This window comes from Janthinobacterium lividum (assembly GCF_034424625.1).
Lineage (GTDB): Bacteria > Pseudomonadota > Gammaproteobacteria > Burkholderiales > Burkholderiaceae_D > Janthinobacterium > Janthinobacterium lividum.
In genome coordinates this window covers 230,687-286,836 of sequence record NZ_CP139976.1, presented here as the reverse complement: position 1 = coordinate 286,836, position 56,150 = coordinate 230,687, and the positions used below count along the sequence as shown (strand labels likewise).

Annotated in this window: 53 protein-coding genes and 1 tRNA gene (2 of these 54 running past the window's edge); 15 read left to right on the top strand and 39 right to left on the bottom strand. The window is 63.5% G+C overall.

Translation table 11 applies throughout. The annotated features are described in order from the left end of the window. The 14 genes from U0004_RS01190 to U0004_RS01125 form a co-directional block, all read right to left on the bottom strand. Positions 1-326: the 5' portion of a FixH family protein gene (locus U0004_RS01190; protein ID WP_070257879.1), read on the bottom strand. The gene continues 199 nt to the left of window position 1, outside the view; only the first 326 of its 525 coding nucleotides appear in the window; it begins with the start codon at positions 324-326; its stop codon lies beyond the left edge, outside the window. A 146-nt stretch (positions 327-472) separates the two neighbouring features. Next, the gene (ccoG, locus tag U0004_RS01185) at positions 473-1,855 is read right to left on the bottom strand and encodes a cytochrome c oxidase accessory protein CcoG (RefSeq protein ID WP_034782714.1); all 1,383 of its coding nucleotides are present in this window, start codon (positions 1,853-1,855) and stop codon (positions 473-475) included. A 2-nt stretch (positions 1,856-1,857) separates the two neighbouring features. Beyond that, positions 1,858-2,778, bottom strand: a complete 921-nt coding sequence (gene ccoP, locus U0004_RS01180; RefSeq protein WP_070257880.1) for a cytochrome-c oxidase, cbb3-type subunit III — start codon at positions 2,776-2,778, stop codon at positions 1,858-1,860. Then, on the bottom strand, positions 2,771-2,974 hold the full coding sequence (locus tag U0004_RS01175) for a cbb3-type cytochrome oxidase subunit 3 (RefSeq protein ID WP_034782719.1): 204 nt from the start codon (positions 2,972-2,974) through the stop codon (positions 2,771-2,773). Before U0004_RS01175 ends, ccoP begins: the two co-directional genes overlap by 8 nt. Position 2,975: 1 nt before the next feature. After that, positions 2,976-3,590, bottom strand: coding sequence for a cytochrome-c oxidase, cbb3-type subunit II (gene ccoO, locus U0004_RS01170; RefSeq protein ID WP_034782720.1), 615 nt, complete (start codon positions 3,588-3,590; stop codon positions 2,976-2,978). A 15-nt stretch (positions 3,591-3,605) separates the two neighbouring features. Further along, on the bottom strand, positions 3,606-5,033 hold the full coding sequence (ccoN, locus tag U0004_RS01165; RefSeq protein WP_034782722.1) for a cytochrome-c oxidase, cbb3-type subunit I: 1,428 nt from the start codon (positions 5,031-5,033) through the stop codon (positions 3,606-3,608). A 182-nt stretch (positions 5,034-5,215) separates the two neighbouring features. Further along, entirely contained in the window at positions 5,216-5,392 is a 177-nt protein-coding gene (ccoS, locus tag U0004_RS01160) for a cbb3-type cytochrome oxidase assembly protein CcoS (RefSeq protein WP_034782725.1), read from the bottom strand. A gap of 2 nt (positions 5,393-5,394) precedes the next feature. Further along, the gene (locus tag U0004_RS01155; RefSeq protein WP_070257881.1) at positions 5,395-7,833 is read right to left on the bottom strand and encodes a heavy metal translocating P-type ATPase; all 2,439 of its coding nucleotides are present in this window, start codon (positions 7,831-7,833) and stop codon (positions 5,395-5,397) included. Between the two features lie 22 nt (positions 7,834-7,855). Then, positions 7,856-8,620, bottom strand: coding sequence for a sulfite exporter TauE/SafE family protein (locus tag U0004_RS01150; RefSeq protein ID WP_070257882.1), 765 nt, complete (start codon positions 8,618-8,620; stop codon positions 7,856-7,858). Positions 8,621-8,629: 9 nt separating this feature from the next. Then, positions 8,630-10,078 (bottom strand): oxygen-independent coproporphyrinogen III oxidase, encoded by a 1,449-nt coding sequence (hemN, locus tag U0004_RS01145; protein WP_070257883.1) that lies wholly within the window; start codon positions 10,076-10,078, stop codon positions 8,630-8,632. 24 nt (positions 10,079-10,102) lie between these two features. Further along, positions 10,103-11,770 carry a methyl-accepting chemotaxis protein gene (locus tag U0004_RS01140; RefSeq protein ID WP_034782732.1) on the bottom strand — a complete coding sequence of 556 codons (1,668 nt, stop codon included), beginning with the start codon at positions 11,768-11,770 and terminating at the stop codon, positions 10,103-10,105. Between the two features lie 195 nt (positions 11,771-11,965). Beyond that, a complete protein-coding gene (locus U0004_RS01135) occupies positions 11,966-14,026 on the bottom strand; it encodes an EAL domain-containing protein (protein ID WP_231958474.1) in 2,061 nt (686 codons plus the stop codon). A 93-nt stretch (positions 14,027-14,119) separates the two neighbouring features. After that, positions 14,120-14,542, bottom strand: a complete 423-nt coding sequence (gene yiaA / locus U0004_RS01130; RefSeq protein ID WP_070257884.1) for an inner membrane protein YiaA — start codon at positions 14,540-14,542, stop codon at positions 14,120-14,122. 85 nt (positions 14,543-14,627) lie between these two features. After that, a complete protein-coding gene (locus U0004_RS01125; protein ID WP_070257885.1) occupies positions 14,628-15,575 on the bottom strand; it encodes a DUF808 domain-containing protein in 948 nt (315 codons plus the stop codon). Between the two features lie 181 nt (positions 15,576-15,756). Between U0004_RS01125 and U0004_RS01120 the strand changes: the two genes are divergently transcribed. The 3 genes from U0004_RS01120 to U0004_RS01110 all read left to right on the top strand — a co-directional run bounded on the left by U0004_RS01120 (position 15,757) and on the right by U0004_RS01110 (position 18,870). Further along, positions 15,757-16,398 carry a LysE family transporter gene (locus U0004_RS01120; RefSeq protein ID WP_070257886.1) on the top strand — a complete coding sequence of 214 codons (642 nt, stop codon included), beginning with the start codon at positions 15,757-15,759 and terminating at the stop codon, positions 16,396-16,398. 111 nt (positions 16,399-16,509) lie between these two features. Further along, positions 16,510-18,252 carry a DUF6600 domain-containing protein gene (locus tag U0004_RS01115; RefSeq protein ID WP_070257887.1) on the top strand — a complete coding sequence of 581 codons (1,743 nt, stop codon included), beginning with the start codon at positions 16,510-16,512 and terminating at the stop codon, positions 18,250-18,252. 321 nt (positions 18,253-18,573) lie between these two features. Further along, on the top strand, positions 18,574-18,870 hold the full coding sequence (locus tag U0004_RS01110; RefSeq protein WP_070257888.1) for a DUF493 family protein: 297 nt from the start codon (positions 18,574-18,576) through the stop codon (positions 18,868-18,870). On the opposite strand, the gene U0004_RS01105 is transcribed toward U0004_RS01110, so the two are convergent. Beyond that, positions 18,863-20,062 (bottom strand): multidrug effflux MFS transporter, encoded by a 1,200-nt coding sequence (locus tag U0004_RS01105; RefSeq protein WP_070257889.1) that lies wholly within the window; start codon positions 20,060-20,062, stop codon positions 18,863-18,865. The genes U0004_RS01110 and U0004_RS01105 overlap by 8 nt on opposite strands. Before the next feature lie 125 nt (positions 20,063-20,187). Here U0004_RS01105 and pdxR point away from each other — a divergent pair, with 125 nt between their 5' ends. The 4 genes from pdxR to U0004_RS01085 all read left to right on the top strand — a co-directional run bounded on the left by pdxR (position 20,188) and on the right by U0004_RS01085 (position 24,304). Further along, the gene (gene pdxR / locus U0004_RS01100) at positions 20,188-21,660 is read left to right on the top strand and encodes a MocR-like pyridoxine biosynthesis transcription factor PdxR (RefSeq protein ID WP_070257890.1); all 1,473 of its coding nucleotides are present in this window, start codon (positions 20,188-20,190) and stop codon (positions 21,658-21,660) included. A 75-nt stretch (positions 21,661-21,735) separates the two neighbouring features. Beyond that, positions 21,736-22,440, top strand: coding sequence for a lipoyl(octanoyl) transferase LipB (lipB, locus tag U0004_RS01095; protein WP_070257891.1), 705 nt, complete (start codon positions 21,736-21,738; stop codon positions 22,438-22,440). A 39-nt stretch (positions 22,441-22,479) separates the two neighbouring features. Beyond that, positions 22,480-23,496, top strand: coding sequence for a lipoyl synthase (lipA, locus tag U0004_RS01090; RefSeq protein WP_034782748.1), 1,017 nt, complete (start codon positions 22,480-22,482; stop codon positions 23,494-23,496). Positions 23,497-23,641: 145 nt separating this feature from the next. Further along, positions 23,642-24,304 carry a uracil-DNA glycosylase gene (locus U0004_RS01085; RefSeq protein ID WP_070257892.1) on the top strand — a complete coding sequence of 221 codons (663 nt, stop codon included), beginning with the start codon at positions 23,642-23,644 and terminating at the stop codon, positions 24,302-24,304. Positions 24,305-24,370: 66 nt separating this feature from the next. On the opposite strand, the gene U0004_RS01080 is transcribed toward U0004_RS01085, so the two are convergent. Beyond that, on the bottom strand, positions 24,371-26,527 hold the full coding sequence (locus tag U0004_RS01080; protein WP_070257893.1) for a TonB-dependent receptor: 2,157 nt from the start codon (positions 26,525-26,527) through the stop codon (positions 24,371-24,373). 92 nt (positions 26,528-26,619) lie between these two features. Then, a complete protein-coding gene (locus U0004_RS01075) occupies positions 26,620-26,976 on the bottom strand; it encodes a hypothetical protein (RefSeq protein ID WP_070257894.1) in 357 nt (118 codons plus the stop codon). A gap of 150 nt (positions 26,977-27,126) precedes the next feature. On the opposite strand from U0004_RS01075, the gene U0004_RS01070 reads away from it, so the two are divergent. Further along, complete coding sequence (locus tag U0004_RS01070) at positions 27,127-28,284, top strand: PepSY-associated TM helix domain-containing protein (RefSeq protein ID WP_070257895.1); 1,158 nt, start codon at positions 27,127-27,129, stop codon at positions 28,282-28,284. 90 nt (positions 28,285-28,374) lie between these two features. Continuing rightward, positions 28,375-28,797, top strand: coding sequence for a PaaI family thioesterase (locus U0004_RS01065; protein WP_070257896.1), 423 nt, complete (start codon positions 28,375-28,377; stop codon positions 28,795-28,797). Positions 28,798-28,799: 2 nt separating this feature from the next. Here U0004_RS01065 and U0004_RS01060 read toward each other — a convergent pair whose 3' ends face one another. The 7 genes from U0004_RS01060 to U0004_RS01030 all read right to left on the bottom strand — a co-directional run bounded on the left by U0004_RS01060 (position 28,800) and on the right by U0004_RS01030 (position 33,705). Beyond that, the gene (locus U0004_RS01060) at positions 28,800-29,495 is read right to left on the bottom strand and encodes an anti-sigma factor (protein WP_070257897.1); all 696 of its coding nucleotides are present in this window, start codon (positions 29,493-29,495) and stop codon (positions 28,800-28,802) included. Next, positions 29,492-30,082 carry a sigma-70 family RNA polymerase sigma factor gene (locus U0004_RS01055; protein ID WP_070257898.1) on the bottom strand — a complete coding sequence of 197 codons (591 nt, stop codon included), beginning with the start codon at positions 30,080-30,082 and terminating at the stop codon, positions 29,492-29,494. Before U0004_RS01055 ends, U0004_RS01060 begins: the two co-directional genes overlap by 4 nt. Before the next feature lie 110 nt (positions 30,083-30,192). Further along, positions 30,193-30,714 (bottom strand): peroxiredoxin family protein, encoded by a 522-nt coding sequence (locus U0004_RS01050; protein ID WP_070257899.1) that lies wholly within the window; start codon positions 30,712-30,714, stop codon positions 30,193-30,195. Positions 30,715-30,797: 83 nt separating this feature from the next. Then, positions 30,798-31,484, bottom strand: a complete 687-nt coding sequence (locus U0004_RS01045; protein ID WP_070257900.1) for a BON domain-containing protein — start codon at positions 31,482-31,484, stop codon at positions 30,798-30,800. Further along, entirely contained in the window at positions 31,477-32,073 is a 597-nt protein-coding gene (locus U0004_RS01040; protein WP_034752465.1) for a phosphoheptose isomerase, read from the bottom strand. Before U0004_RS01040 ends, U0004_RS01045 begins: the two co-directional genes overlap by 8 nt. Before the next feature lie 57 nt (positions 32,074-32,130). Then, positions 32,131-32,490 carry a YraN family protein gene (locus tag U0004_RS01035; RefSeq protein WP_070257901.1) on the bottom strand — a complete coding sequence of 120 codons (360 nt, stop codon included), beginning with the start codon at positions 32,488-32,490 and terminating at the stop codon, positions 32,131-32,133. A 9-nt stretch (positions 32,491-32,499) separates the two neighbouring features. Next, entirely contained in the window at positions 32,500-33,705 is a 1,206-nt protein-coding gene (locus U0004_RS01030; protein WP_081345741.1) for a penicillin-binding protein activator, read from the bottom strand. A gap of 165 nt (positions 33,706-33,870) precedes the next feature. Between U0004_RS01030 and rsmI the strand changes: the two genes are divergently transcribed. After that, entirely contained in the window at positions 33,871-34,779 is a 909-nt protein-coding gene (rsmI, locus tag U0004_RS01025; RefSeq protein WP_034782777.1) for a 16S rRNA (cytidine(1402)-2'-O)-methyltransferase, read from the top strand. Between the two features lie 41 nt (positions 34,780-34,820). Here the strand turns inward: rsmI and U0004_RS01020 are convergent, their stop codons facing one another. Next, positions 34,821-35,423, bottom strand: coding sequence for a hypothetical protein (locus tag U0004_RS01020; protein WP_070257903.1), 603 nt, complete (start codon positions 35,421-35,423; stop codon positions 34,821-34,823). A 205-nt stretch (positions 35,424-35,628) separates the two neighbouring features. Between U0004_RS01020 and U0004_RS01015 the strand changes: the two genes are divergently transcribed. Continuing rightward, positions 35,629-35,705: transfer RNA gene (locus tag U0004_RS01015), tRNA-Pro, on the top strand. A gap of 178 nt (positions 35,706-35,883) precedes the next feature. Here the strand turns inward: U0004_RS01015 and U0004_RS01010 are convergent. The 12 genes from U0004_RS01010 to U0004_RS00955 form a co-directional block, all read right to left on the bottom strand. Beyond that, the gene (locus U0004_RS01010) at positions 35,884-36,807 is read right to left on the bottom strand and encodes a hydroxymethylglutaryl-CoA lyase (RefSeq protein ID WP_070257904.1); all 924 of its coding nucleotides are present in this window, start codon (positions 36,805-36,807) and stop codon (positions 35,884-35,886) included. A gap of 1 nt (position 36,808) precedes the next feature. Beyond that, the gene (locus tag U0004_RS01005; protein WP_070257905.1) at positions 36,809-37,741 is read right to left on the bottom strand and encodes a 2-hydroxyacid dehydrogenase; all 933 of its coding nucleotides are present in this window, start codon (positions 37,739-37,741) and stop codon (positions 36,809-36,811) included. Between the two features lie 9 nt (positions 37,742-37,750). Then, positions 37,751-39,778 carry an acetyl/propionyl/methylcrotonyl-CoA carboxylase subunit alpha gene (locus tag U0004_RS01000; protein ID WP_070257906.1) on the bottom strand — a complete coding sequence of 676 codons (2,028 nt, stop codon included), beginning with the start codon at positions 39,776-39,778 and terminating at the stop codon, positions 37,751-37,753. Positions 39,779-39,936: 158 nt separating this feature from the next. Beyond that, complete coding sequence (gene bioB / locus U0004_RS00995; protein WP_034782789.1) at positions 39,937-40,983, bottom strand: biotin synthase BioB; 1,047 nt, start codon at positions 40,981-40,983, stop codon at positions 39,937-39,939. Positions 40,984-41,041: 58 nt separating this feature from the next. Continuing rightward, positions 41,042-41,833 (bottom strand): dethiobiotin synthase, encoded by a 792-nt coding sequence (bioD, locus tag U0004_RS00990; RefSeq protein WP_034782791.1) that lies wholly within the window; start codon positions 41,831-41,833, stop codon positions 41,042-41,044. Next, entirely contained in the window at positions 41,823-43,019 is a 1,197-nt protein-coding gene (gene bioF / locus U0004_RS00985) for an 8-amino-7-oxononanoate synthase (RefSeq protein ID WP_070257907.1), read from the bottom strand. Before bioF ends, bioD begins: the two co-directional genes overlap by 11 nt. A 1-nt stretch (position 43,020) precedes the next feature. Continuing rightward, positions 43,021-44,349, bottom strand: coding sequence for an adenosylmethionine--8-amino-7-oxononanoate transaminase (gene bioA / locus U0004_RS00980; protein ID WP_070257908.1), 1,329 nt, complete (start codon positions 44,347-44,349; stop codon positions 43,021-43,023). Between the two features lie 19 nt (positions 44,350-44,368). After that, positions 44,369-45,157: an enoyl-CoA hydratase/isomerase family protein gene (locus U0004_RS00975; RefSeq protein WP_070257909.1), complete on the bottom strand. Its 789-nt coding sequence runs from the start codon at positions 45,155-45,157 to the stop codon at positions 44,369-44,371. Positions 45,158-45,178: 21 nt separating this feature from the next. Continuing rightward, complete coding sequence (locus U0004_RS00970) at positions 45,179-46,801, bottom strand: carboxyl transferase domain-containing protein (RefSeq protein WP_070257910.1); 1,623 nt, start codon at positions 46,799-46,801, stop codon at positions 45,179-45,181. 40 nt (positions 46,802-46,841) lie between these two features. Then, positions 46,842-47,297 carry a YchJ family protein gene (locus U0004_RS00965; protein WP_070257911.1) on the bottom strand — a complete coding sequence of 152 codons (456 nt, stop codon included), beginning with the start codon at positions 47,295-47,297 and terminating at the stop codon, positions 46,842-46,844. 92 nt (positions 47,298-47,389) lie between these two features. Then, on the bottom strand, positions 47,390-48,676 hold the full coding sequence (locus U0004_RS00960; RefSeq protein ID WP_071653707.1) for a D-amino acid dehydrogenase: 1,287 nt from the start codon (positions 48,674-48,676) through the stop codon (positions 47,390-47,392). Between the two features lie 81 nt (positions 48,677-48,757). After that, on the bottom strand, positions 48,758-50,083 hold the full coding sequence (locus U0004_RS00955; RefSeq protein ID WP_081345743.1) for a serine hydrolase domain-containing protein: 1,326 nt from the start codon (positions 50,081-50,083) through the stop codon (positions 48,758-48,760). A gap of 238 nt (positions 50,084-50,321) precedes the next feature. On the opposite strand from U0004_RS00955, the gene U0004_RS00950 reads away from it, so the two are divergent. Next, complete coding sequence (locus U0004_RS00950; protein ID WP_034782800.1) at positions 50,322-51,062, top strand: GntR family transcriptional regulator; 741 nt, start codon at positions 50,322-50,324, stop codon at positions 51,060-51,062. Between the two features lie 2 nt (positions 51,063-51,064). Here U0004_RS00950 and U0004_RS00945 read toward each other — a convergent pair whose 3' ends face one another. Next, positions 51,065-52,192 carry a nuclear transport factor 2 family protein gene (locus tag U0004_RS00945; RefSeq protein ID WP_070257913.1) on the bottom strand — a complete coding sequence of 376 codons (1,128 nt, stop codon included), beginning with the start codon at positions 52,190-52,192 and terminating at the stop codon, positions 51,065-51,067. Positions 52,193-52,334: 142 nt separating this feature from the next. Further along, a complete protein-coding gene (locus tag U0004_RS00940; protein ID WP_070257914.1) occupies positions 52,335-53,393 on the bottom strand; it encodes a helix-turn-helix transcriptional regulator in 1,059 nt (352 codons plus the stop codon). Positions 53,394-53,584: 191 nt separating this feature from the next. Between U0004_RS00940 and U0004_RS00935 the strand changes: the two genes are divergently transcribed. The 3 genes from U0004_RS00935 to U0004_RS00925 form a co-directional block, all read left to right on the top strand. After that, positions 53,585-54,466 carry an N-acetylmuramic acid 6-phosphate etherase gene (locus tag U0004_RS00935; protein ID WP_070257915.1) on the top strand — a complete coding sequence of 294 codons (882 nt, stop codon included), beginning with the start codon at positions 53,585-53,587 and terminating at the stop codon, positions 54,464-54,466. A 45-nt stretch (positions 54,467-54,511) separates the two neighbouring features. Then, on the top strand, positions 54,512-55,822 hold the full coding sequence (locus U0004_RS00930; RefSeq protein WP_070257916.1) for an MFS transporter: 1,311 nt from the start codon (positions 54,512-54,514) through the stop codon (positions 55,820-55,822). Positions 55,823-55,913: 91 nt separating this feature from the next. After that, positions 55,914-56,150: the 5' end (the start) of a glycoside hydrolase family 10 protein gene (locus U0004_RS00925; RefSeq protein WP_034782804.1), read on the top strand. The gene runs 1,425 nt beyond the window's last position; the window shows 237 of its 1,662 coding nt (coding positions 1-237); its start codon is at positions 55,914-55,916; its stop codon lies beyond the right edge, outside the window.

Sequence of the window (56,150 nt, the reverse complement as noted above, 5' to 3'; positions counted from 1 at the left end):
TGCGCCAGGTGCAGCTGCAGCGGCGCCTGATAGGCCTTGCCGAAGCTGTGCACGGAACCACTGAGGCGCGCTGCAGCCACGTCATATGACAGGCGCGTATCCATGGCCAGGTCGCTGGCGATCGTGTCGCGCTTCAAATCCTGGTTGATCGCCTTGCCCTGCTTGTAATAATCGCCCACCACCAGCGCATCGGGCTGCGTAAACGCGATATAGCCCATGAAGCTGCCGACGACCACGGACAGGCCGGGGCCGATCATCAGCAGCCATGGCCAGCGATGCTTGTACCACGGTGCAACGGGGGGTTGCAGTTTCAGACTGTCGGACATTTTGTTCTCCTTGGGGTCGGACCCTGTGGGTCTGACCCCAGCTTTTGCTTCCGGGTTGAAAATCAAGTGACCCTAACGCATGATTGATGATACCCCTACGGCGAAATACCGGGGTCGGACCCAGAGGGTCCGACCCCAAATCAACATCACCGTGGCACGATGAATACCGCGCTTTCACGCACATGCAGCGATGGATCGTCCAGCGATTGCAATTCGATCGCAATCTTGTTCGAGCCCTTCTCGCCGACGCCGTGCGGCACGCGCAGGCGGATCGGCCAGCCCAGCGTTTCCGTCGGCTGCAAGGTCACTTCTTCGCGCGTCAGCAAGGTCAGGCCCGGCAAGCCGGAAGCGCTGATTTTAAAATGCTGGCTTTGCTCGGACGTATTCATGATCTGCAGGCGGTAGACGTTTTCGATCATGCCGTCTTCCACTTCGCGTCCCATCGAACCGCGGTCGCGGATCACGTCCATTTTCAGGGGCGTGCGCAGGGCCAGCGAGGTACACACGGCGATGATGATCAGGGCCAGGATGGAAGTGTAGATCAAGACGCGCGGGCGCATGGCGCGCTGGCGTATCTGCTTCGAATTGAAGTTGTTTTCCATCGCATGGTCGGTGCTGTAGCGTATCAGGCCACGCGGCCGCTCGACCTTGTCCATCACGCTGTTGCAGGCATCGACGCAGGCGGCGCAGCCGATGCATTCATACTGCAGGCCGTTGCGGATATCGATGCCGGTCGGACACACCTGCACGCACAGGGTACAGTCGATGCAATCGCCCAGCTTGTCGTTGTTGCCGGCCTTCTTGCTCATGGCGCCACGCGGTTCGCCGCGCTTGGCATCGTAGGTGATGATCAGGGTGTCCTGGTCGAACATGGCGCTCTGGAAGCGCGCGTAGGGGCACATGTATTTGCACACCTGCTCGCGCAGCCAGCCCGCGTTGCCGTAGGTTGCCAGGCTGTAGAACAAGACCCAGAACCATTCCCAGGGACCGAAATTGAGGGTGGTCACCGACTGCGCCAGTTCCTTGATCGGCGTGAAGTAGCCGACAAAGGTAAAGCCCGTCCACAGGGCGATGGCGCCCCATACCAGGTGCTTGGCGGTCTTCTTGAAGGCCTTGCGCACGGAGGGGCCCTGCTTGTCGAGGGCCATGCGCGCGCTGCGCGTGCCCTCGATGCGGCGTTCGACCCACAGGAAAATTTCCGTGTATACCGTTTGCGGGCAGGAGAACCCGCACCACACCCGCCCGGCAATGGCCGTGACGAGGAACAACAAATACGCACAGATGATCAGCAGGGCCGCCAGATAGATGAAATCCTGGGGCCACAGCACGACGCCGAAAATGTAGAACTTGCGCGTGGTCAAATCGAACAGCAGGGCTTGCCTGCCATTCCAGGTCAACCACGGCAAGCCGTAGAACGCCAGCTGGGTAAGCCATACGCATACCCATCGCCAGGTAGCGTAGCGTCCTTTGGCCTCGCGAGGGTAGATTTGCTCGCGGGCCGCATACATCTTGATGACTTGAGGTTCCATTTTTACTTTGCGGGCGCCTGCGGATTCGACAGGCTCCAGACATACGCCGACAGCACGTGTACCTTGGATTCGCCGAGGAAATCGCTGAAGGCCGGCATGGTGTTGCTGCGTCCCTTGCGTACGGTTTCCATGATGGTATCGGCGCTGCCGCCGTACAGCCAGGTCTTGTCCGTCAGGTTCGGCGCACCGAGCATCTGGTTACCCTTGGCATCGGCGCCATGACAGGCCATGCAGGCGCCAAACTTGGCCTTGCCCAGCACGGACTTGACGGGATCCGAGGTCGAGCCGGACAGGCTCAGCACATAATGGGCCACGTTCTCGACATCCTTTTCGGAGCCCAGGGCGGCGCCCATCGGTGGCATCTGCCCATTGCGGCCGTGCAGGATGGTGGTCTTGATGACGTCGGGTTCGCCGCCATACAGCCAGTCCTTGTCGGTCAGGTTGGGGAAGCCCTTGTTGCCGCGTGCATCCGAACCGTGGCATTGCGCGCAGTAGGTCAGGAACAGGCGCTGGCCGATGGCTTGCGCCTGCGGATCGGCGGCCACCGTCTTCAAGTCCTGGCTCAGGTACTTGTTGAACAGGGGACCGTAGTCGGCTTCCGCCTTCTTCAGTTCTTCCTCGTACTGGCCCGTCGATTTCCAGCCCAGGCTGCCGGCATAGTTGCCCAGGCCCGGATACAGGAACAGGTACGCCAGGGAGAAGACGATGGTGATGTAGAACAACCACATCCACCAGCGCGGCATCGGCGTGTTGAGTTCCTTCAAATCCTCGTCCCAGACGTGGCCCGTGGTGCCGTCAGCAGGGGCGCCCTCGACCACTTTGATTTTCGACTGCGAGTACAGCAGCACGCCGCAGCCGATGATGCCCAGCAGGGACAGCACGATGATGTAAATATTCCAGAAGCCATTGGTAAAGTCAGCCATGGTTATGCTCCTTTGCCAGGGTCATTTCGGCTTCGGCCGGATAGTCGAGCGCGTCGTCGGCGAACGGCAGGCGTGCCGCCGCGTCGAAGTCGCTGTTGCTGCGGCTGAACGTCCACCACAGGATGCCCACGAACGTCGTAAAGGAAACCACCGTCATGACGCTGCTGGCGCTGTCAAACAGGTTTTCGATTGCCATGCTAATTCCTTGTTTTGATTAATGTACCGAGGCCTTGCAGATAGGCGACCAGGGCGTCTTCTTCCGTCTTGTCCTGCAGCTGCGCAGGGCCGGCGGCGATCTCTTCATCGCTGTACGGCTGGCCCAGGCGTTTCAGGGCGCGCATCTTCGGCATGATCTCGTCAGGCACCAGCTTGGTCTTCGCCAGCCAGGGGTAGGACGGCATGTTCGACTCGGGCACCACGTCGCGCGGGTTGTTCAAGTGCGTGCGGTGCCATTCGTCGCTGTAGCGCGCGCCCACGCGGGCCAGGTCGGGGCCCGTGCGCTTGGAACCCCACTGGAACGGACGGTCGTAGACGAATTCGCCGGCGACCGAATAGTGGCCATAGCGTTCCGTTTCCGCGCGCAGCGGACGCACCATCTGCGAGTGGCAGTTGTAGCAGCCTTCGCGCACGTAAATGTCGCGGCCCGCCAGGCGCAGCGGCGAGTACGGCTTCAGGCCGGCGACCGGCTCCGTCGTGCTCTTCTGGAAGAACAGGGGAACGATCTCGACGGCGCCGCCGATGCTGATCACCACCGTGACCAGGGCGATCAGCAGCCAGGGGTTTCTTTCAATCCATGCATGTGAAAATTTCATTTGCTTTCGCTCCTATCAGGCGTGCGCCGCGTTCAGTTCCGGAATGCGGGCGACGGGGAGTTTGCTGCCGCGCAGCGTCATCCAGGTGTTGTAGCCCATGATGCACATACCCGACAGGTACAGCAGGCCACCGGCCACGCGCACCACGTAGTACGGATACGTCGCTTTCACGCTCTCGACAAAGGTGTAGGTCAGGGTGCCGTCCGGATTGACCGCGCGCCACATCAGGCCCTGCATCACGCCGGCGATCCACATTGCGGCGATGTACAGCACGATGCCGATGGTGGCCACCCAGAAGTGCACGTCGACCAGGCGCGTGCTGTGCATCTGCGTGCGGCCAGCCAGGCGCGGCAGCAGGTAGTAGATCGAACCCATGGTGATGAAGCCCACCCAGCCCAGGGCGCCCGCATGCACGTGGGCAACGGTCCAGTCGGTGTAGTGCGACAGCGAGTTGATGGTCTTGATCGACATCATCGGACCTTCGAAGGTGGCGATGCCGTAGAACGACAGCGAGACGATCATGAATTTCAGGATCGGGTCGGTGCGCAGCTTGTGCCAGGCGCCCGACAGGGTCATGATGCCGTTGATCATGCCGCCCCAGCTTGGTGCCAGGAGGACCAGCGAGAAGACCATGCCGATCGATTGCGTCCAGTCAGGCAATGCCGTGTAGTGCAGGTGATGCGGGCCGGCCCACATGTAGGTGAAGATCAGCGCCCAGAAGTGGACGATCGACAGACGGTACGAGTACACGGGGCGCTCGGCCTGTTTCGGGATGAAGTAGTACACCATGCCCAGGTAGCCGGCGGTCAGGATGAAACCCACCGCGTTATGGCCATACCACCACTGGATCATCGCGTCCTGCACGCCCGCATACGCGGAATACGACTTGGTGAACGAGGCTGGCATGACGGCGCCATTGACCACGTGCAAGATCGTCACGGCCAGGATATAGGCGCCGAAGAACCAGTTGGCCACGTAGATGTGCTTGACCTTGCGCTTGATCAGGGTGCCGAAGAACACGATGGCGTAGGCGATCCAGACGACGGCGATGAGGATGGCGATAGGCCATTCCAGTTCGGCGTATTCCTTGCCGCGTGTCATGCCCAAGGGCAGGGTGACGACGGCGCACAGGATTACCGCTTGCCAGCCCCAGAACGTGAAGGCGGCCAGTTTGTCGGAAAACAGGCGCACCTGGCAGGTGCGCTGGACAACGTAGTACGAAGTAGCGAACAGGCCGCAGATGCCGAAGGCGAAAATCACCGCATTCGTGTGCAGCGGACGCAAGCGTCCGTATGTCAGCCATGGTATGTCGAGGTTCAGGGCAGGCCAGGCCAGCTGAGCGGCGATGATAACGCCAACCAGCATGCCGATGATGCCCCATACCACAGTAGCGACCGCGAATTGCTTCACGATCTTGTAGTTATAGTTCAGCGATTGATCCACAAAGACTCTCCCTGGAATTACTATTTATGATGGTGGCCAGAGAGTAAGTGTTTGACCGCGAAAAAACTTTGATGTGGATCAAAATTCCCCGGATGAAATAAGCGTAGCGAACTGGCATCGAAATAAAGTGATATTTCGGTCAAATAAGCCATGCAAGATCCCGGCAATCCGGGCGGGTGAAATCAGGGATGCGGTTCGCCGGGCGCCGGCTTGGCCGTCGTATCGTCGTCCTGCAGCACGCGCAGGCCCGGTCCGACGAGGTCGTCGAACTGGCCGCCGTCCGAGGCCGTGAAATACACCCACAGGGCGATGAAGACGACCACGACGCTCAAGGGGATCAGGAGGTAGAGTGCTTCCATGTTCAGGCTTTCCGCAGGCGCAGGGCGTTGGCGATGACGACGGCCGAGCTGGCAGCCATGCCGACGCCGGATAGCCAGGGGTTCAGGAAACCCAGCGCGGCGGCCGGGATGGCTGTCAGATTGTACAGGGTAGCCCAGCCCAGGTTTTCGCGGATGATGCGCATGCTGCGCGCGGCCGTTTTCGCCGTGTCGAGCACGGACACCAACTGGCTCGACAGCAGCACGGTATCCGCATGCGCCTGCGCCAGCGCGGCGCCGGAACCCATGGCGAAGGACACGTCGGCACCGCTCAGCACGGCGGCGTCGTTGATGCCGTCGCCCACCATCGCCACCACGGCGCCCGTCGCCTGCAACTGCTGCACGAAATCGAGCTTTTCATCGGGCAGGCATTCGCCGCACGCCGTGTTGATGCCCAGTTCCGTCGCCACGCTTTGCGTCAGCGCTTCCTGGTCGCCACTGAGCAGCACGACCTGCTTGCCGCGCCGGTGGAAGTACGCGACCACGTCGCGCGCCTCGGGGCGCAGCGCATCGCTGAGTAAGAAGCGCGTCAGCCAGCGCCCCTGCGCACCCAGGTACAGCGGCGTCATGCCCTGCATGCCGACGGCCGTGTCGCCCAGCGGCGGCCCGGCGATGGCGGCGACAAAGGCCGCGTTGCCCAGACGGTAGCGCACGCCATTGATCACGCCTTCGAGTCCCTGGCCCTGCACTTCCTGCAAGTGCTCTACATGTGCGCGCGGCTGCTGTATTGGCAACCCTTCTGCCGCTGCCAGGATGGCCTGCGCCAGCGGATGGGCGCTGCCCGCTTCCAGCGCGGCGGCCACCTGCAGGCAAGCGTCCTCGCTCATGCTGCCGAGTCCCTCGATTTGCCGCAGCACGGGCCGGCCCAGGGTCAAGGTTCCCGTCTTGTCGAAGACGATGTGGGTGGCGCGGTGCAGGGTTTCCAGCACATGCGGCTGGACGATCAGCACGCCGCGCCGCAGCAGGCTGTCGGTGGCCGCCGCCAGCGCCGTCGGCGTGGCGAGAGACAGCGCGCAGGGGCACGAGACGACCAGCACGGCGATGGCCACGGGCCACGCCTGCGACGGGTCGTGCCAGCTCCAGAAGGCGAACACGGCGATGGCAAACAGCAGCAAGCCCAGCACGAACCAGGCGGCGACCTTGTCGGCCCACTGCGCGATCTGCGGCTTGCCGCTGCCGGCCCGTTCGATCAGTTTCAACAGGTCGGACAGGGTGCTTTCGCGCGCCGGTTTCAGCACGCGCAAGATGAGCGCCGCGCTGGCGTTGATCGCCCCGCCCGGCACCCGCTCGCCGGTTTTCCTGCGCTGCGCCGCGCTCTCGCCCGTCAGCAGCGATAAATCGAGCGCGCTCGTGCCTTCGACGATGATGCTGTCGGCGGCAATCGCCTCGCCCGGTTTCACCAGGATGACGTCACCGACGGCCAGGCTGCCGGCCGGCACCAGCGTGGTGGCGCGGTTGTCCGGGAAGCCCGCCATCAGCGATGCGGAGGCGGGCAAGGCGTGCTGCAGGCGCTCGAGGGCCGAGGCGGCCTTGCGGCGCGCCTGCAGCTCGAAATAGCGGCTGCACAGCAAGAGGAAGATGAACATCGTGGCCGAGTCGTAATACACCTCGCCGCGGCCCGTAAAGGTCGCCACCACGCTGCCGAAGAAGGCCGCCAGGATGCCCAGCGCCACGGGCACGTCCATGCCCAGGGTGCGCGCGCGCAGGCTGGCCCAGGCGCCCTGGAAAAACGGCATGGCTGAATAGCAGATGGCCGGCAGGGTCAGGAGCAGGCTGGCCCAGCGCATCAGGCTGGCCATATTGTCGTCCAGCGTGCCATCCTCGGCCAGGTAGGCGGGCGCCACGTACATCATCACCTGCATCATCGACAGGCCGGCCACGAACAGCTGGCGGCCCAGGGTCTTGCTGGCCTTTTGCAGGCGCTCGCCATGGCGCACGGCATCATACGGATAGGCCGTATAGCCGACTTGGCGCACGGCTTGCAGGATGTCGCCCGGCTCGCATTCGGCGCGGCTCCAGCGCACGTACAGGCGCTCCGTGGCGACGTTCAGGCTGGCTGCCTGCACGCCGGGCAGGCGCGTCAGCTGGCGCTCGATCAGCCAGACGCAGGCGGCGCAGCGGATGCCTTCGACGGACAGCGTCGCTTCGCAGCTGCTGGCGTCGCGCGCGAATTGCGCATCGTCATTGCTGTACAGGCGCAGCTCGGGCGGCATCAGGGTGGCATCAAAGGCGTTGACGGCGTATTCATCGCGGTCGCGGTAGTACGCGCTCTGGCCGATGTCGACGATGGTTTGCGCCACCGCTTCGCAGCCGGGGCAGCACATGGCGCGCGGCACGTCGTCGATGGTGACGTTCCAGCTGGAACCGCTCGGGACGGGCAAGCCGCAATGGAAGCAGGCGGAGGGTTGTAAAACAGCATTCATAGGTTTGGTTTCATGCGTCTGTTCATGGATGGCCCGTGACGCACAGGGCGTCGAGCCAGCCCAGCGATACGCCATTCGCGGCGCGCAGCAGGCCCAGCAAGCCAAAGCCCAGCACCAGCAAGCCGCTGGCGATGCGCACGGGACGGCGCTGCATCTGCGTGCGCAAGCGCGTGCCCAGCAAGCCCATGCCCAGCAGGGTGGGCAGGGTGCCCAGGCCGAAGGCGGCCATGGCGGCCGCGCCGTTCAGGGCAGAACCTTGCATCATGGCCGTCAGCAGCGCGCTGTAGACCATGCCGCACGGCACCCAGCCCCACAGGCCGCCCACGGCCAGCGCCTTGAATGGCGTATCCATCGGCATCAGCGGTTTCAGCAGGGGGCGCACGCGGCGCCAGACGACATTGCCTGCCGCTTCCAGATGGGCCAGGCCGCGCCAGGCATCCATCAGGTACAGCCCCAAAGCCACCAGCATCAGGTTGGCCAGCCAGTAGCCGGCCACCTGCAATGACGCCACGTGCAGCATGCCGGCGCCCGCCAGGCTGCCGGCCATGGCGCCGGCCAGCATATAGCTGCCTATGCGCCCGCCGTTGTACGCCAGCACGCGCAGCACGTTCGCTTGCACGCTGGTCTGCAATGCGGGGCGCGCCACGGCGATGGAAATGACGGGGCGCACGGGCGCCGCGCCCCCGCCCAGCGACAAGGCGCCGACGATGCCGCCGCACATGCCGATGCAGTGCACGCTGCCGGCCAGGCCGACCAGGAACATGGGCACGAGGCTGAGGGCATTCATCGCGCTGCGCTACACCGTTTTCGAGTAGCGCAGCGGCTGCACGGCGTCGGGCGCCGTGTTGGCGCGCGCCAGGGTCAGGTAGCGGTCGAAGACCATGCAGATATTGCGGATCAGCAAGCGCCCTTTCGGCGTCACCGTCAGCCAGTCTTCCTCGATGACGAGCAAGCCATCGCGCGCCAGTTCGCGCAGCTTGTCCAGTTCGGCGGCGAAATAGCTGCGGAATTTGACGGGGTGCGCTTGCTCGATGCTGGCGATCGACAATTCGAAATTGCACATCAGCATCTGGATGATGATACGGCGCAACAAATCATCCGTATCGAGCTTGATGCCGCGCGCGATCGGCAGCACGCCTTCGTCGAGCTTTTCATAGTACGCGTCGAGCGTCTTTTCATTCTGGCTGTAGACGGCGCCGACGGAACTGATGGCCGACACGCCGCAGGCGATCAGGTCCGCTTCCGCGCGCGTGGAATAGCCCTGGAAGTTGCGGTGCAAACGGCCCTGGCGCTGCGCCACGGCCAGATCGTCCGTCGGCTTGGCGAAATGGTCCATGCCGATGTAGACATAGCCGGCGGCCGTCAGGCGCGCGATGCACAGGCCCAGCATGGCCAGCTTGGTGGCGCTGTCGGGCATGTCGGCGTCGAGGATGCGGCGCTGCGGCTTGAACAGGTGCGGCATGTGCGCGTAGTGATACAGGGCGATGCGGTCGGGGCTGGCGGAAATGACCTTGCGCAAGGTTTCCGTCATGGTGTCCAGGCTTTGCTTGGGCAAGCCGTAGATCAGGTCGATGCTGATCGAGCGGAAGCCCGCGTCGCGCGCGGCCTGCATGATGGCCACCGTCTCCGCTTCCGGCTGGATGCGGTTGACGGCCTTTTGCACGTCGGCGTCGAAATCCTGCACGCCCAGGCTGATGCGGTTGAAACCTTGCGCGCGCAGCGAAAATACGCGCTCGCGCGACACGGTGCGCGGGTCGATCTCGATCGAATATTCGCCGTCTTCATCGGAAGCAAACTCGAAATGCTGGCGCAGATGCGCCATCAGTTCGTCCATCTGCTTTTCGCTCAGGTAAGTGGGCGTGCCGCCGCCGAAATGCAGCTGCTCGATCTGGTTCATGCCGGCAAACAGTTTGCCCTGCATGGCGATTTCCTGTTTCAGATAGCTGAGGTAGGTAGCGGCCTTGCTGCGGTCTTTCGTGATGATCTTGTTGCAGGCGCAGTAGTAGCACAGGGTGTCGCAGAACGGCACATGCACGTACAGCGACAGCGGACGGCGGCCGCCGCGCATGCGCAAGGCGGCCAGCGCTTCGAGGAAGTTGCCGTAGCCAAATTCCGCATTGAAACGGTCGGCGGTCGGATAGGACGTGTAGCGCGGGCCGGACTGGCTCATCTTGCCGATGATGACCGGGTCGAATTCGACGACGGCGTCCAGGTCGGCGGAAGCACTGCTGAGTAGTGTAGGCATGGTGTGTATGAAGTCTTGAAAGGTTTAGGCGGCCAGGCGTTTCATGGCGGGTTTGCCGGCGTTCGCGGCGCCCGCAGCACCCGATTTGCCGCCAGGCATGGCGACGCGGCGCGGTGGCGGCATCTTGCCGAAATTGAACAGGCTCACGGCTTGCGACAGGCTGGCTGCTTCTTCCGCCAGGCGCGTGGCGGCCGCGGCGGCTTCTTCCACCAGTGCCGCATTCTGCTGCGTCACCTGGTCCATGTGGGCGATGGCCTGGTTGACCTGGTCGACGCCGATGCTCTGTTCGCGCGAAGCGATGGAAATTTCCTGCATGATGGCCGTCACCTGCTTGACGGAGCTGACCACTTGTTCCATGGTGGCGCCGGCGCGGTTCACCTGCAGCATGCCGGCGCCCACCTTGCCGACGGAAATTTCAATGAGTTGCTTGATATCCTTGGCTGCCACGGACGAGCGCTGCGCCAGGTTGCGCACTTCGCCCGCCACAACGGCGAAGCCCCTGCCCTGTTCGCCTGCGCGCGCCGCTTCCACGGCCGCGTTCAAGGCCAGGATGTTGGTCTGGAAGGCGATGCCTTCGATCAGGCCGATGATGTCGACGATTTTCTTCGACGAGGTGTTGATCTCGTCCATGGTGGTGATCACTTCGGAAACGATCTCGCCGCCCTGCACGGCCACTTTCGAGGCGGCCACGGCCAGTTCATTTGCCTGCACCGAGTTGTCCGCATTCTGTTTCACGGTCGACGAGAATTCCTCGATGCTCGAGGCCGTCTCTTCCAGGCTGGCGGCCTGCGATTCCGTGCGGCCCGAGAGGTCCATATTGCCGACGGCGATTTGCTTGGTGGCCACGGCCATGGTTTCCACGTTGATGCGCACGTCGCGGATGGTGGCGATCAGGTTGCTGTTCATCTGTTGCAGCGCGCGCAGCAGTTGCCCCACTTCATCCGTGCTTTCCGTTTCAAAACTGCCCGACAGGTCGCCGGCGGCAATGGCCCGCGCGCCGTTCAGGGCCTTGCCCAGCGGCTTGAGCACGGACATGCGCAAGGTGTACCAGAGGAAGACGTTGATCAGGAAGCCGAACAGGGTGGCGCCGAAGATGGCGTAATTGGTGATCTTGCCGCCGCTGGCGAACAAGCTGATGACGCACACCAGCAGCTGCAGACAGTTGACGATGGAGGTGGCGGCCCAGATGCGCAGGTTGAGCGACATGTGCGTCAGGTTGTGCAGCAGGTGCGCCAGGCCCGGGCGCACGATCTGTCCGTTCTTGATGACGATGTTGCCGCCTTCCTTGTTGCGGATGGCCGCATAGGCTTCTTCGGCCGCCTTGACCTGGTCCTTGTCCGCTTTCACGCGCACGGACATGTAGCCGATGGTCTTGCCCGCTTCGCGGATGGGCGTGACGTTGGCGCGCACCCAGTAAAAGTCGCCGTTCTTGCAGCGGTTCTTGACCAGGCCCGTCCACGGCGTGCCGGCCTGGATCGAGGCCCACAGGTCGGCAAACGCTTCGGCCGGCATGTCCGGGTGGCGCACGATGTTCTGGGGCGAACCGAGCAGCTCTGCCTCGCTGAAGCCGCTGACCTGGCTGAAGTAGGGGTTCACATATACGATATTGCCGTTCATATCCGTTTTCGACACGATGGCCTGATCGTCCAGGACGAGGACTTCACGGTTAGTCACTGGCAAATTTTGTCGCATGGTCGCGGCTTCCTGATCAGTTAAACAAGCAATTGGTGAGTAAGACTTGCACGATTGCAAGAATGGAGATCAGTGTAAGGAGTCGCCTGCGCAAATTTATTGATGTAGATCAAAATCCTCCAGATTGGTCGTGCTTGCACGCATTTAGCGATAGCAATGCGGCATTGTTTTAAAGGCACTGGTTGTCGGCAGCGGCTAATCGATACCCGCTGTCAGGGGGCGCAGGCTGCCCACGGCGTAGCCTTGCGCGTAGTCGATGCCCAGTTCGCGGATGACGGCCAGGGTGGCGTCGTCTTCCACGTATTCGGCCACCGTTTTCAAGCCCATCACGTGGCCCACCTCATTGATGGCCTTGACCATGGCGCGGTTGATGGCATTGGTGGCGATGTCGCGCACGAAGACGCCGTCGATCTTCAAATAGTCGACGGGCAGGGCCTTCAGGTAGCCGAACGAGGAAAAACCGCTGCCGAAGTCATCGAGCGAAAAGCGGCAGCCCAGGGCCTTGAGCTGGCGCATGAACACCTGCGCCTTGGGCAGGTTGGCGATGACGGCCGTTTCCGTGATTTCAAAGCAGATTTGTTCGGGGGCAATCGCGAATTCTACGAACTGCTCGGTGATGTAGTCATGCAAGCCGGCATCGGCCAGCGACATGCCCGACAGGTTGACGGAATACAGGGCCGGTGCGCGGCGCCGGCTTTCCGCCAGCGCGGCCAAAGGCGGCAGGCTGTCGCGCACGCTCTGGATATGGTGGCAGACGGCACGGATGACCCAGCGGTCGATGGACAGCATCATGTCGTAGCGTTCGGCGGCCGGAATGAAGGCGCCTGGCAAGATCAGGTCGCCCTGGCTGTTGTGGATGCGGATCAGCACTTCGTCGTGGTGTTCCGGGCTGTCGTGCAGGTGCACGATGGGCATGGCGTACAGGCGGAAATAATCGTGCGCGAACGCTTCGTTCAGGCGCGAGATCCACAGCATTTCGCCATGCCGCTGCGCCAGCATGACGTCCGACTCCTGGTAGACATGGATGCGGTTGCGGCCCTGCTCCTTGGCCAGGTAGCAAGCCTGGTCGGCGGCGCTCAGCAGCTCGCTCATGGACTTGCTGTCCTGATTGATTTCCACGATGCCGATGCTCACGCCCAGCTCGAAGCTGCGGTTATCCCAGGCGAAACGGAAATCGCGGATGGACTGGCGCAGCTGTTCGCCGATCTGGCGCGCATGCTCGAGCGGACAGTGCGGCAGCAGCACGCCCAGTTCATCGCCGCCGAGGCGCGCCAGGATGTCGCTGTCGCGCATGCGCGCCTGCAGCATCTTGGCCAGCAGCTGCAGCAGCACGTCGCCGGCGCCGTGGCCGCTGGTGTCGTTGATGACCTTGAACTGGTCCAGGTCCAGGTACAGCAGCGCATGCATGTGGCCATCCTGCTTGGCCGTGTGCAGGGCGCCGGCCACCAGGTGTTCGAATTCGCGCCGGTTGATCAGCCCCGTCAGGGCGTCGTGCGTGGCTTGCCACGATAGTTGCTGACTCAGCTTGCGCTCGTGGCTGACGTCGCGGAACACGACGACGGCGCCGAGGATCTCGCCGTCGCGCGACCAGATGGGCGCGGCCGATTCTTCGACGGCGATGCGCCGGCCGTCGCGCGTGATCAGTTGCGAGCGGGGGGAAATGCCGATGGCCTGGCGCTGTTGCAGGCAGCGCATGGCCACGTGCTCGAGCGCTTCGCCCGTGCGTTCGTCGGCCAGCGGCATGGTCAGTCCGATGTCCAGGCCCCGCGCCATGTCGTTGCTCCAGCCCGTCAATTGCTCGGCCACGCGGTTCAGGTAGCGCGTCTTGCCCTGCGGATCGGTGGTGATGACGCCGTCGCCGATGGAGCTGAGCGTTACTTCGGCCAGTTCCTTGCGCTCGGCGATCATGAGTTCGCGTGCCATGTGCTCGGTGATATCCCAGATGATGCCCAGAGTGCGTTCGGGTTGCCCGCCGGCATCGGCGAAGACGTGCGCCTTGGCCGCCAGCCAGTGTTCGCTGCCATCGGGCCAGACGACGCGGTATTGCAGGGCGTAGCCGCCGCCCCGGCGCACGCCGTCCTGCAGCACTTTGATCACCTTGCCGCGGTCGCCGGTGTGCACGCAGTCGAGAAAGCTGCGAAATGGCTGCGTCAGCGCGCGCTCTTCCAGGCCCAGCAAGGTGGCGCCCTTGGCCGACCAGCTGACCGTGCCGTCGATGACCTGGCCATCGACGATGCGCGAATCCCAGATCGCCATGTGCGCCGCCTCTAGTGCCATCTGTAAACGTTTCTGCTGGTCGCCCATCATCCTCTCCCGACATGGATACAGGAATAGACGCACTGCTGCTATTTAAGTTCCCGGCGCCTCGGCGGGCGAGGCGCGCGCCACGTCGCGCACATTCTTTTGCACGGCCACGGCGGCAAACAGGCTCAGCAGGAATGCCATGGCATAGAAACCCTTCTCGCTATTTTGCAGATTAGCGTTCCACAGGCCCACAGTCAATAACAGCAAGGCCAGCAGCACGGAAATCCAGCACAGGCCAAAGTAAATCCCCGTCACGGCGATGCCTTCGGCGCGGTCGCGCACGGATTTTTGCAGCGAGATGGCGGCGAACAGGCCGTACATGAGGATCGTAAAATAATAGCCCTTCTCGTTGAGGGCCATGCCGGCGTTCCACAGGCCGGACAGGTAGGTGACGATGCCGATCAGCAATGCCGCCCAGGAAGCGCCGATAAAGGCGCTGCTGGGACGTTGGATGGGGGAAGTCTGCATAGGGTCTCCATGGGCAGGCAAGCGCCGCCGGCATGGCCGGGGCGGCAGGCACGGATGTGCCTGCCGTCCCATCAGACCAGAAAGTTTATTTGCTCGGCTTGACCATGCGCAATAAAGCCGACACGGCCGTGACGCCGGCCAGCACCAGGCCACCGGCGATGAGGCCGGCCACCGCGTTGATCAGGCTGGGCGTGACGGCGGCCAGCACGGGGCCGATGCCGGCCACGCCGCCGACGGCTGCTTCCGCATGGTGCAGCATGGCGCTGGCCCACGGCCAGCCGTGCGTCAGGATGCCGCCACCGACCATGAACATGGCCAGGGTGCCCACGATGGAGAGAAATTTCATCAGTTTCGGCGCCGCCGACACGAGCATGCGGCCAAAGCCGCGCACGCCATCCATCAGCGCGCCCGCGCCCTTGCGCGCCGCCAGGTAAAAGCCCGCGTCATCGAGCTTGACGATGCCCGCCACCAGGCCGTACACGCCCACCGTCATGAGGAGGGCGATGCCGACGACGACAGCCACCTGCTCGGCGAAGGTGGCCGCGGCCACCGTGCCCAGGGCGATGACGATGATTTCCGCCGACAAAATGAAATCGGTGCGGATGGCGCCCTTGATCTTGTCCTTTTCCAGCGCGACGAGGTCGACCTGCGGGTCGCGCAGCGCCTGTGCCAGCTCGGCCTTGTGGCTGTCGTCCGGGTGCAGATACTTGTGCGCGATCTTTTCGAAGCCTTCGAAGCACAGATAGGCGCCGCCCACCATCAGCAGCGGCGTGATGGCCCATGGCGCGAATGCGCTGATGGCCAGCGCGGCGGGCACGAGGATGGCCTTGTTCTTCAGCGAGCCGACGGCGACGGCCCACACGACGGGCAGTTCGCGCTCGGCGCGCACGCCGGCCACCTGCTGCGCGTTCAGGGCCAGGTCGTCACCGAGCACGCCGGCCGTCTTCTTGGCGGCCACCTTGGTCATCAGGGAAACGTCGTCGAGGATGCTGGCGATGTCGTCGAGCAGGGCCAGCAGGCTGGAGCCGGCCATCTCAGCGCGCTCCCACGGAGGTGGCAGGGCATGGCGGAGCGAGGAAAGTGTTGTTTTTCATGATGTTATTCTTGGTTGTACGGCAAGGAGGTGTGTGAGTGCGATCTTACCTCAGGGCGGGCCGGCAAGGCCGCACTGAGCGGGTTAAAATTGTTCATCGTCACCATTTTTTGGAAACCGCATGCACTTCGCCACCTGGATCACCTTTGTCATCGCCGCCTCCATCATCGCCGTCTCGCCCGGCTCGGGCGCCGTGCTGTCGATGTCGCACGGCCTGTCGTACGGGGTGAAAAAGGCCAGCGCCACCATTCTCGGCCTGCAGCTGGGGCTGCTGGTGGTACTGGGCATCGCCGGCGCCGGCGTCGGTTCCCTGCTGCTGGCCTCCGAAGTGGCCTTCAATATCGTCAAGACGGTGGGCGCCTTGTACCTGATCTACCTGGGCCTGTCGCAGTGGCGCGCCAAGGTGGCGGTGACGGGCGACCTGCATGCCGACGCCGTGGTGCCCTCCATGGGCCGGCGCGTGCTGACGGGTTTTTTGACCAATGTGACGAATCCGAAAGGCATCATTTTCATGGTGGCGGTATTGCCGCAATTCATCAGCCCAGCTGCGCCCCTGCTGCCGCAACTGCTGATCCTGGCCGTCACCATGTGCACGATCGATCAGGTCGTCATGCACAGCTACGCCTTCCTGGCTTCGTCGATGCAGCGCTTTTTCCGCGATGCCAGGGCCGTGAAAAAGCAGAACCGCTTCTTTGGCGGCTTGCTGATGGCTGTCGGCACGGCCTTGTTCTTCGTCAAGCGCGGTGGCCAGGCGGCATCCTGAGCCAGATCAAGTTGCAAACATTTGTAAGCCCGCTTGCGAGGCGCGCCCGATAGGACTGTAATCGGGGTGTTGTCTACCTTTCATCTCTGTCCGTCCTGCCTGGAGCGCGCCATGCGTCCGATCCTGTCTTCCCCCTTCTTGAACACCGTGTGCGCCGTGCTGCTGTCGTCGGCGTGCTCCCTGGCCTTGGCGCAGGACCCGCCCGCCCGCGTGGGGCGCATTTCCACCGTCGAAGGGCAGGTGCTGGTGCGCGCCGGCGATGGCGAGGCGCAAAACGCCCTGCTGAACTGGCCCGTCACCACGGATAACCGTTTGACAACCCAGCGCGGCGCGCTGGCGGAGTTGCGCGTGGGCGCGGCCGCCGTGCGCCTCGATGGCGATTCCGAGCTGGAAGTGAGCGAGCTCGATGAAGACAGTTTCAAATTGCATCTCAGCTATGGCACGGTCAGCGTGCGCGTGCGCAATCCCGACGCGCTGCGCGGCTTCGAGCTGACCACGGCCCAGGCCCGCGTGATCCTGAGCCAGCCGGGCTGGGTGCGCATCGAGGCGGGGCGCCAGCCCGGCACCAGCGTCGTCAGCGTGCTCGACGGTGCGGCCGACGTGGATGGGGCGACGGGCAGCGTGACCTTGCGCGCCGGCAAGCGCGCCGAGCTGACGGACGAGGAATTGCGCACGGGCGCCTTGCAGAGGATCGCCTTCGACAACTGGCCCGAAGCCTTGCCCGCCGCCGCGCCGGCCTTGCGCTATGTCACGGACGATACCACCGGCTATGAAGAGCTGGACCGCTACGGTGCCTGGCAGGATGACGCGGAATACGGCCCCTTGTGGCTGCCGAGCACGGTGCCGGCCGGCTGGGCGCCGTACAGCGACGGGCGCTGGACGTGGATCGCGCCGTGGGGCTGGACCTGGGTGGACAATGCGCCGTGGGGCTATGCGCCCTCGCACTACGGCCGCTGGGTGCTGCTGGGCCACCGCTGGGGCTGGGCGCCGGGGCGCGAGCGCGGCCGCGTGCCCTGGGCGCCGGCCCTGGTGGGCTGGGTCGGCGGCAGGCCTGATCGCGGTTCGCAGCATGGCCAGCGCCCTGGCGTCGGCTGGTTTCCCCTGTCGCCGCACGAACGCTACGTGCCCGGCTACCGCGCCAGCGCCGAGTATGAACGCCGCATCAACCGCGTCGCCGAAGGGCGCCGCCCTGTGGCGGGCGAACGCGAACGCCGTGCAGGCATGACGATGCTGCCGGGCGAGCGTTTTGGCGGCGCGCGCACGGTCGACGTGCCGCGCCGCAACCGCACCACCATGCCGCCGCCCGTCATGCAAAGCTTGCCGTTGAGCACGGCGCCTGCGCCGGCGGGCAACTGGCAGCGTCCTTCCGATGCGCCGCGCGGCGACAGGGAGTTCCGGCGCGACTGGGTCAACCGCCCTGGCCGCTTGCAGACGGACGATGGCCAGACGCATATGGCGCCCCGTCCCATGCAGCCGAACCGCCCACCCGTGCCGGTACAGCCGCAACAGCCGCCGGTGCCGCCCCAGCCCGTGATGCCGGCGATGCCGGCTTTGCCACCCGTGCAAGACCAGGTGGCGCACCCCGGCTGGCGTGGCGAGCAGCGGCCCCGTGCCGAACGGCCACTGCCGCGCCCCGTCATGGAGCGCCAATTTGATGCGCCGCGCCCGGACCGCGCGGAACGTGGCCCCCGCCGCGAAGTGCTGCAAACGGCGCCGCCGCCAGCCATGCCTGCGCCTGCCGCGCGTGCGCCACAGGAGGCGCGCAGTGCCGAGCGCCCGATGCCGCCGCGTGAGCGCAACCATGAGCGCGGCAACCCCGGCCGCAATGGCCGGATGCAGGAAGTGGAGCGCTGACGGCCGTGCCGTCTGTCGCGCCGTATCGACGTTCAAGCCGCAAAATGCGCAGTTCGTCACATACCGGAGGTAAAGCCGCCGTGGTTTGTCTACAGTACGACCACTGCTTATCCTCCAAGTGACAGCACCGATTTTCCGGCTATTTTGTCCAAACGAAATAGTTTTTCGCCAGCTTACCCAGCTGGCTTTTTTTTTGCCGTGCCGTGCGTGTCATCGCAACGGGCGCAGCCGCCCTCAAAGTTGGCTACAATACGTTTTTATGCAGCCGCCGCGCGCTATGCGCTGCGCCGTCTGTTCTGACCGGCACTGATTGGATTTCCCATGCAAACCACCCCACCCACCGAAGTGACGATTCCTCCCAGCGAATCGCTGATCGAATACCCGAGCGACTTTCCCATCAAGATCATGGGCCCGACGCATGTCGACTTCGCGCCGACCATGCTGGAACTGGTCATCAGCCACGATCCGACCTTCCACGCCGGCCGCATGGAAGAGCGCCCATCGGGCAAGGGCAATTACACGGGCCTGACCGTCACCGTGCGCGCCATCAGCCGCGAGCAGCTCGACGCCCTGTACATGGCGCTGTCGGGCCACCCGATGGTCAAGATCGTCATGTAAGACATGCTGTTGCCCTGGCGGGCTGGCGTTTCGTCAGCCGCCACACGAGGGCAAAGGCCGCGCTGGCCGCCGCCGTTACCCACAGCAGCGGCTTTTCGCTGCCATCCGTGATGGCGGCGATGACGGCGCCGCAGGCGGCCGTGATGGCCATCTGCACGAAGAAGAACAGGCCCGAGGCGCTGCCCGCCTGATCGCCATACGGCTGCAGCACGGCCAGCTGGCAGGCCGGGATGGCCATGCCCACCGACACCATCACCAGCAGCATGGGCACCACCAGCGACGCCACGTGCTGCGGCGCCAGACTACCCGCCAGCAACAGGCTGGCCGCGCCCGCCACATTGATCAGCACCGCCACACCCAGCATGTAATCGGCGCCCAGGCGCGGTCCCAGCGCGCGGAACAGGCTCGACCCCGCGATATAGCCGCTCACCGTCAGGCCGAACACCAGCGCATACGCGCCGGGCGACAGGTGCATGCCCCTTTGCAACAGCACGGACGATTCCGCGATGAACGGAAAATACGTGCAGTACACGCAGCCGATGGCCAGCGCATAGCGCAGGAAATACGCGTCGCCCAGCAGGCGGCGGTACAGCGCCAGGGTATTGCCCTGTGGCACGACGCTGGCCGGCCTGGTTTCCGGAACATACGCGGCGATCAGCCACAGCGACAGCGCGCCCAGCAGGCACAGCACGCCAAACACGGCGCGCCAGCCGAATGCCGCATCGAGCACGCTGCCGGCCAGCGGCGCCAGGATCGGCGACAAGCCCATCACCATCGAGATTTGCCCCAGCATGCGCGCCTGCGTGGCGGGATCGAAGCGGTCGCGCACCATCACCCGGCCGATGATGGTGCCGCTGCAGCCGCCGAACGCCTGCAGCACGCGCGCGGCGATCAGCACGTGCACGTCGGACGTCACGGTGCAGACGATGCTGGCGAGCACAAAAATGCCCGTGCCGGCCAGCAGCACGGGGCGGCGCCCGTAACGGTCGGCCAGCGGCCCGCAAGCGAGCATCGAAGCGGCCGAGCCGGCCATGAACAGGCTCAGGGTCAGTTGCAACTGTGCATCGCTGGCGTGCAGGGCATCGGCCATGGCCGGCAGCGAAGGCAGATAGATGTCGATGCTGATGCGCGACAGGCAGACCAGCAGCAGCACGATGCCGCCCCAGGCCCATAAAGCGATTTGTTTCTGCATTGTTTTACACGATCCATGCAAGCGTGCGCCCCGCTGGCGCACCGGAACGGTGAGAGTAGAATGTTTGTGGTGTAATGCGAAGTGCCAGTCATCAGAAAACTCATTGGACCACTTGGACGATTATCATGCCGCGAGGAAAATCACCACACGCCCTGGACTTGCCTCGTCCCACCAGCTGGCTCGACAAGGCGGGCGTCAACAAGCAGGATGGCGCGTATGAAGCGCTGCGCTCGGCCATCCTGACGAAGATGCTGCCGGCGGGCAGCCGTTTGCCGTCCAGCCGCACCCTGGCGGAACGGTGGGAGTTGTCGCGCGGCACCATCGAAACCGTGTTCGACCGCCTGCATGCGGAAGCGTACGTGACGCGCGTGCCCGGTTCCGGCACGCGCGTGTGCGCCGTCGTGCCGGAACGCTTCTTGATGGCAGGATTTGCGGATGCCACCCCAGCCGGGACATTTTCCGCGCCGATACCGGTGTCCGATACGGGGGTGCGCGACGGCTTGCCCTTCGTGGCGCGGCGCGCCGACGCCAGCCTGTTTCCCATGGCCGCCTGGTCCAAGTGCGCCACGCGGGCCCTGGCCGCCGCCACGCCGGAACAGCTGTGCAGCGCCGATCCGGCCGGCCTGCCCCAGCTGCGCCAGCAGATCGCCGATTTCCTTGCCAAGTACCGCGGCATCCGCTGCGACCCGCAGGACATCGTTGTCACCACCGGCATCCGCCACGCGATCGACTTGCTGGCGCGCAGCATCGTGCGCGATGGCGACAAGGTGTGCCTGGAAGAACCGGGCTACCCGGCCGCGCGCGCCCTGTTCGCCCTGGCCGGTGCCGTGCCGGTGGACATTGCCGTCGACGCCGAAGGCATCGATTGCGCCGCCCTGGCCGCGCATGCGGACGCCAGCCTCGCGTATGTGACGCCGGCGCACCAGTCACCGCTGGGCGTGACCATGTCCGTCACGCGCCGCCTGGCCTTGCTGGAATGGGCGAACGACAGCGGCGCCTGGGTGGTGGAAGACGATTACGACAGCGAATTCAATTACCAGAGCGCCCCGCTGGCAGCCCTGAAGGCGCTGGACCAGTACCAGCGCGTGATTTACTGTGGCAGTTTCAACAAGACCCTGTTTGCCGGCCTGCGCGTGGGCTTCATGGTGCTGCCGCCCGCCTTGCGCCCGCAGTTGCTGCGCACCCTGCAGTTGACGGGCAGGTCCGTGGGCGTGACGGAGCAACTGGCGCTGTCCGCCTGGATGGAAGACGGCGCTTTCGTGCGCCATTTGCGCCAGGCGCGGCTGGCCTACAAGGAGCGGCGCGACCTGCTGCTGGCCTGCCTCGAGCAGACCGCCCCCGGCCGCTACGCCATTTCCGGCCAGCAGGCGGGCTTTCATTGCGTGCTGTGGCTGCCGCCAGGCAGCGACGAGCGGGCATTTTGCGCGCGCGCGGCGCAAGAGGGGCTGGCGCTGCAGCCGCTCGGCGATTTTTGCCATAGCGCCAAGCTGGCGCCGGCCGTGCTGCTCGGCTACACGGCCCTGAATGCGGCCCAGATACGCCATGCTGCACAAAAAATGGGCAGATTGCTGCTGTTGCCAGAGTCCGTCCCGGAATGAAACGGCTGCCTGGCTTATAATCACGGCTTCGCCGCAGCGTCCGCAGGGCGCCGGCAGCTGATTACAGAATCCGTCATGACCACCACCCGCACCGAAACGGCGCTGATCCGCGAGCTGGGCCGCGTCGATTACGAGCCCACCTTTGCCGCCATGCGCGCCTTCACCGACGCGCGCACGACGGAGACGCGCGACGAATTGTGGATCGTCGAGCATCCGCCCGTGTTCACCCTGGGCCTGGCTGCCGACCGCGGCCATTTGCTGGCGGGAGCTGACGCGATCCCCGTGGTGCAGACGGACCGTGGCGGCGAAGTCACGTTCCACGGTCCCGGCCAGGTGGTGATTTACCTGCTGATGGACTTGCGCCGCAACAAGCCGGGCGGCAAGCTGTATGCGCGCCAGTTCGTGCATAAAATCGAGCAAGCCATCATCAACGTGCTGGCGGCGTATAATCTCGCTGGCGAGCGCATCGATGGCGCGCCTGGCATCTATCTTGCCGGCGGACCAGACAAGGGTGCGAAGATCGCCGCGCTGGGCTTGAAAGTGCGCGGCAACGGCTGCACCTACCATGGCGTATCGCTCAACGTGGCGATGGACCTGGCGCCGTTTTCCTGGATTAACCCGTGCGGCTATTCCGGCCTGAAGACGGTGGACATGCGCAGCATGGGCGTCGTGGTGCCGCTGGCCGAGGTGCAGCGGGCCCTGGCCCATGAATTGACCGTATTACTCGATGTAAGCGAAGCAAACAGCGCCGCAGGCGCGCCTCAGGCAGCGGATGCCTGAGCAAACAAACCAAACTTTGCCCCTCAAGGGCTTGCAGCCATGACTTCTGAGACCATTTCCAGCACCGCCCCCGCCGCTACTGCCGCTCCCGCGTACAACCCGAGCGAAAAGCAAAAAGGCGCCAGCAAGACTTCGCGCATCCCGATCAAGATCATTCCGATCGAGCAAGTCGAGCGCTTGAAAAAGCCGGACTGGATCCGCGTCAAGGCCGCCTCGGCATCGACGCGCTTCTATGAAATCAAGGACATCCTGCGCGAAAACAAACTCGTCACCGTGTGCGAGGAAGCCAGCTGCCCGAACATCGGCGAATGTTTCGGCAAGGGCACGGCCACCTTCATGATCATGGGCGACAAGTGCACGCGCCGCTGCCCGTTCTGCGACGTCGGCCATGGCCGCCCGGACCCGCTGGACAAGGAAGAGCCGGCCAACCTGTCGAAAACCATCGCCAAGCTGCGTCTGAACTACGTCGTCATCACCTCCGTCGACCGCGATGACTTGCGCGACGGCGGCGCCGGCCATTTCGTCGAGTGCATCCAGCAAACGCGCGCCCTGTCGCCGAACACCCGTATCGAGGTGCTGGTGCCCGACTTCCGCGGCCGCCTGGAAAAAGCCCTGAACCTGTTCAAGGATGGCTTGCCTGACGTCATGAACCACAACCTGGAAACGGCGCCGCGCCTGTACAAGGAAGCCCGTCCCGGCTCCGACTACATGCACTCGCTGAAGCTGCTGAAAGATTTCAAGGCCATGTACCCGGACGTGAAAACCAAGTCCGGCATCATGGTGGGCCTGGGTGAGACGGACGAGGAAATCCTGCAAGTCATGCGCGACATGCGCGAGCACGACATCGACATGCTGACCATCGGCCAATACCTGGCGCCATCGAACAGCCACTTGCCCGTGCGCCGCTACGTGCACCCGGACGTCTTTAAAATGTTCGAGGAAGAAGCGTACAAGATGGGCTTCACCCACGCTGCCGTGGGCGCCATGGTGCGCAGCTCGTACCACGCGGATGAACAGGCGCACAGCGCCGGCGTGGAATCGGCGCTGAATTTCTAAGCCCTTTGCGCCACATCAAAGCCGCCCGCTGCAGAGCTGGGCGGCTTTTTTTTGCCTGTATGTATCGTGTCCACCTCATGCGGCTGAGCGTCCTATACTGGCATGCTGAAAAAGCATGATTGACGGATAAGTGATGAGGTGAGGCATGGACGTACGCATCGACGCATCGTGGAAGGCGCGGCTGGAGGGCGAGTTTGCCCAGCCTTACTGGGAACGCCTGGCCGCCTTCGTGAAGGAAGAGTATGCGGCAGGGCCGTGTTGTCCGCCGGGGAAAACCATCTTCCGGGCGTTCGACCTGACGCCGTTCGAGCAAGTCAAGGTGGTGATCCTGGGACAAGACCCGTATCACACGCCCGGTGCGGCCATGGGCCTGTGTTTTTCCATTCCCGAAGGCAAGCCGTCGCAGCCGAGCCTGCAGAATATCTTCAAGGAATTACATAGCGACGCAGGCGTGGTGCGCACGCGTACGGATTTGTCCGATTGGGCCGAGCAAGGGGTATTTTTGCTCAACAGTGTGCTGACGGTGCGCGCGGGCACGGCCGGTTCGCACGCGGCCAAGGGGTGGGAGAAATTGACGGACAGCGCGATCCGCCACCTGTCCGCCGAGCGCGAGCACCTGGTTTTCATCCTGTGGGGCGGCTACGCGCAAGCCAAGCGCAGCCTGATCGACCCCGGCAAGCACCTGGTGCTGGCGGCGCCCCATCCGTCTCCCTTGTCGGCAAGTAAAGGTTTCTTTGGCAGCAAGCCATTCAGCCTGGCGAATGCTTACCTGCAAGCGCATGGCCAGGCGGCCATCGCCTGGGGATAACGGCTACTCTGACGGCAACCGACAGCGGCAGGCGTTGCTCCCTGCCGCTGTCTTCGCGCGTAACTCTTAGAAGCTTGTGGACAAGCCGGCATAGAAACTGCGGCGGGCGCCGTATTGCGGTGCGCCTACGCCCACGCCGGAACCGTCGCGCAGCAGATACGATTTATCGAACAGGTTGATCAAGGCCAGACGTCCCTCGACCTTGCCGACGGGCGTATTTTTCCACGTGTGCGTAAGCGCTGTGTTGACGGTGAAATAACCGGGCAGATGACCGGAATTCGGTGCGCCGCCGTCCGGCGTCATGCGCAGGCCGCTGCCGTAAAGGAAGTCAGCGCTCACTTGCGAATCGCCAAAGTGATAATGGCCGCCGCCCGATAGCGTGTATTTCTGGTCATGATCGAGGTAGACATAGTTCTTGCTGATGTAGTTCAACTCATCGGCGCCAAACAGGGCCTGGCCCGAATTGATGTTGCGGCCCTGCGCCTTTTGCGTGCTGGCGTTGAGGAACAGGCCCCAGTTTTTCTCGCTGTAAATGGCCGACAATTCCAGGCCCTTGGCGTAGCCGTCCGCATAGTTGAATGGCGTCAAGATCAGCGCCTGGCCGAACTGGCCTTCGTCCAGCAGATTGTTGATCTTTTTATAGTACACATCGGCCGTCACGGTCAGTTTTGAGTTGACCTGGTGGCTGATGCCGACGTCGTAGTAGTGCGTGCGCTCGGCCTTGACGTTGTCCGACTGGCCGATTTCCGGCGCATTCGTCGTGTTCGCATACAGGTCGATGCTGCCTTGCGCCGCCAGTTCCTGCGGCGGCGGCGTGAAGTAGCGCGAATAGCCGGCGTGCAGGGCCGTGCCCGGCGCCAGTTGATACGCCAGGTTGACGCGCGGGCTCCATTGCTGCTCGCTGGTGTAGGCCGAGACCTTGTCGAAGCGGGCGCCATAGTTCAGGGTCAGGGGTTTACTGATATGCCATTCATCCTGCAGGTAGAAACTGGCCAGCGTGCCCGTCTTGCCGCTGTTGTCCAGTACCGTGATGGGTGTGGTCGACGTTTGCGCGCCGTCCATCGCGGGGAAGACGGCCACCGTGTTGTCGCTGGTCGTCTTCTGGCGCGTGTAGGCCAGGCCCGCGCGCACGGTGTGGTCCTGGTGCAATTTGTAGCTGATGTCGAACTGGGCACCCGAGGCGCTGTTCGCGCGGCGCGAATCCGATGCCACGCCGTTGTAGATCAGGTCGCCGATGGCATCCGGCGTGAAGTGCAGTTCCGAATACTGGTGGAAGGCGGAAACCTGGTAATTGAGGTCGCCCAGGCTCTTTTGCAGCGACAGCACGAGGAAGCGGTTCACTTCGCGCTGGTTTTCATTCAGCTGCGACGACGGGATACTGGACGTGCCCGCCTGCGCATCGCTGTGGCCAGCCAGCGAGAAGGCGGGCGCCTGATCCGGATTGTTCGGTATCTGGAAGCGGCCGTTGTAGGTGCCGAACATGGCGCCCAGGCGCGTATTGTCGTCGAGGAAATACGACAGGCTGCCGAACGATTTGTTCTGGCGCGTCTTGTCGTGCAGGGCGCTGCGCGTATCCTGCGGGTTTTCCACGCCCAGGGAATTGCCCAGATAGCTGCCGGACAGGTAGTAATTAAACTTGCCCACGCTGCCGAAAAATTCGGCACTCGGCTCCACATGGTCGTGGCTGCCGACCATGATGCCGATGCGCCCGCCAGGTGTCATGCCGCCCTCCTTCGTTTCAATATCGACAATGCCCGCCGTACGCAGGCCGAACTGGGCCGGCAAGGCGCCCGTCATGAAATCCGTCTTGTCGATCAGGCGCGTATCGATCGACTGGCCGAAGCCGCTGATGCTTTCCGGCAACTGCACGCCATTGATGCGGTATTGCACGTTGGCATGGTCGTCGCGCACGTGCAGGGCGCCGGAACCCTTCGAATCCTGCGATACGCCCGGCAGGCGCAGCAGTACTTCATTGAATGGCGTGTTGTCGCCCTGGCCCAGCATGTCGACCATGTGGCTGTCGATGCTGTAGATGGTGGTGCCGACTTTTGGCGACAGCTCGATGCGGGCGCTTTTTAAATGGGCGGAGGTGACTTCCACCTTTTGCATGTCTTGCGGTGCAGTATCGGCACTGGCTTCGGCAGGCTCGGCGGCGTGGGCGGAAAAGCTGAACAGGCTGGCAAGGGCGAGCGACAGCGCGCTCAAGCGTGGTGTGTGTTGCATGGTGAACCTCGAAAATAGTCTACGCCAGGCAGCCCGGCGCGCATGAGGACGCGGCGGTGCAGCCTGAAAAAAGGATAAAAACAGCGTGGGAACTACAACGAGGCGGCAGGCGGGCCGCGCACGGGCGGCAGGATGAGGGCGGCGATGGGTGCCAGGGTGGCGGGAGCCAGGGCCAGCAGGCGGTATGGCAGTAATTGGGCGGGCGGCTCGACGATGGCCGGCGGCACGGCGATGTCGGCCACCTTGTCGATGACGGTGGCGCACAGCGCGCACTCTTCCGCGTCGAGGGTCGTCTTGTGCAGGTGCGAGGCGGCCGTCGACAGCAGGAACACGAGGGCCAGCGCGCTGAACAGCGCCACGCACAGCCGCCACGGCGTGCGCGCGAGGGCGGCGGCACCGTGATGGGCAGGCTCGCCGTAAGGCGTGCGGGTGGGCTGGCGGGAAGACATGGGCGCATAGTAGCAAGAAAATCGCCCCGCTGTCAGCGCTTGTTGCAATTCATTTGCGCTGCGCGGGCAGGACAGAATGCCAGCTGATAATGATTTTCACTCCGGGCCTTTCATGCTATCGTTTCGCAGCCCAAATTTCCCAAAGTTTCCATGTCGCAACGTTCGATCAAGTGGTTGTTTGCCAAGCTGCACCTGTATGCGGGACTGTGGTTTGGCGCCCTGTTCGTCCTGCTGGGCTTGACGGGGTCGGCTATCGCCTGGATGCCGGAACTCGATGCCTGGCTCAATCCCACACTGTTGCAGGCGAGCACGCCCGCGCCTGGCCAGGTATTCCAGGTCACGCCGCGCACGCTGCAAGCCGTGGTGGACGGACTCACGGCCGACCCTGCTTACGGCAAGCCGAGCCAGCTCAATCCACCGGCCGATGCGCGCGACGTGTACGTGGCCTCATACCGCCAGGCGGGCACGCCATCCCCTTTCAGCCAGGCCATCGTGCGTCAGGTGATGGTCGATCCCTACACCTTGCAAGTCAAAGGCGAGCGCGACTGGGGGCGTTTCGGCCTCACGCGCCCGTTGCTGATGTCGGGCATGTTTCATCTGCACCGCTATGTATTGTCCGGCGAGGTGGGCAAGACCATTACGGGCATCTCGGGCGTGATGCTGCTGCTGATGGCCTTGAGCGGCGTCTATCTGTGGTGGCCGCGCCTGCAGTGGCTGGCGATCAGGCGTGCCTTGACGGTGTCGCATGGCGGCTCCTGGCCCCGCTTCAACTATACGTTCCACAAGGCAGCCGGTTTCTTTGCCGCGCCCGTGCTGGCCATGCTCGCCTTTTCCGGCATCTATTTCAATTTGCCGCAATTGATCGTGCCGCTGGTGGCGCTCGTATCGACGGTGCCGGACACGGCCAAACTGAAGAATGTGCAGCAGGACGGCGCCGTGCTCGATGCGGGCCAGGCCATGGCCGCCGCGCAGAAGCTGTATCCGCAGGCGCGCGTGTCGCGCATCGTGCTGCCGGCGAAAAAGGACCAGCCGTATGACGTGCGCGTGCGCCAGCCCGGTGAAATCGCCCACGGCGACGGCGCCACGCGCATCACCCTGGATGCGCGCAGCGGCTTGCCCCTGCGCATACGCGATCCCTTGCGGGCGCCGGCCGGCGACGTCTTCCTGGGCTGGCAATTTCCCCTGCACTCAGGCCAGGCTTTTGGCGTGGCCGGGCGCGCCTTTATCACGGTGTTCGGCCTGATGCCGCTGCTGTTCCTGCTGACGGGGACGTTGGTGTGGTGGAAACGGCGGCGTCGCCGGAAATAAGCGGCTGCCAAACCGATGCGGGGAAAGTTGCTATCATCATAGTATTCTCCGGCAGATCCGCTGTCCGGATTCACCCGCACAAGGACCAGCATGAGCAATCCCGAGATCACCGTAGCAATGTTGAATGAACGCGGCACCGGCCGCCTGCCTGGCCACCTGGGCATCGTCATCACGGCAGTGGGCGACGGCCAGCTGACGGCGGAATTGCCCGTGCTGCCGCATCTGCTGGCGCCGAATGGCTATCTGCACGCGGGCAGCGTGGTGACCCTGGCCGACACGGCTTCCGGCTATGGCTGCATCGTCAACCTGCCCGAGGGCGCCAGCAATTTCACGACCATCGAACTGAAATCGAACCACCTGGGCACGGCCCGCGAAGGCACGCTCACCTGCACGGCCAAGGTTGAGCACAAGGGCCGCAACACGCAGGTGTGGGATGCCGTGGTGAAAAGCAAGGAAACGGGCAAGACGATTGCCCTGTTCCGCTGTACGCAGATGATTCTGTATCCTAAATAAGACTAAATTTTCACCCAGTTACCCTTGTACAAGATTGGTCCCGTCGGTCCGTTCGGATCCGGCGAACCGCCTTTCGGCTCCAGGGTAACGGCCAGCAGGGCCACGTCGTTGCCGATGGCGCGCTGGGACAACGCCAGTTTCACGCTGCCCTTGTCGGCCAATAAACCCAAGGAGCGCGGGTTGCCGCTCTTCGGCACGGCCCACAGTTCCAGATCCTTATCGCTCGGCACGGGCGCGTTGCCCACCATGCGCACCTCGAGCGCGCCGTGGCGGCTGTCGGCCGTCAGCAGCAGGGCCGTTTGCGCTTTCTCGTCCGTCAGGCTGGCGACATAGCTGATTTGCGGCGCGTCCATCACGCGCGTGGCCACGACGATCACCAGCAGCGCGGCGATGGCGCTCGAGGCCATGCCCAGCGAACGCCAGAACGACAGCGAATCGCGCCACAACGACCAGCCGCCTTGCGGCGCCAGGTGCAGGCGCTGCTCGATCTGCTGCCACACGCGTTTGGGCGGCGCCACGGGCGTGGCAAATTCCGCCATCGGTTCCAGGCGCTGGCGCCATTCGGCCGTGATATTGCGCAAGTCGGCGTCGTTGTGCAGCCAGCCTTCGAAACGCCGCCGCGCGCCCCCTTTCAGGGTGCCCAGCACGTATTCGGACGCCAGTTTCTGGCGCAGCACGTCATTGCCGCGGATATTCATGATGCCTCCCGTTTCGCCAGGCACGTGCGCAGCCGTTCCAGGCTGCGGCGTATCCAGGTCTTCACGGTGCCGATCGGCAGCGACATCTGCTGCGCCACTTCGCTGTGCGACAGGTCATGATAGAAGGCCAAGGCGACCACCTGCCGGTGCAGCCCTTCCAGGGCGGACATGCAAAACGCCAGCGCCTTGGCGTCACCGCTCAGTTGCAGCGACTCGATCGGCGTGGCCTGGGGATCCCGGAGTGCATTCATGACTTCGCTATCAAATTGTTCGGCATCGATTTCCACGGTATCGTCGCTGCGCCGCAGCACATCGAACGCCTTGTTGCGCACGATGGTGGCCATCCAGGTCATCGGCGCCGCCAGATGGCTCTGGTAAGTGGCGGCATTGTTCCAGATGGCGACGAACCCCTCTTGCAAGGCTTCTTCAGCGAGCTCTTGCTTATGCAATATACGCAGCGCAAAGCCAAACAGTTTCGATGAGGTGGAGTGATAGAGGTGGCGGAACGCGGTGGCGTCCTTGTTACCGGCGGCAAGCAGCCAGGCTTTCAGTTGCTGCGGGTCGAGCGATTGAGCGGCTGGGGACACGGCTGGCCTTCACAAGGTGAGTGGAAATCACACTTGGGAAGGTTATAACAGTTTGGCAACACTTGGCAACAGAGTTTTGTGCGGTGTAGAGCGGGTATTTTTGCGTTGGATCAACCGGCGATGGCGGTTTCCAGCAGCTTGTGCAGTTCGGCAAACTCGGGCTTGCCCACGTAGCGCTTGAGGATCTTGCCCTGCTTGTCGAGCACGAAGGTGGTGGGCGTCAGGGCCACGTCGCCGTAGGCCTTGGCCGCCTCGCCCGTCACGTCGAGTGCCACCTTGAACGGCAGCTGGCGTGTTTCGGCGAAGTTCAGCACGTAGTTGGCCGGATCGTATTTCATGGCCACGGCCACGAATTCCAGTCCCTGCCCCTTGTACTTGTTGTAGGTATCGACCATGTCCGGCATTTCCGCCACGCATGTGGTGCACGAGGTAGCCCAGAAATTGACCATCACCACCTTGCCGCGCAGGCTGGACGAGGTGATTTTCTCGCCATGGATGCCGTGGAAGGTCACGTCCGGCGCGCTTTGCTTGTCATTCAGCGACAGGTAGGCTGCCGCCGCCACGCCCGCCACGAAGACGGCGATCAGGGCTGGTTTGATCCAGGACTTGCTTGCGGATGGCGAAGTTGACATGGTTTTCAATAGAGTAGCGCTACGATGCGTCCATTATAGACGCATCATCAGTCTGGCGCCGTAGGCCGGATGGGGGATGCCGCTTATTGCTGGACCGTGTCGCTGGCGCTGCTCGTCGTGCGTGCTGGCGCCGGATCGGGTTGCAATTGCTTCAGTTCCGCTTCCGAAATGTAATCGAACAGCTTGACCACTTTCTGCACGCCGCCCACGCCGCGCGCCACGTCGGCCGCGACCGTGCCTTCGCGCTGGGTGACTCTGCCCATCAGGAAGACGGTGGCGTTCTCGGTGACGACCTTGAACGAGGCAGCCGAAATGGTTTTCATGTCGACCAGGCTGGCCTTGACCTTGGTGGTGATCAGCGCGTCGTTCGAGCGCGAGGTGTAGCTGGCCGGACCGGCGATGATCAGTTCATTGGCCACCGATTCCACGCCCTCGATATTGCGCACTTCGCGCTCGACGGCATTTTTCATCGCTTCATCGCGCACTTCGCCCGTCAGCAGGACGCGGCGGTTGAAGCTGGTGACATTCACGTGGCCCACGTCGCCGACGATGGAGGGGATGCGCGACTCGCCTTTGAGGGCGATCGACTTGTCTTCGGTCTGCGCGCCCAGGGTGCGGCGGTCCGCTGCGGCAACGCCGCCCATCACCGCGCCGCCGACCATCAGTTCGATGCAGCCGGTGAGCGAGGTGAGCATGGCGCCGCACAGCAGTGCGGTGGCCAGCGGGCGTTGTACGCGTTTCCAGCCTGGGCCAGTACCGAATTTAGTCATTCACGTCTCCTCCGAATAGGGCGACATCGATGCCGTCGCAGATGCAATGTATGGTGGTCAGATGGACTTCCTGGATGCGCGCCGTGCGCTCGGCCGGCACGCAGATATGCACGTCGGCGTCCGTCAGCATCTTGCCGATGGCGCCGCCGTCCTTGCCCGTCAGCGCCACGACGCGCATTTCGCGCTCGAGCGCCGCTTCCACGGCGGCCATCACGTTGGCCGAATTGCCCGACGTGGAGATGGCCAGCAGGATGTCGCCGGCCTGGCCGAAGGCCTGCACCTGCTTCGAGAAGATCTCGCGGTAGCTGTAGTCGTTCGCCACGGCCGTCAGGATCGACGTATCTGTCGTCAGCGCCAGGGCCGGCAGCGGAAAGCGCTCGCGTTCGAAGCGTCCGACCAGCTCGGCTGCGAAATGCTGGCAGTCGGCGGCGGAACCGCCGTTGCCGCAGGCGAGGATCTTGTTGCCGTTGGACAATGCATAAAACATCAGGTCGATCGCCTGCGCAATGGGTTGCGCCAGTACGGTAGCGGCCTGGATCTTGAGTTCGGCACTTTCGTGGAAGTGCGAGAGGATGCGTTGATTATTCATAGTCTGCCGATTATAGTGCAGGCGCGCGGCATGGCGGACAAGCACTGTTAAAAATGCTTACATATCGAGGATGTTCTTCAGCCAGCTGATGCGCCCGCCATCGATGGCCAGCGCGTCGAAGCGGCACGGCGGCAGCGCCTTCTGCCCCAGCAGCCAGGTTTGCGCGGCCACCACCATGCGCCGCTGCTTGGCCGGCGTAATGCTGGCCAGGGCGCCGCCGAAGGCGGCACTGCTGCGTAGCCGCACTTCGACGAAAACGATGGAGGGGCCATCGCGCATGATCAGATCCAGCTCGCCGCCCTTGCACAGATAGTTACGTTGTAGCAGCACCAAGCCTTGCAGCAGCAGATACGCGAGCGCATCGTCTTCCCCTTGCCGTCCCCGTGCCTGTTTATTCTGGAACGGCAGGGGAGGCATGGCGTGTCCTTACTGGGCCGGCGGCACGGCGACAGGCGCGGCCGGTGGCCAGGTACCCAGCACGCCCTGCTGGTAGGTGGCGGCCTGTTCCGTGCGTTCGAATACGCTTTGATCACCCTCGAAGCGCACGGCCAGGCGGCCCGTCACGCCATCAAGGGTAAATGGCGCGTTCGGGCGCAGCGCCACTTCGCGCGCCACGCGGAAGGCATCGATGCCCAGTGCGTACAGACGCTCCATGTCGGCCGTCAGGCGGGTGTCGGCCGGTTGCGGCGGCTGTGGATAGACCATCACTTGTGGATGGTCGCGCTGCACTTGCCACGGCAGGTCCAGCAGGCGCGCGCCGTCGAGCTCGGGGCCGCTGGCGCCGCGCCCGGCGCCGGGATTCAAGGATGAGGTGCCATACAGGGGCAAGTCGCCGCCGATGGCCACGCGCAGCTGGCGCGCCTGGTCGGCGTCGAGCGCGGCAAACAGCAGTCCCGGCGGCGTCGCGGCCAGGCGTGCGCGCAGTTGCACCAGTTCGGCATCGCTCAGGTAGCCATTCGTGGCCGTCAAGTCCATCGTCTCGATCTTGCCGCCCTGGCGCAGCCATTCCTGCTTGAAGGCGGCGCTGATGCGGCGCTGCGAGGGCGATCCGGCCGACAGGACCAGCGCGCTGGCGCCAGGCTGTTCGCTGGCGGCCCAGGCGGCGACCTGGCGCGCTTCCGCCTCGATCGACAGGCCCATCACCAGCAGTTTGGCCGGCAGGCGCGCCTCGCCGCGGTTGTCCGGGTGGTTCAGGGCGATCGTCGGTTTGCGCACCAGGTCGCTGTTCGCCACGGCCGTGACGGCCGAGCGCGACAAAGGCCCCACGACGATGTCCTGTTCCTCCTGTGCTTGCGCAAACTTGTTCAGGACGTCGCTGCTGCCGTCGCCCGTATCGATCACCGTCACTTCAAAGCCGCTTCGGTCGCGCTCGTATGCGGCCATGAAACCGGCGCGCAGCAGTTCGGCGGCCGGACCCAGGGAAGCCGAGCGCAGCGGCAGCAGCAGGCCGATGTGGTGGGCCTTGCCGTCGGACGGTGCCGGTGCCGTGGCGGCCGGCATGTCTTGCGGCGTGCCCGTCGCCGGCTTGGTATTGATGGGCGCCAGCGGGGCGCCATTGCCGTCGTACGCGGTGATATCGGGCACGGCCACGGCAAATGTCACCGGTTCGGGTGCGGGCGGCTTGGGCGGCACGGGCGGTGGCAGCGGCTTCGGTGGCGGCAGCGCCCTTGTGTTAGATTCAATAGGCGCGCACAATTGCCCGGGCGCGTCGCAAGGCGTGCTGCAAGCGCTCAGCATGCCGGTCGCGGCACAAACAAGCAGTAACTTCACACTATTAGCAAGCATTTAACCTCCAAAATGACCGTACAAGAAATCAGTTCCATCGCCAGCCTGCCCATCATGACAGAGGCGGCGCACCAGGTCTATCCTATCGCAACATTGTATATAGTGGCCACGCCGATCGGCAATGTGACCGATATCAGCCTGCGCGCGCTGCATCTGCTGAGCCTTGCCGATGCCGTCGCCTGTGAAGATACGCGCAACACGGCGCACCTGCTGACGCGCTTTGGCCTGAACAAGCCGTTAATTGCGGCGCATCAACATAACGAGCGCGAAGTGGCGCAGACCCTGATTGCCCGCCTGCACGCCGGCGAGCGCATCGCCCTCGTTTCCGACGCGGGCACGCCGGCCGTTTCCGACCCCGGCGCGCGCATCGTCGACGCCGTGCGCGCGGCCGGCCTGCGCGTGCTGCCCCTGCCCGGCCCTTCGGCGGCGATTACCGCCATTTCCGCCAGCGGCCTGTTGAATGACCAGTTTTACTTTGTCGGCTTCCTGCCAGCCAAGGCCAAGCAGCGCGAAAACATGCTGCACAGCCTGCGTGGCGTGACGGCAACGATGGTGTTTTACGAGGCGCCGCACCGCATCCTCGATTGCGCCACGGCCCTGGTGGAAGCGTTCGAGCCGACGCGCCAGGTGGTGTTCGCGCGCGAACTGACGAAACTGTTCGAGGAAATCCACCGCTGCCCCCTGTCGGAAGCGGAGGCGTGGATACGCGCCGATGCGCACCGCGAAAAGGGAGAGTTCGTCGTCCTGCTGGAAGGCGCCACGGAAGCGCAGGACGCGGAAGACGTGGAAGCGGAACGCATCCTGAACATTTTATTGGCCGAATGCAGCGTCAAGCAGGCGGCGAATTTGACGGCGCAAATCACGGGCCGCAAGAAAAACGCTCTGTATGAACGGGCGTTGCAGTTGAAGGGGCAGGAATAAGCGGATGACGGCCCACCCAAAATGGGTGTATTGTTAAATTGTTACCATTTGCAGCCGCTATCCTTCTTGTCGAGCAACATCAGCACGGGCGCCAGCAAGCCTGCGCCTGAATAGGCGGTGCGGCAATCGCCGCGCTTGCCTTGCGCGATGTCGCGCGCCAGCTGGGTTTCCGTTTGCAGCGGCTTGTCGGGGATTTGCCCCACGGCCGTGCCCACCTTGGATGGATCGCGCTCGCCGGCCATCTTGCGCGCCGTTCTTCTGGCCGCTTCCATATCGAATTTCGGCGTTTCCGGGGTTTCTTGCCTGAAGGTATCGGTACTGGCCGCCGGCGTGGCCGGTGATGCCGGCACGACAGTGATGGCTTGCGGGCTGGCCGCCGGCGCCGTGGCCGCCGCCGGCGTTTCCCGGGCAGTGGCGAGTTTCGGTTTGCTGATGGGCTTGGGTTCGCGTTTCGGCTTGACGACTTCGACAGGCGGCGGAGGTGCCTTGGCGGCCAGCGGACGTATCCACACGGCGATTGACTCCACGCGCGGTGCCGTGTCCTGCTGGACAGGCGGCTGCACATGGCGCCACAGATAGAGCAAGGCGCCATGCAGCAGCAAGGACACGGCTATGCCCAGCACGATGCCGCGGCGGTTCGGCATGGGCCGGCCGCCGTCGCTTCTTTCTATCCTGAACTCCATTGCCGTCGTCGCCTTCATGTCTGATCGGGAAAACTTGCCAAGCCAGTGTCGCATACTTCAATCGTTTTGAAAAATACATGGGTTCCAGTGCCGCCCGTAAATAATTTACATAGAGTTTCACCTGACCCTTGACCGAAGTCGATACGGCCTGTATTATCTTGGTCTTCGGAGTGTGGCGCAGCCCGGTAGCGCACCTGGTTTGGGACCAGGGGGTCCAAGGTTCGAATCCTTGTACTCCGACCAAATTTGTAGAAAAAACCCAAGAGTTTCGGCTCTTGGGTTTTTTTTCGTCTGTACGGTTCAGGCAAGACGGAATAAGTTGGCGTAGCTCGGGTTAGCGCCAAGCGCGTAACCCGACAACAGTGTTGGCCATGACCTCGGTGACCTCGGATTACGCGTGGCGTTGCCACGCTCATCCGACCTACGCAGCGAGGCGTTTCGCCGCGATGGCATTGCCCGCCCGGCTGGAACCCTTGCGTCCCAGCTGCTGCGAGATGAACTGCCCCGCATCGACCACGAGGTCGAGGTCGATGCCGGTGGCAATCCCCAGTCCCTGCATCATGTACAGCACGTCTTCGGTCGCCACATTGCCGGTGGCGCCCTTGGCGTAGGGGCAGCCGCCCAGGCCGGATACGGACGAGTGATAGATCGCGATACCCGTTTCCAGGCTGGCGTAGATATTCGCCAGCGCCTGGCCATAGGTGTCGTGGAAGTGGCCGGACAGGCCGCCCACGTGGAAGGCTGCGATGGCGCGTTGCATCACCGCCTGCGTTTTGCGCGGCGTGGCCACGCCGATGGTGTCGGCGATGTCGATCTCGTCGCAGCCGAGGTCGCGCATGCGGCCCACCACGTCGGCCACGGCGTCCAGCGGCACATCGCCCTGGTAGGGGCAGCCGAAGGCGCAGCTGATGCTGCCGCGCAGGCGCAGACCGTGTTCCTTGGCCGCCTTCGCCACGCCTTCGAAGCGGGCGATCGATTCGGCGATCGAGCAGTTGATGTTCTTTTGCGAGAACGCCTCGGAGGCGGAGCCGAAGATCACCACTTCATCGGCCTTCGCCGCCAGCGCCGCCTCGAAACCCTGCATGTTCGGCGTCAGCGCGGAATAGATCGTGCCGGCGCGGCGCGCGATCTTTTCCATCACTTCCGCGCTGGTGGCCATCTGCGGCACCCATTTCGGCGAGACGAACGATGCCGCCTCGATATTGGCGAAGCCGGCCAGGGTCAGGCGGTCGACCAGTTCGATCTTGACGGCGGCGCTGATGGTGTCCTTCTCGTTTTGCAGGCCGTCGCGCGGACCTACTTCGACGATCTTGACCTGTTTCGGCAAACTAGCTTGAGCATGCATTTCAATATCCTTGCAAACGGTTGACGATGCCGGCGACAGAGTCTCCGGCTTGCAGGCGGCGCATCTTGGCGGCGATCTGCGCCACGCTTTCGCGGCGCAGGGTGGCGGCCGAAATATGCGGCGTGATGGTGATGCGTGGTTCTTGCCAGAACGGGTGCTGCTGCGGCAGCGGTTCGTTGCGGAACACGTCCAGCGTCGCTCCGGCGATGTGCCCGGAGCGGATCAGGGTCAGCAGATCCGGTTCGGCGATATGCGCGCCGCGCGCCACGTTGATGACATAGGCGCCCGGCAGCAGCATCGACAGGCGCGCGCGGTCGAGCAGATTGTGCGTGTCCGGCGTGAGCGGCAGCATGCACACCAGCACGCGCGTGCCGCGCAGGAATGCTTCGAGTCCCTCTTCGCCCGCATAGCACTGCACGCCATCGACGTGCTTGCGGCTGCGGCTCCATCCGCGCAAGGGGAATTCGAACTGCGCCAGTGCTTGCAGCACGCGCGTGCCCAGCACGCCCATGCCCAGCACGCCGACGGGGAAATCCACCCTGTCGAATGCGGGTAGCGGTTGCCAGATACCGGCGCGGCCCTGCGCCTCGTAATCGTCGAAACGGCGGAAGTGGCGCAGCACGGCGTGGCTCACATATTCGGCCATCTGCACGCCCATGCCCGCGTCGTCCAGGCGCACCAGCGGCACGTGGGCGGGCAGCGCCTCGCCAAATTTCAACAGCGCGTCGACGCCGGCACCCGTGTTGAAGATGGCTTTCACGTGGGCCAGCTCGGGCAGCATGGCGGCGGGCGGCTGCCACACGACGGCGTAGTCGCACGGCGCCACTGCTTCGCCTTCGCGCCAGAAGATAATGTCGGCCTCGGGCAGCAAGTCGCGGAAGTCGCTGATCCACGCCGCTTCCTTGCCGTCCGAACGTTGTAAAAGGATGCGCATGGCGTTCTCTTACGCGGCAGCCTTGAAGGCCAGCAGCGGCGCGCCATCGGCCACCTGGTCGCCAACGGCATACAGCACGTCTTCCACCAAGCCATCGTGCGGTGCGGCGATCGTGTGTTCCATCTTCATCGCTTCCATGATGACCAAAGGCTCGCCCTTCTTGACGTCCTGTCCTTTGTTGACCAGCACGGCGACGACCTTGCCCGGCATCGGCGCCGTCAGGCGCCCGCCTTCCGCTTCCACTTCGCCCGCATGGGCCATCGGATCGCTGTAGTGCAGTGTGTAGTGCAAGCCGCCGCTGAATACGTGGAACTGTTCCCCGTCGCGCAGCACGGTGCCATGCACGGCACGCTCGCCGAGCTTGATGTGCAGTTCCAGGCCTTTGCGCGCCGTCAGGGTCAGGGGCTGGCCGTTGAACAGCCAGCCATCCGTCTTGTAGGCGATGCGCGCGGCATAGGCCTTGCTGTCGCCAGTGAGCGCGAATTCATCGGCAAACGCCAGGCTGCGTCCCAGGGTGCTGTTCAAGCGCCAGCCCAGGGCATTGCCCCACGGGTCGGCGCGGTTGGCCGACTGTGCTTCGGCGGCCGCTTTTTCTTCCAGCAGCAGGGCGACGGACGCCAGCGCCAGGGCCGTGTCGGGCGCCGCCTGCAGGGCGGGGAACAGCGACGCTTGATTGCGTTCGATGAGGCCCGTATCGAGGTCGGCGCTGGCAAACGCCTGGCCTTCGACCAGGCGTTTCAGGAAGGCGATATTGCTGGCCAGGCCGACGATCTGGTAATCGGCCAGCGCCTGCGCCATGCGTGCCAGCGCTTCGCGGCGGTCCGCGCCCCAGACGATCAGCTTGGCGATCATCGGGTCGTAGAACGGCGAAATCGCGTCGCCTTCGCGCACGCCGGAATCGATGCGCACGGACGCTGGAACGACCGTGCCACCCAGTTCGAACGTGACGGCCGATGGCGACTGCATGTGGCGCAGGGTGCCGATCGATGGCAAAAAGCCCTTTTCCGGATTTTCCGCATAGATGCGCGCCTCGATGGCGTGGCCGTGGATCGTCAGTTCGCTCTGTTTTTTCGGCAGCGGCTCGCCAAAGGCGACGCGCAACTGCCATTCCACCAGGTCCGTGCCGGTGATCATTTCCGTCACCGGATGCTCGACCTGCAGGCGCGTGTTCATCTCCATGAAGTAGAACGAACCATCCTGGTTGGCGATGAATTCCACCGTGCCCGCACCCACATAGCCGACAGCCTTGGCGGCGGCGACGGCCGCCTCGCCCATGGCCGCGCGGCGGTCAGCCGGCATGCCGGGCGCCGGCGCTTCTTCCAGCACCTTTTGATGGCGGCGCTGCACCGAGCAATCGCGCTCGAACAGGTAGATGCAGTTACCCAGGGTATCGGCGAACACCTGGATTTCGATATGCCGCGGGCGCGACAGGTATTTTTCGGCCAGCACCTTGTCGTCGCCGAAAGAGCTGATCGCTTCGCGCTTGCACGAGGCCAGCGCGGCCTTGAAATCATCGGCATGCTCGATCACGCGCATGCCCTTGCCGCCGCCGCCGGCCGAAGCCTTCAGCAGCACGGGGTAGCCGATCTTGTCGGCTTGGCCGTGCAAAAAGTCCGCATCCTGTTCCTCGCCGTGGTAGCCGGGCACCAGCGGCACATTGGCTTTTTCCATCAGCGACTTGGCGGCCGACTTCGAACCCATGGCGCGCATGGCGGACGCCGGCGGGCCGATGAAGATCAGGCCTGCCGCGTGGCAGGCGTCGGCGAAGTCGGCGTTCTCGGAGAGGAAGCCGTAGCCGGGGTGAATCGCCTGCGCTCCTGTTGCCAGCGCCACGGCGATGATCTTGTCGCCGCACAGATAGCTTTCCTTGGCCGGCGCGGGGCCGATCAACACGGCCTCGTCGCACACGGCGACGTGCTTGGCATTGGCGTCCGCTTCCGAATAGACGGCGACAGTCTGGATGCCCATGCGGCGCGCGGTAGCGGCGACACGGCAGGCGATTTCGCCGCGGTTGGCGATCAGGATTTTAGTGAACATGGTCTCTCTCTCTATTCTCTCAAAGGTGCAGCGGTCTCTTGACGGACCTGGTCTGTTGGCTTGTCGGCTTACGCGCTGCGCGCTAAGCCGACCTACGGATGGTGAGGCGGTATTCGTAGGTCGGGTTAGCCGGCACGGCGTAACCCGACAGGGCTGGATCAGCAGCCGCACTTCTCTTTCTGTACCGAGTCCAGCATGGCGCCGCGCGTCTGCAGGCCCAGTTTGCCCAGCAAGGTGCGGTCGTCTTCCGCTTCCGGGTTGTCGGTGGTGAGCAGCTTGTCGCCGTAGAAGATGGAGTTGGCGCCAGCCAGGAAGCACATGGCTTGCACGGCTTCGCCCATCTGGCGGCGGCCGGCCGACAAACGCACGCGCGCTTTCGGCATGGTGATGCGGGCAACGGCGATCGTGCGCACGAATTCAAACGGGTCGAGCGCTTCCAGGCCAAACAATGGCGTGCCTTCCACTTGCACCAGATGGTTCACGGGCACCGATTCCGGATATGGATTCAGATTGGCCAGCTGGGCGATCAGGCCCGCGCGTTGCAGACGTGTTTCGCCCATGCCGACGATGCCGCCGCAGCATACTTTCAAGCCCGCTTCGCGCACGCGGCCCAGGGTGTCCAGGCGGTCCTGGTATTCGCGCGTCGAGATGACGTTGTCGTAGAATTCCGGCGCCGTGTCGAGGTTGTGGTTATAGAAGTCGAGGCCCGCGTTTTTCAGGCGGTCCGCTTGTCCCTCTTCCAGCATGCCCAGAGTCGCACAGGTTTCCAGGCCCAGCGCTTTCACTTTGCTGACCATCTCTTCGACTTTGTCCATGTCGCGGTCCTTCGGGCCGCGCCATGCGGCGCCCATGCAGAAGCGCGTGGCGCCGTTGGCTTTTGCCTGGCGTGCCGCGTCGAGCACGGTGTCGATGTCGAGGATTTTTTTCGCTTCCACGCCCGTGTCGTAGCGGGCCGCCTGCGGGCAATAGCCGCAGTCTTCCTCGCAGCCGCCCGTCTTGATCGACAACAGGGTCGCCAGTTCCACGTCGCCATCGGGGAAGTTGATGCGGTGCGTTTGCTGGGCCTTGAACATCAGGTCATTGAAAGGCAGGTCGAACAGGGCCAGCACATCATCGATGGGCCAGGTGGCCGCTTCGGGCAGGGTGATGCGCGCCGCAGGGCGGTGCAGTTCGACGGTTTTTGCTGCTTCTTGGACTAAAGACATGGTGATTCCTTCGCTTCTATTTTTGAGTACGTTCAGTTGTTTGGCTTAATTGTTTGGTCTAGTTCTGCGACTGCTGCGCCGGCCAGTTCGGCAAGCCGCTGAAATCGAGATACGCCGCCGCCGCTTCCGCGCTCGGTTGCGCCAGGCGCGGCACCTTGCCCAGCAGCGGCGCGGGGATGCGCTCGATTAGCGCATCGATATTTTCGTCGAGGAAGCGCATTTCCACTTCCAGGGTGTTGGCGACCCAGCCGATGACCGTCAAGCCGCGCGCCTCGACGGCTTCCAGCGTCAGCAAGGCCTGGCTGATGCAGCCCAGGCGCATGCCGACCACGAGGATCACGGGTAGATCGAGCTGCTGCGCCAGGTCGGCCGAATCAAAGCCGGGAGACAGCGGCACGCGGAATCCGCCCACGCCTTCGACCACGACCGCGTCCGAGGCGGCGGCGATTTCCAGGTAGGCGGCCAGAATCGGCACCGATTCGATGCTGACGCCTTCGAGCGCGGCGGCGATGTGCGGCGCGGCCGGCTCCTTCAGCATGTAGGGCGTCGTCAGGCTGCGCAGCATGGTGACGTTGCCGGCGGCGATCAGGCTGTCGGCGTCTTCATTATGCAGTTCGCCGTCGCGCATTTCGGCGCCGGCGGCGACAGGCTTCATGCCGCAGGCGCGCACGCCGCGCGCCACCAGCGCGTGCAGCAGGGCCGACGACGTCAATGTCTTGCCGATTTCCGTGTCGGTGCCGGTGACGAAACAGGCAAAGCGCGATGGCAGGCCGGTGGCGGCCGGAGCCGGCTGCACGGCCGGCGCCAGGTCCGCCAGCACTTCCGCCACGATAGGATCATCAAGGCTCATGGCGATTCCTTTCCAGGGTGTTGACTGCGTTGATCAATTGCGCCACTTCCTGCGCCGTGTGGCCGGCCGACAGGGTCACGCGCAGGCGCGCCGTCCCCGCTGGCACGGTGGGCGGGCGGATGGCACCGACCCACAGGCCCTGCTGGTACAGGGTGGCGGCGATGTCCAGCATGTCCGCATTCTCGCCAATGATGACGGGCTGGATGGCGGTCACGGATGGCAAGGCTTGCCAGCGCTGCAGCTGCAAGCCGTCGTTCCATTGCGCCACCAGCGCCGCCAGGTGCATCCGGCGTTGTTTTCCTTCTTCACCGGCGATGATGTCGAGGCTGGCCAGCAGCGCATGCGCGAGCGCCGGCGCTGCCGCCGTGGTGAAGATGTACGGGCGGGCCTTCTGGATCAGGGTGTCGATCACGGCCTCATGCGCGGCAACAAAGGCGCCGCCCACGCCGGCCGATTTGCCCAGGGTGCCCACGTACACGAGGTAGGGCGAATGCAGGTCGAAGTGTTCGAGCGCCCCGCGGCCATGGGTTCCCAGCGCGCCGAAGCCGTGCGCGTCGTCGACCACCAGCCAGGCGCCATGTTGTTCGCACAGGGCCAGCAACGCGGGCAGCGGCGCCAGGTCGCCATCCATGCTGAAGACGCTGTCGGTGACGACGATTTTCGTTTGTGCCGTGCTGGCTGCCAGCAGGGCCGCCAGGGCATCGAGGTCGGCGTGCGGATACACGCGTGTCTTCACGCGGGCCAGGCGCGTGCCATCGATCAGCGAGGCGTGGTTCAGCGCTTCCGAGAAGATTTCCGCGTCCGGGTCGCCCGCCGACAGGGCCGTGAGCACGGCCAGATTCGCCATGTAGCCGGTGCAGAAATACAGCGCGCGCGCCTGTTCCAGGTTGGCGCCGACAAATGTGGCCAGCCGTTCTTCCAGCTGCGCGTGGGCGCGGCTATGGCCGCTGATCAAATGCGAAGCGCCGCTGCCGGCGCCATACAGGTCGGCGCCCTCTTTCAGCGCGGCGACGATGCGCGGATGCGACGCCAGGCCCAGGTAGTCATTGCTGCAAAAGGCCAGCATGGCGCGCCCGTCCACCGTCAGGCGCGGCGCGCACGGCGTGTCGACGGTACGGCGGCGGCGGATCAGGCTGCGCTCTTCCAGTCCTTGCAGCTGCTGTTGTAATCGCGCGATCAGTTCCATCTCAGGCCCCGATCACATGATTGAAGACGGCCAGCGTCTGCTGGCCCAGGCCCGCGATTTCCTCGTCGTCGAGGATGTACGGCGGCATCAGATAGACGGTGGAGCCGATGGGGCGCATCAGCAGTTCGTGTTCCAGCGCCGTGCTGAAGAAGCGGCGCGAAAAGTCGGGTGCCGCATCGACGGCGTCAAACGCCCAGATCATGCCCTGTTGTCTGAAGTTTTTTACCTTGTTATGCTGCGCCAGCGGCGCCAGCGCTTGCGTGATCTTGTCGGCGCGCACGCGGTTGGTGGCCAGCACGTCGTCTTCCTCGAAGATGGAAAGCGTCGCCAGCGCCGCGCGGCAGGCCAGCGGATTGCCCGTGTACGAGTGCGAATGCAAAAAGCCGCGGCGCACATCGGTGCTGTAGAAGGCCTGGTAGATGTCTTCGCGCGTCATCACCAGGGACAGGGGCAGATAGCCGCCGCTGATGCCTTTCGACAGGCAGACGAAATCGGGCCAGATGCCGGCCTGCTCGCACGCGAAGAAGGTGCCCGTGCGGCCGCAGCCGACGGCGATTTCATCGAGGATCAAATGGACTTGATAACGGTCGCACAGGGCGCGCACCAGCGACAGGTACAGCGGGTCGTGCATGGCCATGCCGGTGGCGCACTGCACCAGCGGCTCGATGATGATGGCGGCGATCTTGTCCGCTTTTTGCTGGAAAAGCTGTTCGACTTCGGCGGCGGCTCGGCGCGCCACGTCCTGGGCGGACTCGCCCTCGGCCGCCTGGCGGAAGTCGGGCGACATCACCGTCTGCGTGGCGCGCAGCAAGGGGCCGTAGGCATCCTTGAACAGGGCGACGTCGGTGACGGCCAACGCGCCGATGGTTTCGCCGTGGTAGCTGCCTTTCAGGCAGACGAATTCCTGCTTTTCACTCTTGCCGCTGTTGCGCCAGGCGTGAAAACTCATTTTCAGGGCGATTTCCACGGCCGATGCGCCATCGGACGCGTAAAAGCTGTGGCCAAGCACGCCGCCCGTCAAGGCGGAGAGCTTCTCCGATAGTTCGATCACCGGTTCATGCGTGAAACCGGCCAGCATCGCGTGTTCCAGGCGGTCCAGCTGGTCCTTGAGTTCCGCATTGATGCGCGGATTCGCGTGGCCGAACAGGTTCACCCACCAGGAGCTGATGGCGTCCAGGTAGCGTCGGCCTTCGTGGTCATACAGCCAGGCGCCGCGGCCATGGCTGACGGGGATGAGCGGTACAGTCTCGTGGTGCTGCATTTGCGTGCACGGATGCCACACGCTGCGCAGACTGCGTTCGACCCAGCCCGATTGTTTTTCTGCTTTCAAAACTGCTCCAATGATATTGCTAGCCCATGAGCCAACTCGGCTTGCGCTTGTCGAGGAAGGACTGCACGCCTTCGCGTCCCTGCTCCGAGGCGCGGATCTGCGCGATGCGCTCGGCCGTGTCGGCCAGCAGCGCATCGTCGACCGGCTGGCCAACGATCTCGCGCACCAGCGTTTTTGCTTGCGCCACCGCGTGCGGGCTGTTGCCCGTCAGCGCTTTGAGCACCTCGGCCGTTTTCGCGTCCAGCGCGTCGCCAGCGACTACCTCGTGGGCAAAGCCGATGCGCAGCGCCTCTTGCGCGGAGAATCGCTCGGCGGTCAGGAAATAGCGGCGTGCCGCGTTTTCGCCCATGGCCTTGATGACATACGGTGAAATAGTGGCGGGAATCAGTCCCAGCCGCACTTCGCTCAGGCAGAAATGCACGTCTTCCGCAACCAGAATGATATCGCATGCGGCGACGAGGCCCATGCCGCCCGCATAGCAGTCGCCCTGGACCTTCGCCACGACGGGTTTGGGACACAGGTAAATCGTGCGCAGCATCTGCGCCAGCTGCAGCGCGTCGGCCTGGTTTTCGGCATGCGTGTAGCCTGCCATCTTCTTCATCCAGTTCAAGTCCGCACCGGCGCAAAAGGCCGCGCCATTCGCCGCCAGCACGATGGCGCGCACCATGTCGCTGCGTCCCAGGCCTTCGAAGGCGCGCGCCAGTTCGGCGATCGTCGTCTCGTTGAAGGCATTGCGCACGTCGGGGCGGTTCAGGGTCACGGTGGCGACATTGCCCTCGATGACCAGCTTTAAGGTGTCAAATTCCATTCTCTTCTCCCTGAATGCCGCTTACATGCGGAATACGCCGAACTTCGTGTCCGGGATTTCCGCGTTCAAGGCGGCCGACAGGCCCAGGCCCAGCACCATGCGGGTATCGGCCGGGTCGATCACGCCATCGTCCCACAGGCGCGCGGTGGCGTAGTACGGGTGGCCCTGGTGTTCGTATTGCTCCTTGATCGGCTGCTTGAAGGCCGCTTCCTCGTCCGCGCTCCACTCGCCGCCCTTGCCTTCGATGCCGTCGCGCTTGACGGTCGCCAGCACGGAGGCGGCCTGGTCGCCGCCCATGACGGAAATGCGGGCATTCGGCCACATCCACATGAAACGGGGGGAAAATGCGCGGCCGCACATGCCGTAGTTGCCGGCGCCGAAGCTGCCGCCGATGATCACCGTGAATTTCGGCACGGCAGCCGTGGCGACGGCCGTGACCATCTTGGCGCCATTGCGGGCGATGCCCTCGTTTTCGTATTTGCGGCCCACCATGAAGCCCGTGATGTTTTGCAGGAAGACGAGCGGGATCTTGCGCTGGCAGCACAATTCGATGAAATGCGTGCCTTTCAGGGCCGATTCGGAGAACAAGATGCCGTTATTGGCGATGATGCCGACTTTCACCCCATAGATATGCGCGAAGCCGCAGATCAGGGTGGTGCCGTAGCGGGCCTTGAATTCGTCGAAATCGCTGCCGTCGACGATGCGCGCGATCACTTCGCGCACGTCGAAGGGCTTGCGCGTATCGACGGGGATCACGCCATACAGTTCCTGCGTCGGATATTTCGGTTCGACGGACTCGCGCATCGCCATCTGTTGCGGCTTGGTGCGGTTCAGGTTCGAGACGATGGTGCGCGCCAGCGACAGTGCATGCAGATCGTTCTGCGCCAGGTGGTCGACCACGCCGGACAAACGCGTGTGCACGTCGCCGCCGCCCAGGTCTTCGGCCGTCACCACTTCGCCGGTGGCCGCTTTCACCAGCGGCGGGCCGCCGAGGAAAATCGTGCCCTGCTCCTTGACGATGATCGACTCATCGCTCATGGCCGGCACGTACGCGCCGCCGGCCGTGCAAGAGCCCATCACGACGGCGATCTGCGGGATGCCCTTGGCCGACAGGTTCGCCTGGTTGTAGAAGATACGGCCGAAATGGTCGCGGTCGGGGAAGACGTCGTCCTGGTTCGGCAGGTTGGCGCCGCCCGAATCGACCAGGTAGATGCAGGGCAGGTTGTTCTGGTCGGCGATTTCCTGGGCGCGCAAGTGCTTTTTCACCGTCATCGGGTAATACGTGCCGCCCTTGACGGTGGCGTCGTTACACACGATGACGCATTCCTGGCCCGAGACCCTGCCGATGCCGGTGATGATGCCGGCGGAAGGCGCCGCATCGACGCCCTTGGCGTCCTGGTACATGGCATAGGCCGCCATCTGGGAAAACTCGAGGAAGGGCGTGCCGGGATCGAGCAGCATCTGCACGCGGTCGCGCGGCAGCAGCTTTCCGCGCGCCAGGTGCTTGGCGGCAGCCGCTTCGCCGCCGCCGGCAGCGATTTTCTCGACCTTGTCGCGCAAATCGTCGACGATGGCTTGCATGGCCGCGGCATTGGCCTTGAAATCTTCACTACGCGGATTGAGTTTGCTTTCGATGTGCGGCATTGCGGTTCCTTTTTATTATCGCCCGGTCTCTCGGGTCGCGCTATTCGGGAAAACTGCCGTCGAGATAAAACCAGCGCAGGGCGCCACTGCCCTCACCCTCGCCCGCTTCGCGCACGAAGCGGCTCACTTCATGCAGGCGGTGCGCGCGGCCGTTGACCTTGTAGCGGGCCACGAATTCCACGCTGTCGCGGTGTATCTCTTCGGCTTGATCTGCTGATACTGCTTTACGTTGACGTAAACGTAAAGCAGATTTTACCTCAAGTCCCAGCCAGTGGACTTTTTCTTCTTCGGCAAATAAAGCGTCGGTGGGACGGGTGCTGGCGTGCCAGGTGGCAAGCAGATAGGGCTCGTCGCGCAGGGTGAACGCCGTGTAGCGCGATCGCATCAGGGCTTCGGCCGTGGGCGGCAAGGCGTCGCCCGCGATATACGGGCCGCAGCAGCCGGCGTAGGAGGCGCCGCCACAGGGGCAGGCGGCAGATGTCGAGAGTGTGGGCATGCGCTGGCAATCAGGAACAGAAAAGAGGGAACTGAAAAGTTCCGCAATTATCCGCCATATCGGCAGCGGCGCGTGCGCCGCGCCTTGCCTGGCTACTTTGTGGGGCTGAGGAAGTCCAGCGCGAACGGCGGCGCCTTGCCTGCCATGAGGTCGGCCAGGATGCGCGCCGTGCCGGCGGCAAAGGTAAAGCCCAGCGGACCGTGGCCCACGTTGAGCCACAGATTGCCGACTTTGCTGGCGCCCACCAGCGGCGCGCTGTTCGGCGTAGCGGGGCGCAAACCGGCCCAGGCCGTGGCCTGGTCGTAGTCGGCGCCCTGCGGCATGGCTTCGCGCGCCAGCCGCGTCAGGCCCGCGATGCGGCCCCAGTCGATGCTGTTGTCGGCGCCCACCATGTCGACCATGGCGGCCACGCGCAGGTCGCCACCGATGCGCGCATACAGTACCTTGCGTTCGAAATCCGTGATGCTGATTTCGGGCGCCCGGTCGCGCGCGCGGATGGGCGCCGTCAGGCTGTAGCCCTTCAGCGGGTACAGGGGCAGGTAGATGCCCGCCGTGGCGGCCAGGTCGCGGCTCTGGATGCCGGCCGCCAGCACATAGTGATCCGCTTGCAGCAAGCCCAGGCTCGTATCGACGCCCGTGATCCTGCCCTTGTGCGTGACGAGGCGGCGCGCCTCGCCTTTTAATAAGAGCGAACAATTCGGGTGCTGCAGCAGGCGCGCTTCCAGCGCCAGGCAAAAGGCGTGGCAATCGGCCACCGCCTCGCCTTGCGTAAAAATACCGCCCGCCATGGCGCCCTGCAAGGCGGCCAGCGCCGGTTCGCGCTGCACGGCTTCAGACGGCGACAGGACGATGCGCGCCTCTTCCGACTCGGGCCGCGCCACGGCCCGCTGAAAGATGGCGGGTGAACGGTAGACGATGAGTTTGCCCGCATCGCGCCAGGCATACGCTTCGGGCGGCACGGTCAGCTCCAGCTGCGCCATGCCGGCGCGGCTCCATTCTCCCAGTTGCAGCAGCTTGGCCGTCGTGCGGGCATTGCTGGCGCTGTTGCAATTACGCAAGAAACTGGCCATCCAGCGCCATTGGCGCCAGTCCGCTTCGGGACGGAAGCGCAGCGGACCGTCTTTCTGCAGCAGCCACTGCAAGGCTTTGAAGGGTACGCCCGCGTCCGCCAGGGGCGCTACATAGCGATAGCTGAGCTGGCCGCCATTGCGGTAGCTGGCGGCGATCGCCACTTGTTCATTGCGTTCCAGTACAGTGACCCTGTAGCCGGCCTCGGCCAGCCACCAGGCCGATGTCAGACCGACGATGCCGCCGCCGATGATGATGACTTGTTGCTGCATGTTGCCTCGCTGCGTTGCGCTCCCATGGTGCGGAAGCATTCGGGAAGAGCTTAGAGGCTGGCCGTCGGCGCAGCCAATGAAACATCATGGTGCAGCCATAACTTTCAGGAATGCACCATTTCAATGCAAGGATGGATTGTTGTCAATCGCACCACGGTATAGCGCGGTGAGTATCAATTCCTCGTTGCGCCCCATGGCGGAATACGTGCCAGGATAGTGTTCGGGATCGCTGCCCGTGCCGCCCACCAGCATCACCATGCCGTTCCTGTTCTTGAAATCGAGCACGAAGGCAGAGACCAGGCCATACGCGTCGCCCAAGTGGCCCACGGCCGTGAAGCTGGCACCCTCGACCAGGCGGTTGCCCTGCCCTGCCACCGCATCGAATTGCTGGTTGCCCAGGCCCCAGGCGTGGTACAGGCCCCGTTCGCTGTCGCCATTGCGTCCGTCCGGCGCCAGCTGCCATTGGCGGCCAAACATCAGCGCGATGCTGGCCGGCTGCAATAGTTGTTTTCCCTGATAGCGCCCGCCGTCGAGCAGCATCTGCATCACCGTGCCCAAGCCCGCAGCAGAGATGCGCAAGCCGCCCGTGGGGCTGAAGACGGTGGCATTGCTGCCGATCACATACCGTTCGAGGCCGGCTGGCGCGGCCGGTGGGCGTTGGTAAAAATCATCGGCTTGCGCGATCCAGGGGCCGTGTGGCTGCCAGATCTCCGTGTCGAGCGTGCGCTTGCGGTACAGGGTAGCCGTGTTTGCCACATCCTCCGTCGGGAAGGCGGCCGGATTGTAGCCGCCGCGCACATCGAGGGGATCGAGCAGCAGGCGCCGCATCAGCAAGTCGAAGCGCTCGCCCGTGACTTTTTCCATCACGGTGCCGATCACGCCCCAGTTCAGGTTGGCATACGTGAAATGGCGGCCCGGCGCCGCGGCCGCATCCCACATCGTATCGGTGCCGGCCGTAAATACGTCGCGCAAGCTGCGTTCGGGCCCCCAGGCATAGCCGCCCGCATCGCGCAGCGAGGAAGTGTGGCTGAGCAGGCTGCGCAAGGTCAACGGTTGCTGGGGGAAATGCGGGTTGCGCAGGGAGAAACCCAGATAGATGCCCACGTCCTGGTCCAGGCTCAGCTTGCCCTGCTCGACCAGCCGCATCAGGCCCAGGGTAGTCATCATCTTCGAGACGGAAGCGATGCGGAACAGGGTGGCTGGCGTCACGGGCAAGTTCTCTGTCGGCGTGGCGTCGATACGCCGGTAGCCAAATTGTTGTTGATACGACACCTTGCCGTGGCGGATGGCCAGCACGGACAGGCTGGCCAGCGGGTGGGCCGCATCATCGACGATGGCGGCCAACGTGGCATCGAGCGCGCGCTGCTGATCCTTGCCGCTACCGGGCGGGGCGGCCAGCGCCGTCCACGTCGTACCCAGCAGCAACAAGCCCAGTAAACCCGTCATTTTATTGTGCATGTTCCCTGTTTCGCGGTGTGGTGGAGGCGCCACCAGCATAGGGCGCGATGGTTTACTGCGCTAATGAAAATTGCTTATTTATCTATAATGCAAAGCTATACGTACGGTAAAACATTGTTTTTTTAAGTGTATAACCGTTATTTATGGTCATTTTCCATTTATTCATGGGTGGACGGGCTACGCGCAGGCGCCATCGCTATTACACTAGGAGGACAAGGAGAACTGTATGAGCCAGACCAGCGTAGAACTCAAGGTCGATTTAAATGACAATTCGCCTTTATATATGCAGATCGCCCGCAAGCTGAGCGATGACGTACGCAACGGCCGCTACCAGGTAGACCAGGCCCTGCCATCCGAACGTACCCTGTCCGAACTGCTCGACGTATCGCGCGTGACTGCCCGCAAGGCCATCGACCAGCTCGTCGAGCAAGGCCTCGTCGTGCGCCGCCGCGGTTCGGGCAACTATATTGCCCCGCGCATCGAGCAGCCACTGTCGAACCTGTCGAGCTTTTCCGAGCAGCTGCAGCAGCGCGGCTACCGCCCCGGCTCGCGCTGGCTCAAGCGCGAAGTCGTCATCGCCAGCAGCGATGAACAGCTGAGCCTGGGCCTGGCGCAGAACACGAAAGTGGCGCGCCTGGAGCGCCTGCGCCTGGCCGATGACGTCGTGATGGCATATGAAGTGAGCGTCTTGCCGTTCAGCGTGGTGCCGGAGCCTGAGGCGATGGGTGACTCGCTGTATGAATACTTGAGCAGCATCAAGAAGGCCCCCGTGCGCGCCTTGCAGCACATCCGCGCCATGAATGCGACGGACGTGCTTGCCAAGCAATTGGGCATCCCCGATGGCCAGGCCGTGCTGTTCATTACGCGCATCGCTTACCTGGAGTCGGGCGAAGCGGTGGAACTCACGCATTCGTATTGCCGCAGCGATCATTACGATTTTGTGGCGGAAATGCGCCGCGCTCCGTAGATTTACTGCTCGATCAGGCGGATCATGGATTCCGCCACGCCGACGGACGCTTCCCAGCTCATGCCGGTCACCAGTCGGCCATCGACCTCGACGTGGCTCTTGCCGTTGGCGCCGTGCCTGAATATGCCGCCATGGCGCTTGATGCTCGCTTCTGCCGAAAAAGGATAGGCCTTGTAGACCGGCGATTCCTTGTTGAGAAACGCATCGGGGAACGAGGTGAGCACCTTGCCCTGGATCAGGAAAGTACCGTCACGCAGCTTCAGGTTCTTGATGCCCTCGGTGCCATGGCAGATGGCCGCGATCACCCCACCCTGTTGTTCGTAGATACGCAAGGCGATGTCCTGCAGCGGCTTGTTGTCCGGGATGCCGACGATGGCCGCGCCGCCGCCGACGAAAGCCATGCCCGCATACTCGTCCGCCCTGACCTCGGAGACGGGCTTGGTATGGGCCAGTGCCCACATGAAATCACTGTCGTACAGGTGTTTCTTGAGCAGCTCGTCCGACGTGACGATCATTTCCAGAGGAATGGCGCCCCCCTCGGGACTGACGAAGTCGACGGCGTACCCCGCTTTGCGAAAGACATCATAGGTATACGCGATCTCCGGAAAATTATTGCCAGCGTTAACCTTTGTGCCTGGATATTGATGCACATTCGACACCACCAGCAGCACCTTGCGTGCGTGGCGCGGGGCTGCTGGCTCGCGATGGGCCGACTTGCTGACGATTTTCCAGTTGCCGGCGATCTTTTTCAACAGAAAGACATCCACATAGCGGACCCCTTGTTCAGGAATGTGGATCTCGGCCTTGGCGGTGGCCACCTTGCCGCTCACATCCACCTTGATCAGCCGCCCGTGGCGCCCGTTGAATTGCCCTGTTTTCTCCTGGGAAAAGAGTTTGGCGTATTCCGGACCGCTCAACTCCCATTCCGCATCGTTTTTGCCGTCCAGGTAAAGGCGGGAACTTGCATGGAAGGCCTGGTTGATCTCGCTTTGTACGTTAAAGCTGGTGCCATGCATATACAAGCGCACGGTTTCACGGATGGCATTTTCGTCCTGGTCTGCGGCGGTGCCGACGGCGGTGATGCTCAGGAAGCAACAGGCGAGTATCGTTCGCAATAAAAACTGAATCATGGATGTACCCTGCATATAGAACTGCGTTTATCGGAGCAACGACTATTTCAGATCGCTGGTGCTCGATAATTTATCGAAGTGCAGGGGAATGGATGTCGCCAAACACGATTTCAGACTCCGAAATGGCGATTCCGGAGTGCTTTCATGCGGAAATGGCCCTGGCCGCCGGGCTGGATTGAGCCCGGAAGCTGGCGGGCGTCTGTCCAGCCACTTTCTTGAAGGTCGAGTAGAAGGTGGAACTGGAATTGAACCCGCAGCGCTCGGCGACGGTATCCATGTTCCATTGCGGCTCGTCGGTCAATACCTGTTTCGCTTCGGCGATACGGTATTCGTTGACGTAGGTCGTGAAGCTCTTGCCCAGCTTGTCATTCAGTACCTGCGACACCTGCGCCTGCGTGCATCCCGCCCGCTTGGCGAGTTGGGCCAGGGTCAGATTCGGATTCAGATAGGATTTCTGTCCGCTCATCTGTTGTTCCAGCGCGGCAAGCACGGCCAGCGTATCTTCGTGCGCCAGGCGGTTATTCTGGTACTTCTGCTTGGGCTCGGATGGTGTCAAGCCTTCCTTTCTCAGCAGAAAGACCATCACCGCCACATGCAGCGAGAAGGTGAATGACAAGGCGCCAACGATATAGGACGTGAACGGCGTGCTCGCGTACGCCGCCAGCATGACGCAGCTGCCTGCAAAGACGCTCAGCAGGAGCACGCTGCTGGTCGCCATCCGCTGTCCCTCGTTCCACCATGCGCGGCGGCTTTGCCACAGCAGCCTGGCGGTTGCCAGCAGGTAGCATAGCCAGAACACATGAATGGCATGGCTCGACTGGTTCCATACAGAACGATACGCGGAATACGGAAAGGCAACGCCAATGCCGATCAGCAGGAAGGACAAGCCCAGGTGCCAACGCCATTGTTGTCCAGCAGGCAATTGCGCGAGCCCGGCCAAGAAAGAGCGCACATAGAGATAGGTCAAGGGACCGATCAGCAGGCAAGCCGACAGGCCCAACTGGCGGAATTCGATTGCGATCGCCGGGTTGAAGTAGAGGAAAGCGGACTTGGCGGTGCGCACCCCGACGGCAAGCAGCAATGCCCCCAGCATGCAGTCGGCCAGGCAGCGGGGCCGGCGGCTGAAAAAATAGACGGCCAGGAAAATGCCGTTGATGGCGCCAAGGGCGCTAAACAGGAACAGCAATTGGCGAGCGATCATGGGGCGTGTCGTGGATGTTGGCGTCGAACCCAAGTATAGACACAAACGGGAGCGTATCGAAGTACAAGTAAGGACATCATCACGTTCCTGCGCCAGCCATAAACTCCCGTTATGCCCGCCCGCCATCCTTTCATGGTTGATCCCGCTCGTTGGTATTAAACTGGTTTCACGGTCAACCATGTTCTGAAATCATGTTGAAAACTGAAACTCCGAGCCGGCGGCATCCGGATCTGGACCTGTATCCGGTGGAGCAACTGGTGGCGGCGCTGGTCGATGACCAGTTCTGGGCCGTCGAGGCCGTGCGGCTGGCGTCGCCCGACATCGCTGCGGCCATCACGGCCGCCCTGCCCCGCATCGCTGCCGGCGGCCGCCTGCTGTACGTGGGCGCGGGCACGTCGGGCCGCCTGGGCGTACTCGACAGTGTCGAACTCAATCCCACGTTTTCGTGGCCGCCCGAGCGGGCCGTCGCCATCCTGGCCGGCGGTGCGGGCGCCATGTTCACGGCTGTCGAAGGGGCGGAAGATGATTTACAGCAAGGCGAGGCGGACTTGCTGTCCCTGCAGCCGCAAGACAATGACGTGGTGATCCTGCTGGCCGCCTCCGGCGCCACGCCGTATGTGCTGGGCGCCCTGCTGGCCGCGCGCAAGGCGGGCGCTTTGACGATAGGCATCGCCAACAATGTGGATGCGCCCGTGGCGCACGAGGCGCAATGCGGCATCGTGCTCGACACGGGCACGGAAGTCATTTCCGGCAGCACCCGCCTGAAAGCGGGCACGGCGCAAAAAATCACCCTGAACACGATTTCCAGCGCGCTGATGGTCGGTTTGCATAAAACTTACGGAAACTTGATGGTAGACTTGAAGCCGACCAACGCCAAGCTGATCTGGCGGGCGGTGCGTCTCACCATGCACGCCACCGGCGCCAGCGAAGTGCAGGCCAGGACCGTGCTGGAGCAATGCCACTATCACGTCAAGGTGGCGATTGTTGCCTTGATCAAAAAAATCAACACAAACCAGGCACAGGCATTGTTGGCCGGCGCGGACGGCAGTGTGCGGGCGGCACTGGCGGCGTGATCCGATGGCGCGGCATTCTTCTGTCTGGGAGACAACGAAGGATGTATGGAGCTAGTGAAACAAACCGTCCCGGCGCGCGCAAATAAGCCGTCAAATAAGCCGTGGCTGTGGATCCCTTCCCTGTATTTTGGCCAGGGCATCCCCTATGTAGTGGTCATGACACTCTCCGTGATCATGTACAAGAACTACGGTTTTTCCAATACGGATATCGCGCTGTATACGAGCTGGCTGTACTTGCCGTGGGTCATCAAGCCCCTGTGGTCGCCCTTTATCGACATGTACCGCACCAAGCGCTTCTGGATCGTCGGCTTGCAGCTGGTGATCGGCGCCGCGCTGGCGCTGGTGGCCCTGACGACGTCGCTGCCGCACTTTTTCCAGATCAGTCTGGCCATCTTCTGGCTGATGGCCTTCAGTTCCGCCACGCATGATATTGCCGCCGACGGTTTTTATATGCTGGGCCTGGAAGAACACCAGCAGGCGGCCTTTGTCGGCGTGCGCAGCACGTTTTACCGCCTGGCGATGATCGCCGGCCAGGGCGGCCTCGTGTATCTGGCTGGCTATCTGACGCATGCGACGGGCAATGTGCAGCTGGCCTGGTCCGTCGTGTTTGCCATTTTATCTGGCCTGTTCATCGCCCTCTTCCTGTACCACTATTTTGTCTTGCCGAAACCGCAGGATGACCGCCCCAGCATCCAGGGCGCCGGTATTTCTCCTCTGCAAGAGTTTGTCGCCACCTTTGCCTCCTTTTTCAAGAAGAAGGATATTCTCGTCATCCTGGGCTTCTTGCTGCTGTTCCGCCTCGGCGAAGCGCAACTGCTCAAATTGGCCGCGCCCTTCCTGCTCGACCCCGTTGCCAAGGGCGGCCTGGGCCTCAGCACGGAACAGGTAGGCCTCGTCTACGGCACCATCGGCGTCATCGCCCTGACCTTGGGCGGCTTGCTGGGAGGATTCATCATTTCCCGCTTCGGCTTGAAACGTTGCCTGTGGATTATGGTGCTGTCCGTCCACTTGCCCGACCTGGTGTTTGTCTATCTGGCCACCGCTTTGCCCAGCAGCATCTATGTGATTGCCAGTGGCATCGCCCTGGAGCAATTTGGCTATGGCTTCGGTTTCGCTTCGTATATGTTGTACATGATCATGGTGTCCGATGGCGCCCATAAAACGGCCCATTACGCCATCTGCACGGGCTTCATGGCCCTGGGCATGATGCTGCCGGGCATGGCCAGCGGCTGGATCCAGCAAATGCTCGGTTACCAGCATTTCTTCATCTGGGTTTGCATCGCTACCATTCCCGCTTTCATCATGGCCGCGCTGGTCAAGATCGATCCCGAATTCGGCAAGAAGGCCGAAGCCTGATTCTTTTGAACCGTGCGCCCGCATGGATGGCGGGCGCACAGTAAAATGCCCGCACCGATAGACCTGCGCTTCACCACTGCAAGGAATTGTTTTGTTGTCTACTTTCAAAAAACGCCTGGGCGCCAGCGCCGGCGTACTGGCCGCGCTGGCCGCCGCCACATTGCTCAGCAGTTGTACCAGTACCAGGCTGCCCTCCGCAGTGACGCCAGGCGAAGCGGGTTTGCCGGCCGTGCCGCCCGTGCAGCACATCACGGGCGAAGTGCCGCCGCCGGCGCCGCGCGAGTTCCGCGCCGCCTGGGTCTCGACGGTCGCCAATATCGACTGGCCC

Excerpts from the sequence above, each read along its gene's own strand:
- U0004_RS01105 (WP_070257889.1), bottom strand. The coding sequence starts at position 20,062 with ATGCAGAAACAAATCGCTTTATGGGCCTGGGGCGGCATCGTGCTGCTG.
- bioF (WP_070257907.1), bottom strand. The coding sequence starts at position 43,019 with ATGGAACTGATCGCGCGATTACAACAGCAGCTGCAAGGACTGGAAGAG.
- U0004_RS01110 (WP_070257888.1), top strand. The coding sequence starts at position 18,574 with ATGCAAACCACCCCACCCACCGAAGTGACGATTCCTCCCAGCGAATCG.
- U0004_RS01035 (WP_070257901.1), bottom strand. The coding sequence starts at position 32,490 with ATGCCTCCCCTGCCGTTCCAGAATAAACAGGCACGGGGACGGCAAGGG.
- U0004_RS01115 (WP_070257887.1), top strand. The coding sequence starts at position 16,510 with ATGCGTCCGATCCTGTCTTCCCCCTTCTTGAACACCGTGTGCGCCGTG.
- U0004_RS00965 (WP_070257911.1), bottom strand. The coding sequence starts at position 47,297 with ATGCCCACACTCTCGACATCTGCCGCCTGCCCCTGTGGCGGCGCCTCC.
- U0004_RS01120 (WP_070257886.1), top strand. The coding sequence starts at position 15,757 with ATGCACTTCGCCACCTGGATCACCTTTGTCATCGCCGCCTCCATCATC.
- U0004_RS01000 (WP_070257906.1), bottom strand. The coding sequence starts at position 39,778 with ATGTTCACTAAAATCCTGATCGCCAACCGCGGCGAAATCGCCTGCCGT.
- bioD (WP_034782791.1), bottom strand. The coding sequence starts at position 41,833 with ATGAGCCTTGATGATCCTATCGTGGCGGAAGTGCTGGCGGACCTGGCG.
- U0004_RS00945 (WP_070257913.1), bottom strand. The coding sequence starts at position 52,192 with ATGATTCAGTTTTTATTGCGAACGATACTCGCCTGTTGCTTCCTGAGC.
- lipB (WP_070257891.1), top strand. The coding sequence starts at position 21,736 with ATGACCACCACCCGCACCGAAACGGCGCTGATCCGCGAGCTGGGCCGC.
- ccoG (WP_034782714.1), bottom strand. The coding sequence starts at position 1,855 with ATGGAACCTCAAGTCATCAAGATGTATGCGGCCCGCGAGCAAATCTAC.
- U0004_RS00935 (WP_070257915.1), top strand. The coding sequence starts at position 53,585 with ATGTTGAAAACTGAAACTCCGAGCCGGCGGCATCCGGATCTGGACCTG.
- pdxR (WP_070257890.1), top strand. The coding sequence starts at position 20,188 with ATGCCGCGAGGAAAATCACCACACGCCCTGGACTTGCCTCGTCCCACC.
- U0004_RS00955 (WP_081345743.1), bottom strand. The coding sequence starts at position 50,083 with ATGACGGGTTTACTGGGCTTGTTGCTGCTGGGTACGACGTGGACGGCG.
- U0004_RS01135 (WP_231958474.1), bottom strand. The coding sequence starts at position 14,026 with ATGGCGATCTGGGATTCGCGCATCGTCGATGGCCAGGTCATCGACGGC.
- U0004_RS01060 (WP_070257897.1), bottom strand. The coding sequence starts at position 29,495 with ATGAATATCCGCGGCAATGACGTGCTGCGCCAGAAACTGGCGTCCGAA.
- bioB (WP_034782789.1), bottom strand. The coding sequence starts at position 40,983 with ATGTCTTTAGTCCAAGAAGCAGCAAAAACCGTCGAACTGCACCGCCCT.
- U0004_RS00930 (WP_070257916.1), top strand. The coding sequence starts at position 54,512 with ATGGAGCTAGTGAAACAAACCGTCCCGGCGCGCGCAAATAAGCCGTCA.
- U0004_RS00960 (WP_071653707.1), bottom strand. The coding sequence starts at position 48,676 with ATGCTTCCGCACCATGGGAGCGCAACGCAGCGAGGCAACATGCAGCAA.
- U0004_RS01040 (WP_034752465.1), bottom strand. The coding sequence starts at position 32,073 with ATGAATAATCAACGCATCCTCTCGCACTTCCACGAAAGTGCCGAACTC.
- ccoO (WP_034782720.1), bottom strand. The coding sequence starts at position 3,590 with ATGAAATTTTCACATGCATGGATTGAAAGAAACCCCTGGCTGCTGATC.
- U0004_RS00970 (WP_070257910.1), bottom strand. The coding sequence starts at position 46,801 with ATGCCGCACATCGAAAGCAAACTCAATCCGCGTAGTGAAGATTTCAAG.
- U0004_RS01070 (WP_070257895.1), top strand. The coding sequence starts at position 27,127 with ATGTCGCAACGTTCGATCAAGTGGTTGTTTGCCAAGCTGCACCTGTAT.
- U0004_RS00950 (WP_034782800.1), top strand. The coding sequence starts at position 50,322 with ATGAGCCAGACCAGCGTAGAACTCAAGGTCGATTTAAATGACAATTCG.
- U0004_RS00940 (WP_070257914.1), bottom strand. The coding sequence starts at position 53,393 with ATGATCGCTCGCCAATTGCTGTTCCTGTTTAGCGCCCTTGGCGCCATC.
- U0004_RS01075 (WP_070257894.1), bottom strand. The coding sequence starts at position 26,976 with ATGTCTTCCCGCCAGCCCACCCGCACGCCTTACGGCGAGCCTGCCCAT.
- U0004_RS01080 (WP_070257893.1), bottom strand. The coding sequence starts at position 26,527 with ATGCAACACACACCACGCTTGAGCGCGCTGTCGCTCGCCCTTGCCAGC.
- U0004_RS00975 (WP_070257909.1), bottom strand. The coding sequence starts at position 45,157 with ATGGAATTTGACACCTTAAAGCTGGTCATCGAGGGCAATGTCGCCACC.
- U0004_RS01045 (WP_070257900.1), bottom strand. The coding sequence starts at position 31,484 with ATGACTAAATTCGGTACTGGCCCAGGCTGGAAACGCGTACAACGCCCG.
- U0004_RS01010 (WP_070257904.1), bottom strand. The coding sequence starts at position 36,807 with ATGCATGCTCAAGCTAGTTTGCCGAAACAGGTCAAGATCGTCGAAGTA.
- hemN (WP_070257883.1), bottom strand. The coding sequence starts at position 10,078 with ATGCCTACACTACTCAGCAGTGCTTCCGCCGACCTGGACGCCGTCGTC.
- U0004_RS01155 (WP_070257881.1), bottom strand. The coding sequence starts at position 7,833 with ATGAATGCTGTTTTACAACCCTCCGCCTGCTTCCATTGCGGCTTGCCC.
- ccoP (WP_070257880.1), bottom strand. The coding sequence starts at position 2,778 with ATGGCTGACTTTACCAATGGCTTCTGGAATATTTACATCATCGTGCTG.
- U0004_RS01005 (WP_070257905.1), bottom strand. The coding sequence starts at position 37,741 with ATGCGCATCCTTTTACAACGTTCGGACGGCAAGGAAGCGGCGTGGATC.
- U0004_RS01140 (WP_034782732.1), bottom strand. The coding sequence starts at position 11,770 with ATGCGACAAAATTTGCCAGTGACTAACCGTGAAGTCCTCGTCCTGGAC.
- U0004_RS01050 (WP_070257899.1), bottom strand. The coding sequence starts at position 30,714 with ATGTCAACTTCGCCATCCGCAAGCAAGTCCTGGATCAAACCAGCCCTG.
- U0004_RS01085 (WP_070257892.1), top strand. The coding sequence starts at position 23,642 with ATGGACGTACGCATCGACGCATCGTGGAAGGCGCGGCTGGAGGGCGAG.
- U0004_RS01175 (WP_034782719.1), bottom strand. The coding sequence starts at position 2,974 with ATGGCAATCGAAAACCTGTTTGACAGCGCCAGCAGCGTCATGACGGTG.
- ccoS (WP_034782725.1), bottom strand. The coding sequence starts at position 5,392 with ATGGAAGCACTCTACCTCCTGATCCCCTTGAGCGTCGTGGTCGTCTTC.
- U0004_RS01020 (WP_070257903.1), bottom strand. The coding sequence starts at position 35,423 with ATGCCGAACCGCCGCGGCATCGTGCTGGGCATAGCCGTGTCCTTGCTG.
- U0004_RS01065 (WP_070257896.1), top strand. The coding sequence starts at position 28,375 with ATGAGCAATCCCGAGATCACCGTAGCAATGTTGAATGAACGCGGCACC.
- U0004_RS01125 (WP_070257885.1), bottom strand. The coding sequence starts at position 15,575 with ATGGCCGGCTCCAGCCTGCTGGCCCTGCTCGACGACATCGCCAGCATC.
- rsmI (WP_034782777.1), top strand. The coding sequence starts at position 33,871 with ATGACCGTACAAGAAATCAGTTCCATCGCCAGCCTGCCCATCATGACA.
- U0004_RS01150 (WP_070257882.1), bottom strand. The coding sequence starts at position 8,620 with ATGAATGCCCTCAGCCTCGTGCCCATGTTCCTGGTCGGCCTGGCCGGC.
- lipA (WP_034782748.1), top strand. The coding sequence starts at position 22,480 with ATGACTTCTGAGACCATTTCCAGCACCGCCCCCGCCGCTACTGCCGCT.
- yiaA (WP_070257884.1), bottom strand. The coding sequence starts at position 14,542 with ATGCAGACTTCCCCCATCCAACGTCCCAGCAGCGCCTTTATCGGCGCT.